We start from the raw sequence: 57,671 nt of genomic DNA, 5'->3' as shown, positions 1-57,671 counted from the left end.
TAAAGAGGGTGTTTTGGGAAGACTGGATATCTCTTCCCTGCAGTTTTCAAAGTACAGATTAAGACCAGAGTTTAAAAAGATTTTAATTGATCGGAGCGTTCACAACCAAATAGAAAATCAATTTTTTGAAATTAAACCAGACAGTATCCTTCAAGGCGATGCCATTGACCCCTTTGATGGCGGTACCCCGGAAACCATTACCCTGGACGATTATACGCGCTTTGCCACCTTTGAGGAAACCTTGGTGGAGGTTGTTCCCAATGCGGGATACAGAAATGGTGGAAAAGGTAACGATTACGTGAAGGTACAGCAAGATTTTGAAACCTATAATGAGGATTACAACAGCTATCCTGCCATTGTGGTCATTGATGGTGTTTTTATTCCCAATCATGAGGCCGTTCGTAATTTTGATGCCAGAACCATTGAAAAAATCAGTCTTATCCGCGACCAATTTCGTTTGGGAGGCAAAGACTATCAAGGGATTTTATCTGTTGAAACCTTTGATGGCAACTATTTGGAATCACATAATTACGTTAACAGTAAAGTGATGCCTTTGGCAAAACCTAGACCCACCAAAAATTACTATAACCAAAGGTATGATAGCGATACCTTTGGGTACGGCCGTATCCCAGATTTTCGTTATTTGTTGTTCTGGAAGCCCCATGTGGTCATAGCGAACAACAATGGGTATGATTATGAATTCTTTACCTCGGACGTTAGCGGGGAGTTTGAGGTGGTTTTAAATGGTTTCACCACGTACGGAAAACCCATTACCATCACAAAGATGATATCCGTATTGGATACCACGGACAAGTCCAATTAAATCATCTTGTCATATCTTAGTGCTACACACTAACCTGTTTTTATTATGCTGATAAAAGTATTTGGCAGTGCCGTATTTGGGGTAGAGGCCACCACTGTTGTGGTAGAGGTGAACATAGACAAAGGCATTGGCTACCATTTGGTTGGTTTGCCCGACAACGCCATAAAAGAAAGTAATTACCGCATTGCTGCCGCCCTGCAGAACAATGGGTATAAGATTCCAGGAAAGAAGATTACCATAAACATGGCCCCTGCGGATTTACGAAAAGAGGGTTCCGCTTATGACCTGACGCTGGCCTTGGGTATCCTTTCTGCCTCCAACCAAATTAAATCGGAACACATAGAAAAGTACCTGATTATGGGCGAGCTTTCCTTGGATGGTAGCGTGCAACCCATAAAAGGCGCACTTCCCATTGCCATAAAAGCCAAAGAGGAAGGTTTTAAGGGGTTTATTTTGCCAAAGGACAATGCCAAAGAAGCAGCCATCGTAAACGGGCTAGACGTGTATGGGGTAGAAAATATCAAAGAGGTCATCGATTATTTTGATGCCGATAAGCCTTTGGAACCAACGATTATTGACACCCGTGCGGAATTCTATAAAACCTTGGATTTCCCGGAGTTCGATTTTGCCGATGTCAAAGGACAGGAGAGCATCAAACGCTGTATGGAAATTGCAGCAGCCGGTGGCCATAATATCATTTTAATTGGTCCGCCAGGTTCCGGTAAAACCATGCTGGCCAAACGTTTGCCTTCCATTTTGCCACCCATGACCTTGCATGAAGCTTTGGAGACTACCAAAATACATAGTGTGGTGGGCAAGGTAAAAAATATGGGATTAATGAACCAACGCCCTTTTAGGAGTCCACACCACACCATTTCTGATGTAGCGCTCGTGGGCGGGGGAGCCTATCCCCAGCCCGGTGAAATTTCCTTGTCCCATAACGGGGTGTTGTTTCTGGACGAGTTGCCAGAATTTAAACGAGGTGTTTTAGAGGTCATGCGCCAGCCTTTGGAGGATCGGGAGGTCACCATTTCCCGTGCACGGTTTACGGTCACCTATCCAAGCAGTTTTATGTTGGTGGCCAGTATGAATCCAAGTCCCGGTGGGTATTTTAATGATCCGGATGCCCCTGTGACCTCCTCACCGGCAGAGATGCAACGGTACCTTAGTAAGATTTCCGGTCCCTTGTTAGACCGGATAGACATCCATATAGAAGTGACCCCTGTTCCGTTTGAAAAACTATCGGATGATAGGAAAGGGGAGGGCAGTGTGGCCATCAGACAACGGGTGACCGCAGCGCGAGACATACAGACCAAACGATTTACAGCACTGGAAAACGTGCATTACAACGCCCAAATGAATACCAAACAAATACGGCAGTACTGTAAATTGGACGAGGCCTCAAAACTCTTGCTCAAAAATGCCATGGAACGCCTTAACCTTTCTGCCCGCGCCTATGACCGAATCCTAAAAGTGGCCAGAACCATTGCAGATTTGGCACAGAGTGAAGCAGTTGATGGCAATCATATTTCAGAAGCCATTCAATACCGAAGTTTGGACAGGGAAGGATGGTTGGGATAATGAATAACACATAAGCCCTTAGTTGGCTCAATTGACACGTCCCTGCTAGCGCGAGCGTCACGCTCGTGCATTCAGGCGTAACTCTGCATTAACAACCTTTTCCACCTTATTCCCATGCCCGCCAATTTGCAACTGGTGGCCGTGACAAGTCAATTATTAAATAATTGATTAGTACAATTTAAACGCACCCTAGTTTAGGCTGCCTCGTTATGGGTTCAATTGCACTCGGTATTATGAACTTATGCCACTTAGACAGAAGCAAAACCCATTTATGGATGAGATTAAAAAGTAATTAAAATAGAGTTTCATCATCTTCTGCTTCTTCTGTATTCTCGCCTGTCAATTTTTTTATAAAAATTTCATTACGATTTTTTGCTCGTTCAAGAAGTGTAGAATACTTTAAAACCTCCGTATATAAAGAACCATCTTTTCCTTCATTATTGAACATCCCAGCTATTTTTTTTGCAGGTCTAAATAAATAATCGAACTCATAAGATGGTATAAAGTCAGCATCGTGCGATCTTACATCATGTGGCTCTATTTGTTCTCCAATCAAATAGCCGTAAAAAGTTGTCAGTTTCATTTCGGGTATGGAAAAATTCCTTAAAAGCGTAGCATAATGATTTATTTGATTTAGGTGATCGGACACATTTGTATCTAAGCTTTTAAACTCTATTATAATACATTTTTCCTCTTTCGGGAATAAGAGTATGTCAGGTCTTTTGTCTAGGCGTTTTTGTCCCAGCGAAGTAATGTACTCGCTTTCTTTATCTGATAAATCCTCACGTATGATGTTTTTGCCTTTGTATTTTATATCTGACAATTGAAATTCTGATACACCTTGAAAGTAGATGAAATCTTCATTGATAATCCATAAATCACTTTTATTAGTTATAGTCGATTTTTGTTCAAAAATTAGATTGTGTAACAGTTCTTCATTGTTATTTCTTGAGCCATCATTTTGAACTATCAACTTTTTATTTAAAATCAATGAAAAAAGGTCTAGAACGAGCTTTCTTCGGGCCACATAATGGGTAAGTTCAACCCTGTTTTGTTGAGGTATTACTCGAACGATTCTGTCAATTTCTTCATTTAGTAAGGCGGAGTAATCATCAGATGTTGTGTCCAAATGATTAAGCCTATCCATACTGTCTTTAATATTAGAATCTAATTCAGCTTTTTTCTTTGCTTCTACGGTATAGAATTTTTCAAGAATTTTTTTGCTACTATCATTTATCGAAATATCTATATCTGAATCAAAGTCATCAGGTAAAAGGAACATTTCTTTAAGCTTATTTAAGTCGGTAAGATGCTTCTCTTGAATTTTCTCTATTTCTGGGTACAGACTCCATACAGTTTCACCTAATTTGTATTCCAAATCATCAAGAATAATTTCCCTATCAGAAAACATGTTTAATTGGTCTTGGAATTCATCGAATCGTGGGATGTGGAACTCACCTCTCTCATTAGTGTCTTTGTTGTCTAAGTAATCACTGGACACCAAGAATAAGAAATGACTACCTTCGATAACATCATTTTTGGCAAGCGAAACCAAATTAATGTCGAATTGTTGGACTACTTCATTCTTGCTTGTAAGCTTTAAATCGTTATGTTTTAAAAATGACTTGTCAAGCTTATAGGAATTAAGCGTAAAGGTTTCAAATTCATCTGCACTTTCAACTTTACTAGCATCAGGCGAAACTTTTGAATAATGTATTTGGAAATCTTCGGATTTGTCAATTTCGGGTATATCTGATTCAGTAATTTTCGAAATGTTTTCTCGTTCATTGAAAGCATAGTGTTCAATCGTTATTTCCGGCAATTCCTTTTTGTTCAAGCAAAAGTATTGGATATACCTTCGTAGTAAAGCATCTTTTAAAATTTCATCATTTAAGTTATGGTAACTAGCCAAATTTGAATCTAGCAAGCCTTCAAATGTCAATGTGGTGCTAGAAGCCTCCGCCTCAATTTCAACATCTTTTTTATGAAACACAATTGATTTATGCTGAAGAAAATTTTTGTTTTTGGACACTACAAATTCTCTTTCACGATAGCCTCCATTACTTTCGTAGATACTTTTTATCCTTGTAGTGTCGAAAAAATGGGTATACTGTATTCTTCCCGAACCTAGGTTTTTAAAGCCTTTTGTAAAATCTTTATATGTATTAAATCTATCAAATTCTTCATCATTAAAGCCTATTCCATTATCCGTGATATGCATTTTTGAAAATGTAAGACTGCCATCCGTGTTTTGAGTAGAATGTATTTTGATTAGAATTTTACCATTAAAGCCGTTATTTTCCTTCTCCCTGATTTTAATTGCTTCCAAGGCATTTGTAAAGGCCTCATAAATTGGTTGGAAAGTATTTCTTGAGCGCTTTATTTCTCTGATTATCCCTTCGTAGTAAACACCATCCCTCGTTACATAAGTATTGTCTTCATATTTCATTTTTAAATAAGGTGTTTAACTTAGGAATACGATTGTTAATCAAATATCCGAGATATAAAATCAAATAGCAAGCTATATGTGTTGATTATAAAATATAGATATAACTTTGAGCATCTATGAAAAAGGTTTTCAGTAGGCATGACCAAATTATTGAAAAAATATCCTTTGTTAATTGGAGGACGGACGGTGGGGATGATATTAGCAATATGCTTGTATTGGCTGATGGTTATTTAAGTTCTGGAATAGAATTAACTAAAAGGTGCTTAGATAATAACAAATGGAAAGAAGCAGATAAATTAATTTTCCCAATCTTCCATAACGTTAATCATGGAATAGAGCTGTACTTGAAAGCCCTGATTTAGAAAATCAATAGGCTTCTTGATAAACCAAATAAAGTAGAGGGCAAGCACAATATCAAACAGATTTACGAAAATGCTAGAGCTAAAATTAAACTCTTCCATGGGGCAAATGGAGTAAAACATTTTGATACTGTTACTACAGAACTTAAAAAGAATATCGAGGAACTTTAGGAGGTAATTCAAGAGAATCCAGACCAAAACAAAATAGACTTTTCTAGATATCCAATTTCAAATGATTAAGAGCAACATTTTTATGCAAAACAATGGGATAACATTGAGGTCGATTTAGAAAATTTAAATACAATACTTACTGAAATTTATGAGAAGCTTGAGGATTTGACAGCGTATTATTATCACGAAGAGTTCTCGTAAAAATTAGATGCCTGATGCAGACACAGTTTATAAGAGTTGAAAGGATATGGGAGGTAGAACAATATTTAAGTTCTTTCAGTAAAATGTGTTCAAGTTTCTTCATGTAGAAATAAGGTATTCCCCCACTAACGCGAGCGTCACGCTCGTGCATTCATGAGTAAGTCTGCATCAACAACCTTTTACAATGTATGCCCTATTCGCGCGAATTAGCAACTGGTGATCATTATAAGTCAACTACCCTATACATTAAAAAGCCACACTTTCGAAATTTAAAAGCGCGGCGGATTGTATCCTTGATGAGTACCATTTAAACCCTATAAACATCTGGCCTCCAATTTTTTATCAGCCTTTTTATTTCTTTATTGGATAAGTCTTCTTTTAACGCTTGCTCCACTAAGGGCAAAAATTCTTCATCACTCGCAAAACGTAGCGCTATGATTTGTGCCATTTTTAATTCCATAGGAAATAGCTTGCCAGTCATGGTGTAATACCGCAAATTTTCCTCCGCTTTGATGGCCCTGTCTTGTGCCTTTAAAGGAAAGCTGCGGACAAACCACGCCATCATCAAGAAAACAAAGGCGATGAGTACCAGTAATGACGCACTATAAAGGTTCCTTTGACTCGTATACATAAGGTTGACAATGGACCCAATCAATAAGGCGAGTATCGCCACAAATAAGATTCCATGAAATCCTAGAACTAGTTTGGTATGATTTTTAAAATTCTGTGCTGCCATCTGCGGTGTTTTGGTTTAAAGGTATTATTATTTATTCATTTTTTTTGGTGTTTAACCGTCGTTTAAAATAGGTGGTAGCTTTCATTTTTTTTAAATGGCTTTGCACGCGCCAGTTTGCAGCTTTTGACCATTGCTACAAGCGCCATAACCCCCGTTGGCAACCAATTATGTCATTGACAAATAGCATGGTTTTAAATCAATTTTGATAACACTAGAACACGCATCAATTACCCCAAATCCGTTCCCATAGCGCACTTAGGAGCTTTTTGCCATCTGATCGTAATTTGGGCACTTCATGTACTTGAAGCCCATTTTTGGTTGGTTGTAGTTGGTACGAAAAAGCGAATTGGGTTTCTTTGGGATTCAAGCTTAACAAACCAAATCTTAAGTCATTAAAAAACAATTGCCCGTCTTTTTCATGGATGGCATACCACCCTTGGGTAATCTTTATCAAGCGCTTTACCTTATCTTCCTGTTGGAGACCTTCCAATAATTCGTGGTTTTTGGGAATAGTCCTAAACGTAATTTCCTGACTGTCAAAAAAGGAGTATTCCCCAATCAAATAGGCGTCTTTAGTGTCAATATTAGCCATCCAAAGAATGGTGTTCATAGGCGCCGGCCTTGTGTCCAGTTCGCTGTAGCTAATTCCCTGCTGTTGAAGGGCAGTGATGAATTTTTGGTGGGCCAGGGCTTTTAGACCTAAGGTGGCGAGCAGGTAACAAGAACTGATGATGATTCCCAAACGATTGAGTTTTCGCCTTTTTTGGGAGATTTGGGATTGCCGAATTGCCAGTATCAAAAAAATTAAAAATGGCAAGGTGTACAGAGGATCAATCACAAATATGGACTGAAAGGCCAATCGCCATTGCAATGGCCAAAATAACTGAGTGCCCCAGGTGGTAAAGGCATCTAGTATGGGATGGGTAAACAGTCCCCAAAAGAACAGCGTAGACCAATCCCGCCATGTTGCCTGTTTTTTGTGATAAAGGTTCCAGACCAACCAGCCAAGTAGTGGTGCAAATACTATGGAAAAAAAAAGGGAATGGCTAAAACCACGATGCACCTCTATGGCGGTAACGGTATCCGCCATATAGTTGGTAACCACGTCCAAATCTGGAATAGTGCCCGCAATGGCCCCCCATAGTGGGGCTTTGTTACCTACTCTCTTACCCAGTACCGCTTCGCCAACAGCGGCACCTAGAACTATTTGTGTGAGTGAATCCAATTTTTATAGGGGAGGCCGCGCTGTATACGCTGTACCGTTTTGTTGTTGCTATACATCCAATTTTCCAACCAACTCTTTAATCATAATTCCTCTGGGCCAACTATTCTTTGCGGTAAACAATTTCCCCGTTGAAAATGGTCATCATCACCTGTGTATCCAAAAACTTATCCTCCGCAACGGTCATTACATCTTGGTCATAAATAGTGAAATCTGCCAATTTTCCAGCGGTTATGGACCCTTTGATATTTTCTTCAAAAGCCCCGTAGGCAGCATCTAAGGTATACGACCTAAAAGCTTGTTCCCGTGTCATTCGTTCTTCTGGTTCATATCCTTCTTCAGGAAGGCCTTTGAGCGTTTTTCTGGTAAAGCTTGCATATAGGCTTGCTATAGGGTTTAAAGGCTCTACGGGTACGTCCGTTCCATTGACAATGGGCACACCACTTTTTAATAAGGTTTGCCACATGTATGCCCCTTCTTTAATGCGTTTTTCCCCAAGACGGTCAATGGCCCAAGGTCTGTCCGATGACAAGTGTACCGCTTGCATAGCGGGGATAACCCCCAAACTGGCAAAGCGCGGAATATCATCCGGATGCAGGTGCTGTGCATGTTCTATCCTAAAACGGTGGTCTTTGGTAAGATCGGGAAGTTGGTTAAAAGCGTATTCATACCTATCCAGGATTTCTTTATTTGCCCGATCCCCTATGGCATGGGAGCATACCTGAAATCCGTTTCTAAGACCATTTAAAGCTGTTTCCTTTACAAAGGGCATGGGCAAGGTTTCATGGCCAAAATGGCCAGGTCTGTCACTATATTCTTCCAATAGCCAAGCGCCACGTGAGCCCAATGCACCATCGCAGTTAAGTTTTACCGATCGTATGGTAAAGCGGTGGTCTGGGTCTATCATGGGGCCTTTTTTGTACCATTCGGTCAGTAATTCTTTATCCCATCCGGTAAGCATGCAGTATAAACGCACATCCATTTTACCCCCTGTTTTCATTTGGTCATAAAGGGCAATGGTTTCCCTTCCTATGCCGGCATCATGAAAACCAACGATACCATTTCTATGGCATGCCTCAATGGCCAGTTCAAAGGCTTTGGCCTCCCGCTCCGGGGTGGTTTCGGGAATATGTTTTGTAATTAGGGTTTGGGCCCTTTCATTAAAAATTCCCGTTGGGTTGCCTGCAGCATCGCGCATTACCTCGCCACCTTCCACTTTAAATTGATCTATGCCTTCCTTTGACACCACAGTAAGGCCTGCAATTTCCATGGCCTTGGCATTGGCAAATCCTGCGTGTCCACTGGCATGGGCTAAATATACAGGATTGTCTGGGGATACTGCGCTCAACAACTCATGCGTCTGAAATCCATTTACGGTTTCTTCCGGCATTTTGGTCCATTTGCTTTGGTGCCATCCCCTACCTAAAATCCATTCGCCCGGCTTAACGGTCTTTACCTTTTCTGCAACAGCGTCAATAATTTCTTGGTAACTGGTGGTTTCTATTAAATCCAAATTGAGTTCATTGTAGCCAAGTCCCATAAAATGGCCGTGTCCTTCAATAAGACCGGGAGTCATGGTTTTGCCCTTTAAATTCAACAGTTCGGTTTCTTCTGTTTTAAAGGCTTCCGCCTCTTTTAAACCACCTGCAAAAAGGATGGTGTTGTCCTTAACCGCAACGGCTTCAACCAACACTTGGGTGGTATCCATGGTGTAGATTGGCCCCCCATAAATCAAAAGCGTTGCTGCTTCTTTTGGGGTTTGGGTGCAAGCCGTAATACAAAGGACACCAAGCATGGCCAATGTCCAAAATTTAAGGATTTTCATACTAATAAATTTAAAGGCATAAAATACAATTAAATCCTAAGATTATGCTATAAAATCCATAGGTACTAGGTAGGAAATCAACCATACCCAACTAGAGCGTGGATTGTTTTTATTAAAAAGCATGTGATTGGCCTTAACCTGAATTATTGCAAGGTAAACCCTCTAGGGGCTCATCCACTTAACCAGACTGGCTTGATGATCTGATGATAGCGTATTTCCATGGCAAGGAGGTGTTCCTGGCCTTCCTTTTCCACAATCCCCGTTTGCGCTTGGGCATTGGATTGCACAGATTTGTGAAGAATCAGCCCTTGGTTAGATGGTAATCCTTCGCCTAGGTAAGGTACCTATTCTAAGCTTAAACCATAGTTTACATCTAAGGGATGGTGTGACTAATCTAGTATGCGTATCACCAGCCCTAGCCAACGGTTTATATAACCTTGAGATTTGCCTTAAGTCCCTGAATGATACCAAGGATGTTGGTTACCGTATCGTTTAGGTAGTACTTCACTACCAGATGTGGAATCTTAATGGTGGTGAACCCATTTTTAAAAGAATGCATCGCTTCCTCTAAATCCTGTATGGCCTGTTCGTGGGTAATCAATTCATGGCCCATATCAATTTCTATATTCAGCTTTACTCTAGAAATTGCGATATCCACAGATTTAGAACCATCCCACCACTCTAACATGGGGTTGGCGCCTGCTTGCTTTAGGGCATAGTAGAGTTGGATGGTTTCTACAGCCGTATTATGCTCTAATATTACTTTTTTAATGATCCGGGTATGCCGCTCGCATAATTCAACACCTAAAATCTCCTTAGAATGTGTAGCTTGTTCATAGCCTATTTTCTTGTTACAATCGATACATGCCATGTAAGTAGGTCAGTTTGGTAAAATTGTTAATTTGGGACTATTATAACCTCCACATTTTTTAATTCGTATAGCCGTTCGATGTATGACACCCTGTTTTTAGACGAAATGCATTTTTTTAGATAAAATGCAACGTGCCTTGTTGCGAAACCTTTATTTTGTGTGGTGAAAATTTTAAGCATGTTTAAAAAAATAGGCCCAGGAGTTTTAATCGCCGCCGCGTTCATAGGCCCAGGGACCATTACGGCTTGCACCATTGCCGGGGTAAATTTCAATTATGCCCTGCTTTGGGCCCTGGCATTTTCCGTATTTGCTACCATAGTGCTTCAAGAAATGGCATCACGTTTGGGACTGGTTTCCAAAAAGGGCCTTACAGAGGTGTTGAAGGAACAGTTGCACCATAAAACCCTCCGGTTTTTTGTGCTTAGCGTGGTTTTGGCGGCCATCCTCGTAGGAAACGCAGCCTATGAAGGCGGAAACATAGGCGGTGCCACCTTAGGGTTACAAGCCATTGTATCCACTAGCTGGGAATCCTTGTATCCGCTTATTATTGGTATGGCTGTATTTGTCTTGCTATGGTATGGTAATTATAAACTACTGCAAAAGGTCTTTTTAGGGCTCATTTGTTTAATGAGCCTTTCTTTTATGATTACCGCTTTGGTCACCAAGCCAGATATAGCGGTCTTGCTTAGGGGATTGTTAGTGCCAAGCTTTCCAGAAAATAGCCTTTTAAACGTTATTGCATTGGTGGGAACCACGGTTGTCCCCTATAATTTATTCTTACATGCGTCCTTGGTGAACGAACGTTGGAAAAGCACAGAAGATTTAAAAACCGCAAAATGGGATACTATTTTGGCCATTGGTCTTGGTGGCCTGGTATCCATGGCTATCATCGTTGCCGCTTCTGCCATACCCTCACAATCGGTTGCCGGTGTCATGGATTTAATTTCCGGACTGGAGCCCCTTTACGGAAAATGGGCCAAATATTTTATGGGGGTAGGACTACTGGCCGCCGGCGTAACCTCTAGTATTACCGCTCCCTTGGCTGGGGCTTATGTGGCAAGAAACTGTTTTGGATGGCCATCCACTTTAAAAGATTGGCGTTTTAGGGCAGTATGGATTGGTATTCTGGCTGCTGGGGTACTATCCCTTTCCTTTAATGTAAAACCTATTGAAATCATCAAATTTGCCCAAATTGCCAATGGTATCCTTTTGCCCGTAATTGCGGTTATTTTGCTTTGGGCCGTGAATAGGGTGAAGGTCATGGGTAACTACAGGAATTCCAAATGGCAGAATGTACTAGGCTGTCTTATTGTGGGATTTACGTTTTTTCTTGGGGTCAAAAGTATTCTTAAAGTGTTAGCTTGGTAGGTTCATGGCGGTAATTAACATAGATATTAATTGCGATGTAGGGGAAGGGCTCCAAAATGAGTCTGCCTTGATGCCTTACATCAGTTCCTGTAATATTGCTTGTGGTGGCCACGCTGGTGACTTGGAAACCATGAAAAGGGTTATCCTATTGGCGCAAGGGAACCAGGTAAAAATAGGGGCACACCCAGGTTACCCGGATAGGGAAAATTTTGGAAGAAAGGTACTGGATATCACAAATCAAGAATTAAAGGATAGCATTAAGGATCAGCTGGCCGTCTTTGCAGCGGCCGTAAAACAGCAAAATGCCCAAATGCACCATATGAAACCGCACGGTGCGCTTTACAATCTCATAGCCGATGAAGAGGATATGGCACATGTTTTTTTGGATGCCGTGGAAGGCTACAGGGAAACGCCAATTTATCTCCCATACCTGTCCAAAATACATAAGGCTGCCCTAAAGCGGGGCTTTCGGTTTTATTTGGAGGCCTTTGCAGATCGTAATTACGATGCCAATTTAAAACTGGTTTCACGATCGCTAGACCATGCCTTGATTCAAGAGCCAAAAAAAGTACTCTTACATGTCTTAACAATCATACAAAAGGAAGAGGTGAGTACCATTGGCAACATTATAAGGAGTATAAAGGCCGATACTATTTGCGTTCATGGCGATACACCATCGGCATTGAAAATATTAATGTATCTTTCAAAAGAATTACCAAAACACCAAGTTCTAGTAAGCAAGTGAAAAAGTACCCCATTACCATTAAACCTTTTGGACTACATGCGGCATTGATAGCATGGCCAGACCAAGTCAATGAAGGTGTTTTGGAAGATATTTTGCAGTTTAAACATTTTTTGATGGACGCATTGGAAGACGGGTGGGAATTAATCCCAGCCTACAATTCGCTCACCTTGGTCAATACCTGTATTCCCATTGACGAAAATAAGTTTCATGGGCAACTCTTAACTTGGTACAAGCAACTAGGACCAAAACAAGCGGTGCAACGGTACCAGTGGACGCTTCCGGTCTGTTATGACAGTGAATTTGGACATGATATCCAAGAGGTGGCCAGTACGCTCACCTTTTCGGTAGATGAGCTGATTACCAAACACACAGCTACGGCATATACGGTGTATGGCATCGGTTTTTTACCGGGTTTCATGTATCTTGGTGGACTGCCCAAAGACCTCGAAATTCCCAGAAAACAAACACCGCGCTTACATGTTGATAAGGGTTCCGTAGGTCTCGCTGGGAAGCAAACGGGTATTTACCCACAAGATTCCCCGGGCGGTTGGAATATCATTGGCAGATGCCCAATACCTTTGTTCAATACCAAAGCTTCACCACCATTCTTTGCCAGTATTGGGGATAAAATCAGGTTTAAGGCGGTATCCAAAGCGGAATATGATCTGCATAAGATTGAGGGTGAGGTAGGCATTTATCAACCCGAAAAAAAGTTGTGGAATGCTTAAGGTATTAAAGTCTGGTTTTTTTACATCGGTTCAAGATATCGGAAGATATCACTACAGGCATATTGGGGTTCCGGTATCCGGTGTTATGGATTATAAGGCCTATACCAAAGCCAATTTCCTTTTGGAAAACACACCAGATGCCGCTGTTTTGGAGATGACCATGACGGGTCCTACGCTACTTTTTGAATTGGATACCTACATAGCACTTGCAGGGGCAAACTTATCGGCCACCTTAAACAATGAGCCCATTGAAAACTATCAGGTATACCAAATCAAGGCTGGTGATATCCTTTCCTACGGACGGTTAGAAAATGGTTTTCGGTCCTACTTGGCGGTAAAAGGTGGTTTGCAGTTTGATTCGGTATTGGGGAGCAAATCCCAATACATTCCACTAACCAAGAACAATCACCTAACGGATGGTATGCAGATTTCCTATGCCGAAACCAAAGATTTTCAACCCAAAATCCCCAAAATTAAGATCGACACCTATTTTGAAGACCTTACGGTGCATGTGGCCAAGGCACCGGAATACGACTTACTTACCCAAAACCAAAAAAAGCAACTTTTTGATGCATCCTTTACGGTGGCAAAAGAAAATAATAGAATGGCGTACCAATTAAAAGAGGCCATTGATGCCCACAACCTTTCAATGCTTACCTCTGCAACCATGCCGGGAACCGTGCAGTTGACCCCAGCGGGAAAGTTGATTGTTTTGATGAAGGACGGGCAGACCACGGGCGGTTATCCAAGAATCTTACAACTTACAGAAGAGGCCATTGCTATTTTGGCCCAAAAGAAGTCCGGTGATTCCATTACCTTTCAATTAAGGAATTAAACTTGGCGGTAGACCTCCTTGAATGGCACTCTAAATTGTGCGCCATAAACCCCCTTCTTATCCCGGATGCCGCAACCGATCACCATATTGATTTCGGCACCCCTTGGCAATTTTAATATTTGTTTTACCCGTAAGGTGTCGCTTCCTTCCATTGGGCAAGTGTCATAGCCTATTGCGGCCATACTTATCATAAAATTTTGCGCTGCCAGTGCAGCACTTTTGTGTGCAACAATGCGCATATCAGAACTTCTTACTTGCCTATAGACGGGCCTAAAAAGTCCTGCCACCTGAAAAAACAAATATTTTAAACCGCCTAAAATTCCTAGGAAATCTGTGTAAATGGTAGGTATCAGTTTTTGATAATAGTTGAGGGCCATTTTTTCCCTTCGGCCATACGCCTCAGGAGGTTTAGGGCCTATTTGGGCTTTTAAAAAGTCAATATTGGCCTTGGTGCGTTGTTTCCACAAATCCTTTCTGGTCACAACAACAACGAGTTGCTGTGCATATTTGGCGGCATTCTGACCTAGGCAGGCCGTTGTCATTTCACGCAGTACCGTAGGGTTGGTAATGTGATAAAACTCCCATAATTGTAGATTGCTGCTCGTTGGGGCCAAGGTGGCATTTTTGAGGCAATGGGTTACTTTTTGGACCTCTAAAGGCTCTTGCTTGAATACCCTAACGGAACGGCGGTAGCCTATAGCTTCGGAGACTGTTTTTTCCATGGCCCTAAAATTAGGAAATGAAAAATAGAAGAACTCAGGTTTTTTCGCTGATTTCCGCACTTTTCAAAAAGAGATGGATATGGTATTTTAAAATAATTTATAATACTGATATTCAGAAAGATAAGACAGTAATTTTTTAGATGGATTTAGCCTATTTCCACACGTTAAAATCTTTCGGTTTCTGAAACAATTATTTTTGATTGTTAAAGTGTGTTTAATAGAAAGTTGAAATAAGAAAGATATCCTTAATGGAATTGAACAAATACAGCAAAAACGTTACACAGGACCCAACACAACCAGCAGCCCAGGCGATGCTTTACGCCATTGGCCTTACTGAAGAAGACCTTAAGAAACCATTTATTGGTATAGGCAGTACGGGCTATGAAGGCAATCCCTGTAACATGCATTTAAATGAATTATCTACCTATGTAAAGCAGGGTGTCCAAGAAAAAGATTTGGTGGGCCTCATTTTCAACACCATTGGTGTAAGTGATGGCATTTCCATGGGAACATACGGTATGCGCTACAGCTTACCTTCTAGGGACGTGATTGCAGATTCTATGGAAACTGTGGTCCAGGCCATGAACTACGACGGACTGGCCACAGTGGTGGGCTGTGATAAAAATATGCCCGGTGCCTTAATGGCCATGATTCGTTTAAATAGGCCGTCCGTTTTGGTGTATGGAGGTACCATCGCTTCCGGTTGCTTAAAGGACAAAAAGTTAGATGTGGTCTCCGCTTTTGAAGCTTGGGGAGAGAAAGTTGCCGGTACTTTGAACGAGGAGGATTATAAAGCTGTGATTCAAAATGCATGCCCAGGGGCAGGGGCCTGTGGTGGAATGTATACGGCAAACACAATGGCCTCGGCAATTGAAGCCTTGGGTATGGCCATGCCTTACAACTCTTCCAATCCGGCCACGGGACCGGAGAAAAAGGAAGATTGTATTGCCTCTGGCAGGGCACTGCGGCAATTGATAGAAAAGGACATTAAACCTTTGGACATCATTACCCGAAAGTCTTTGGAAAACGCGATGCGTTTAATCACGATTCTTGGGGGTTCTACCAATGCGGTGCTACATTTCTTGGCCATTGCCAAAGCAGCGGAAATTGAGTTCACCTTAGATGATTTTCAAAGAATAAGTGATACCACACCTTTTTTGGCAGATTTAAAACCTAGTGGAAAATATTTAATGGAAGATGTGCATCGGGTGGGGGGTATTCCTGCGGTCATGAAGTTTATGCTGGAAAAAGGAATGCTTCATGGCGATTGTTTGACCATTACTGGAAAAACCGTGGCAGAGAATTTGGCAGAAGTGCCAAGTTTGACGGATGGACAGCACGTTATTCACGATACTGACAACCCTATCAAGGAAACCGGGCACATTAGAATACTATTTGGAAACATTGCCAAAGATGGTTCCGTAGCCAAGATAACCGGTAAGGAAGGATTACATTTTACGGGTCCGGCAAAAGTTTTTGAAGGGGAGTTTCTGGCCAATGATGGCATCCGCGAAGGCAAAGTAAGTAAAGGGGATGTCGTGGTCATTCGGTATGAAGGCCCAAAGGGAGGTCCTGGGATGCCAGAAATGCTCAAGCCAACGGCGGCCATTATGGGTGCTGGCTTGGGAAAAGACGTCGCGTTGATTACAGATGGTCGGTTTTCCGGTGGCACCCACGGTTTTGTGGTAGGCCATATTTCTCCGGAAGCGCAGGACGGGGGCAATATTGCCCTTATTGAAGATGGTGATATGATCACCATTGATGCCGAAAAAAATACCATATCTGTCGATCTGTCGGATGAAGAACTGCAAAATCGAAGGAAAAACTGGAAGCAGCCTAATTTAAAGGTGAGAAAGGGTAGCTTGTACAAATACGCAAAAACAGTTTCTTCGGCTTCATTGGGCTGCGTAACGGATATGCTATAATAATTGTTCAATGGGGGATGGTTCAGGACTTGGTTTTGAACTTGATACTTGAACCTGAAATTGGAACCATGGAAATACTCAAAGAAAAAAAGTCCAGAACAACGACCAAAAAGCCCATGCGTATTAGCGGGGCAGAAGCCATCGTACATTGTCTATTGGCAGAGGGGGTCGATTTAATTTATGGCTATCCGGGCGGTGCCATTATGCCCGTGTATGACGAACTATATAAATTTCAAGATAGGCTCACCCACATCCTTACTCGCCATGAACAGGGTGCAACACATGCTGCGCAAGGCTATGCCAGGGTTTCGGGCAGGGTTGGCGTGGCTATGGCCACTTCCGGACCAGGCGCCACCAATTTGGTGACAGGTCTGGCAGATGCCCAAATAGATTCCACTCCCATGGTTTGTATTACGGGCCAGGTACCACGCCATTTATTGGGTTCCGATGCGTTTCAAGAAACGGATATTGTGGGTATTTCTACACCGGTGACCAAATGGAACTATCAAATCACCAAAGCCTCTGAAATACCAGAAATACTGGCCAAGGCTTTTTTTATCGCAAAATCTGGGCGTCCAGGACCGGTATTGGTGGATATTACAAAAAACGCTCAGTTTGATGAGCTAGACTTTGAATATAAAAAATGTACAAGCGTACGCAGTTATACTCCGGTACCCAAGATAGACCCTAGGGCGTTGGAGCAGGCAGCGGAACTTATCAACCAGGCAAAAAAACCATTGATTGTTTGGGGCCAAGGAGTCATTCTAGGGCAGGCAGAACAGGAATTGCAAGCGTTTATCGAAAAAACTGGGATTCCGGCCGCATGGACCATTATGGGAGAATCTGCAATCCCTACCAGTCACCCACTGAACGTGGGTATGGTTGGCATGCACGGCAACTATGGGCCCAATGTGTTGACCAATGAGTGTGATGTCCTCTTGGCCGTTGGAATGCGTTTTGATGACCGGGTGACAGGTAGTTTAGATACTTATGCCAAACAGGCCAAGGTGATTCATTTTGAAATTGACCCGGCAGAAATCAATAAAAATGTGAAGGCCGATATTCCCTTACTGGGGGATTCAAAGGAAAGCTTGTCACTACTGCTTCCCCTTGTGAAAAAAAATACACATGAGGACTGGCATCAAGAATTTAAGAAAAAGGATGAAATAGAATTTGATACGGTCATCAAAAACGACCTCAAGCCCACAAAAGCGGGGTTGACCATGGGGGAGGTGATTGAGGCCATCAATATTGCCTCAGGAAATAGGGCGGTAATCGTTACGGACGTAGGGCAACATCAAATGATCGCGTGCCGGTATGCTAAATTTGAGCAATCCAAAAGCAATATTACCTCTGGCGGATTGGGAACTATGGGGTTTGCGCTTCCTGCGGCCATAGGGGCCAAGCAAGGTGCACCGGATAGGGAGGTAGTTGCCGTGATCGGTGATGGGGGCTATCAAATGACCATTCAGGAATTGGGTGTTATTTTTCAGCACCAGATACCGGTAAAGATCGTGGTATTGAACAATGATCATTTGGGAATGGTACGTCAATGGCAGGAACTCTTTTTTGAAAGTAGGTATGCCTCAACGGTGATGGTGAATCCAGATTTTGTAAAAATTGCTGAGGGTTACCACATAGAAGCAAAACGAGTGAGTGAAAGAAAAGATTTACAATCCACAATCGATGAGATGATAGCATCGGACAAGCCTTATTTTCTTGAGGTAAAGGTGGAGAAAGAGGACAATGTGTTTCCGATGATTCCTTCCGGGGCATCGGTTTCGGATATACGGTTAAAATAAATTAAAAACCCATAATTTCCTCTCCTTTGGAGGGCACTGGGGGCGGCTTATGAAAAAACAATGGTTTACCATTTCTGTTTACTCAGAAAACAATGTAGGACTGTTAAATAGGATATCGGGGATATTCTTAAAGCGACACATTAATATAGAAAGTTTAAATGTCTCTAAATCAGAGATTGAAAATGTTTCAAAATTTACCATCGTGGTAAACACCACGGAAGATTGGACCCGTAAAATCGTGGGGCAGATTGAAAAGCAGATTGAAGTCATCAAGGCCTTTTACCATACCGATGATGAGACCATCTATCAAGAATCCGCACTTTTTAAGATAAAGTCGGCACTGTTGTTTGATGAACGTCAAATACAGAATATCATCAAAGAGAGCAATTCCCAGATTGTGACCGTTTCACGAGACTTTTTTGTGTTGGCGAAAACCGGTAGACGGCATGAGATTGATGAAATGCATGACGCTTTGGAACCTTATGGTATCTTACAGTTTGTGCGATCAGGTCGCATAGCGGTCACTAAAGAGGCTATGCCCATTACCGAAATACTAGAACAAGCAATCAAATAAAACACGAATAGAACCTAAACAGATGACAAATTATTTTAACACATTGTCCTTAAGAGACCAACTGAAACAATTGGGAAAATGCCGATTTATGGAAGCTTCAGAGTTTTCAGACGGGGTAAGTGCTTTAAAAGGAAAGAAAATAGTGATTGTGGGCTGTGGCGCACAGGGATTGAACCAAGGGTTAAACATGCGGGATTCAGGTTTGGACATCTCTTACACCCTTCGGGAAGCCGCCATTAAAGAGCAGCGTCAGTCCTACAAGAATGCCACGGAGCATAATTTCACCGTTGGAACCTACAAGGAGTTAATTCCCAACGCCGATGTGGTTATCAATTTAACCCCGGACAAACAGCATACCAGCGTGGTGAGCACTATTATGCCCATGATGAAAAAAGGGGCTACGCTTTCCTATTCCCATGGTTTCAATATTGTGGAAGAGGGCATGCAGATTCGCGAAGACCTCACGGTCATCATGGTAGCCCCTAAATGTCCAGGTTCTGAAGTTCGGGAGGAGTACAAACGCGGTTTTGGTGTACCCACCTTAATAGCGGTACACCCAAACAATGACCCTCAAGGGCACGGACTGGCGCAAGCCAAAGCGTATGCGGCCGCTACGGGCGGACATAGGGCAGGGGTTCTGGAATCTTCCTTTGTGGCAGAAGTGAAATCTGATTTAATGGGGGAACAAACCATTCTCTGTGGGCTGTTGCAAACAGGTTCTATTTTGTGTTTTGACAAAATGGTGGAAAAGGGTATTGATGCCGGGTATGCCTCAAAACTCATTCAGTACGGCTGGGAAACCATTACCGAGGGGATGAAGTATGGCGGTATCACCAATATGATGGATAGGTTGTCCAATCCCGCCAAAATAAAGGCTTTTGAACTATCCGAAGAATTAAAGGATATCATGCGCCCCTTGTTTCAAAAACATATGGATGATATCATGACCGGACATTTCTCAAAAACCATGATGGAAGACTGGGCCAATGATGACAAAAATTTGTTAAGTTGGAGAGCTGCAACCGGGGAAACCGCTTTTGAAAAAACCGCTGCCGGAGATATGGAAATTTCTGAACAGGAATTTTATGATCATGGCGTATTAATGGTCGCAATGGTAAGGGCGGGCGTGGAGCTGGCCTTTGAATCCATGACAGAATCTGGGATTATCGCGGAGTCTGCTTATTACGAATCACTTCACGAAACCCCTTTGATAGCCAATACCATTGCCAGGAAGAAGTTGTTTGAAATGAACCGGGTGATTTCCGATACAGCGGAATATGGTTGTTATCTCTTTGACCATGCCTGTAAGCCGTTGTTGGCAGATTTTATGAAGCGTGTGGATACCAATATCATTGGTAAAGCTTTTAGCGCAGAAGATAATGGCGTAGATAATGCAAAACTGATTGCTGTTAATAAAGCTTTAAGGGAACATCCCGTTGAGATCGTGGGAGCACGGCTTAGGGAGTCCATGACGGCAATGAAGCCAATTGTATAATGACCAAATCCCTAAGTAATTAGGGATTTTTTGTTTTATAAAATATAAACTGATGAGCACTAAGAACAATATCCCAAAAGAGTTTAAAATCACGGAAACCATAGACCAGCGAAAGTACTTGGTCAACGGACAACTAAAATCATGGTCTGGTGATACCACAGAGGTGTATTCTACCATATCTTCCACGGCGCAGTACCAACCCACCTTGTTGGGAAGTATACCGGATATGGGAGAGCCAGAGGCTATGGATGCCTTGCAGGCTGCCCTTGGGGCGTATAACCAAGGCCAGGGTGTATGGCCTACCATGAAGGTAAAAGACCGTATAGAATGTATGGAAACCTTTGTTGGCAAGATGAAGGAAAAACGCAGTACGATTGTAAAATTACTGATGTGGGAGATAGGAAAGTCCCTGCCCGACTCCCAAAAGGAATTCGACAGAACCGTAGAATACATTGAGGATACCATTGAAGAGTACAAGGAACTGGATAGAAGTAGTGCCAAGTTTATTAAGCACCAGGGCGTATACGCCCATATTAGGCGTGGCCCGTTGGGCGTGGTACTATGTTTGGGACCTTACAATTACCCTTTAAATGAGACTTTTGCCTTATTGATTCCCGCGATTATCATGGGCAACACCACGGTTTTTAAGCCAGCAAAACATGGGGTATTGCTGATTACGCCGCTTTTGGAGGCATTTCAGACCAGTTTCCCCAAAGGCGTGGTCAATATCCTCTTTGGACGGGGCAGGGCGGTAGCCGCTCCCATCATGAAGACGGGAAAGGTAGATGTATTGGCCTTGATTGGGAACAGTAAATCGGCCAACGCCCTACAAGATCAACACCCAAAGAGCAATCGCTTAAGACTGGTTTTGGGACTGGAAGCTAAAAACCCGGCGATCATTTTACCGGATGCAGATTTGGATTTAACCATTGATGAAGTCATTGCAGGAACCACTTCCTTTAATGGGCAACGCTGTACGGCCTTAAAAGTGGTTTATGTCCATGAAGAAATAAAAGCAGAATTCTTAAAACGGTTCTCTGCAAAGGTCGATGGTTTAAAGTTTGGTAACCCCTGGGATCAGGGGGTTCAATTAACACCTTTGCCAGAGCCAGGAAAACCAGCCTATATTCAAGAATTATTGGACGATGCATTGGCAAAAGGGGCAAGCATCAAGAATACAAAAGGAGGGAAACAAACAGATAATTATATCTGGCCCGCAGTGTTGTACCCCGTAACCAAAGATATGCGCGTCTATCAAGAAGAGCAATTTGGCCCCATAATACCCGTGCTTTCATTTACAGATATATCCGAACCCTTGGATGATATGGCGGAAAGTAACTACGGACAGCAGGTAAGCTTGTTTGGTAAAGATGTATACAGTCTATCGCCGTTGATAGATACCTTGGCCAACTTGGTCTGCCGGGTGAATTTAAACAGTTCATGCCAACGAGGGCCAGATGTCTATCCGTTTACCGGAAGAAAAGATTCTGCCCAAGCCACTTTAAGCGTACATGATGCATTGCGTTCTTTTAGTATTAGGACCTTTGTGGCCTTCAAGGACAATGCGTTGAACAATGAGACCATTGAACAATTATTGGAAGCAAAAGTCAGTAATTTTTTGAGTACGGATTATATTCTTTGATGACAGTGATAAACAAATAAATAGTTAATCCCTCATACATTTTGAATGTTTTTTAGATTAAAACCGTCAGTTCGAGTTTTTCTGGAAGAAAAGTATCGAGAACAAGGTTTCAATGCTATAACTCTGATTCTCGATACTATTTTCCGATACTTCGTATCAAAAAATCACTCGAATTGACGAATTATCATCAAAATGCACAATGGGCTACTAATTACTTTTTTTGAAATAAACGTTTCCACAAGCTGGCCATAAGCGTGGCCCCAAGCGCAAGAATAATCGGAGCCTTTTCAACCTTTGAATACAGACAAAACAATGCTCTTAAAACTAAAATGGCAACTATGTAAAGATGCGCTTGCTCTTTTATTATCAAAAAAGATCTGGCTACATTATATATTCTCGGCCAACCAATCCCCAACTTCAGAGGTTTTGTAGGCTTTGGCACCATCGGCTAAATCTTCCGTAACCACACCTTCTGCCAAGGATTTGTTTACGGCATCCCGTATGGTCTTTGCCTCTTCGTGCAGCCCAAAGGCCGTTTCAAACATCATGGCCGCTGATAGTACGGTGGCCAGCGGATTGGCAATATCCTTACCAGCAGCTTGGGGATAAGACCCGTGTATGGGTTCAAATAAAGACGCTTTTTCACCTAAGGAGGCGGAAGGCATCAATCCCATGGAACCAGAAATCACGGAGGCCTCATCCGTAAGGATATCACCAAATAAATTTTCGGTAATCAAAACGTCATAGTCACTTGGCCATTGCACTAAGCGCATGGCCACGGCATCAACAAATTCATAGGACACGGTAACTTCCGGATAGTCCTTTTCCATAGCTTGTACGGTCTCCCTCCACAAACGTGAAGATTCCAGAACATTGGCCTTATCCACACAACAAAGCCTTTTGCTCCGGGTCATGGCCGCCTCAAAACCTTTTTTAGCCAAACGTTGAATTTCAAAACGTTTGTAGGTCATGGTATCAAACGCGGTATTCCCATCATCTTTTCTACCCCGTTCCCCAAAATATACCCCGCTGGTGAGCTCCCTAAAGAAAACAAGGTCAGTACCTTCAATACGCTCCCTCTTTAAGGGCGATTTGTCAATCAAGGACGGAAAGGTGAACGTAGGTCTCACATTGGCGAATAGGCCCAACTTTTGGCGCATTTTTAATAAACCCTGTTCTGGACGCACCTTGGCCGAAGGGTCGTTATCAAATCTTGGGTGACCAATGGCACCAAACAATACTGCATCTGCGGCCTCGCAAATGGCATGGGTTTCATCCGGGTAAGGTTCCCCCACCGCATCAATGGCAGCGGCACCCGTTAATGCCGGTTTCCAAGTAATGTCATGGTTGAATTTTGACGCGACTGCATCGCAAACCTTTACGGCCTGATCAATGACTTCTGGTCCTATTCCGTCTCCTGCTAAAAGGGCGATATTTAGTTTCATGTTTTTTGTTTTGTTCAAAACGCCTTACGCTATGCGTTGTACGCTTTTGGTTATATGTTGTTTATTAACTAATGAAGGTTTCTTTTGATTTAGATTAGGATTATTCCAAATTTTATATCCGCTGTGTATCCCAAATTCCTAGATAGCGTGGTAAAATATTTCCAATTACTAGCCGTTCCCACTGAAAAAAATGGGAATTTTTTAGATGTTGTATCAGACCCAAGGCCACAAGCTTTAACGATATTGGTAGGTATTGCATATGCCGTCCTCCCCGTTTTAGAGGCCAACCCATGCGCTTCCTTTGGAAAAACTTTGGACAATTGGCAAATATCCGAGCCTAACACATGTCCCAATTCCCAAAAAGTATGTTTTTTACATTTTTTCATAGTTGCGATGGCACTTTTTCTGCGAACAGCGAGAGGCCTTAGCTTAAAAGCCTTAAATCATATTCAACATTTTTTCTGTGGCCTTGATAGCCGATACGGTTTGATCGGAATCCAATCCGGTGGTCACAAAATCCTTTTTGCCAATTTTCCATGTAATCATGGTTTCGCATAGCGCATCGGAATTACTTCCAGGGGGGATCCTTACCGCATAGTCTATCAATGTAGGCAGTTTTACGTCCAGTTTGTGGTACACCTTATGCAAGGCGTTCATAAAAGCATCAAACTGTCCGTCTCCCTGGGCGTTTTCTTCGTACACCTTTCCATCAAACTCCATAGATAGGGTAGTGGAGGGCTGCAAGCCCTTGGCATGTGTCAGCACGTAAGATTTGATGAATACTTTTTGATGAAAGGAGCTACTGTCCAAAACATCGGAAATAATATATGGGAGGTCCTCTTTGGTAACCTTTTCCTTTTTGTCCCCCAATTCAATTATTCTTGCCGTCACCTTTTTAAGCTCATCATCATTTAAGGTAAGTCCCAATTCTTCCAAGTTTTTTTGAATGTTGGCCTTGCCACTCATTTTACCTAGGGCATATTTGCGTTTTCTACCAAATCTTTCTGGCATTAAATCGCTAAAATATAGGTTGTGCTTACTATCCCCGTCTGCATGGATTCCAGCGGTTTGGGTAAACACATTGTCCCCAACTATGGGTTTGTTGGCGGGAATTCCAAAACCGGTGAAGGCAGAGACCAACTTACTTACCTTGTATAAGGAGGTTTCGTTCACCTGCGTTCTCACTTGCGGTAAAAAATCATTGATAACTGCAATGGCACTCGCCAAGGGGGCATTTCCCGCACGTTCTCCCATACCATTGACGGTAAGGTGTAGACCGTGACAACCCGCTTTTACAGCCTCCATAACGTTGGCCACTCCAAGGTCATAGTCATTATGCCCATGAAAATCAAAGTGGGTCTTTGGATATCGTTTAATAATCGTATCCAAATACCCAAAAGTTTCGGTATGGGTCAATATGCCTAGGGTATCTGGCAGTAAAATCCGTTTTATGGGTTGCTGGGTTAAAAAATCAAGAAACTGAAATACATATTCCTGTGAATTGCGCATTCCGTTGCTCCAGTCTTCTAAATAGACGTTAGTGGTAATACCGGCATCTTTGGCCAATTGTATAACTTCTTCAATGGTGGCAAAATGTTGTTCCGGTGTTTTTTTGAGTTGATGGGTCAAATGGTTTAAAGAACCTTTGGTCAACAAATTTTGAACCTTGGCACCAGCTTTTTTCATCCATGTTATGGAAGTTCCGCCATCAACGAAAGTGAGCACCTCAACATTTTCGGTACAACCGTTTTCTGATGCCCAATCAATGATGTTCTTTACGGCCATAAATTCCCCTTGGGATACCCGTGCCGAGGCCACCTCAATACGGTCTACCTTAAGCTCCCCCAATAATAGTTTGGCCAGTGTTAGTTTTTCCGATGCGGTAAAGGATACCCCGGAGGTTTGTTCTCCGTCCCTTAAGGTGGTATCCATGATTTCTAGGGTTCTCGTTTTCATTTAGAAAAGGTTCCAGTCTTTTTGAGGGTTATTTTAATGGAAATCAATTTTAATTCTTGTCGTCAGTTTTGGTTATTACTTAAAAGGGACTAGGTACCGTATGCTGTTCTTTTAAACTTTTTTGGATTTGGATGCGATGGTTCCTAAAATAACCACTGGAACTGAAAGCTTATTAGAACGGTCTGTTTTCCGCAAAGGTCTTAATGTCTTCCTTGATGTTCAATAGATAATCAATGTCATCAAACCCGTTGGTCATATTATCCTTTTTATAGTCGTTAATGTCAAAGGATTCTGAGGCGCCCGTAGCCAATATGGTGATGGTTTGCTTGGGCAGGTTTACCTCCAACTTCGTTTTTGGGTCGGCTTCAATGGCCCTAAAAATATGCTCTAAAAATTCGGGACTAACCTGAACGGGAAGCACCCCAATGTTTAGACAATTGTTCCTGAAAATATCAGCAAAAAAACTGGATACCACACAACGGAACCCATAATCATAAACGGCCCAGGCCGCATGCTCCCTTGAGGAGCCTGAGCCAAAGTTTTTCCCCCCAACCAATATTTTGCCGGTGTACATAGGGTTATTAAGGACAAATTGCTCTTTAGGCGTATTGTCTTGGTGATATCGCCAGTCCCGGAACAGATTATCTCCAAAACCCTTACGCTCGGTGGCCTTTAAAAAACGGGCAGGAATAATTTGATCGGTATCTACATTCTCTATAGGTAGCGGAACCGCTGATGAAGTTAATATGTTGAATTTATCGTATGCCATTTCTGTGTTATTTGTTGTTCGTTAGTTGTTGTTCGTTGATGGTTCGTAATTGTATATAATTCCAGATAACCAACAACAATCAACCCATAACCATTTCATTCATCAATTCCCTGGGATCGGTTACCTTGCCTGTAACTGCCGCCGCTGCCGCAACTAGGGGGCTCGCCAATAATGTACGTGCTCCTGGGCCTTGTCTACCTTCAAAATTTCTATTGGAAGTGCTTACCGCATATTTGCCCGCAGGAATTTTATCATCATTCATGGCCAAACAGGCGGAACAACCTGGCTCACGAAGCTCAAAACCTGCCTCATGTAAAATATCCAAAATACCCTCTGCCTTAATGGCATCTTCAACTCCGTGGGATCCTGGAACCAACCAAGCCGTTACATTATCTGCTTTTTTTCTTCCTTTGACAATAGAGGCAAATGCCCTAAAATCTTCTATCCTACCATTGGTACAACTACCAAGGAATACAAAATCAATAGGTTTTCCCTTGATAGCCTCACCTTCATTAAAATCCATATAAGCTAGTGATTTTTGATAGGTAGCTGCTCCGCCCTCAACGGCATTGGCCATAGGAATTCCGTTGCTGATTCCAGTTCCCATACCAGGATTGGTGCCATAGGTAATCATGGGCTCAATATCCGCGGCATCAAAGTTCAATTCTTTGTCAAATTCCGCATGTGGCTCGGAATACAAGGTTTCCCAATACGCCATGGCCCTGTCCCAAGCAGCACCCTTAGGGGCAAACTCCCTGCCTTTTACATAATCAAAGGTCTTTTGGTCCGGGGCAATCATTCCGCCTCGCGCACCCATTTCTATACTAAGGTTGCAGACAGTCATACGGCCTTCCATACTCATGTTTTTAAACACATCTCCCGCGTACTCCACAAAATAGCCTGTGGCACCAGAGGTAGTGAGTTTGGAAATGATGTAAAGTGCCACATCTTTTGGGGTAACCCCAAAGCTTAATGCCCCATTGATGTTAATTCGCATGCTCTTGGGTTTTGGCTGCATTATGCACTGGGTGGCCAGTACCATCTCCACTTCCGAGGTGCCAATACCAAATGCAATGGCGCCAAATGCCCCGTGGGTAGACGTATGGGAATCCCCACAAACGATGGTTGCCCCAGGCAAGGTGATACCATTTTCTGGGCCAATCACATGAACAATACCATTTTTTTCATGGCCTAATCCCCAATATGGAATACCATGTTCAGCCGCATTCTTTTCCAAGGCTTCTAGTTGATTTGCAGACAATGGGTCTTTAACAGGAAGATGTTGGTTAATGGTTGGCGTATTGTGGTCTGCGGTTGCAAACGTTCTTTCAGGATACAAAACCGGTATATTTCTGTTTTTTAGCCCTAAAAATGCCACGGGACTCGTTACCTCATGAACCAAATGACGGTCAATAAAGAACACGTCTGGCCCATTTTCAATTTTCTTTACCACATGGGAATCCCAAACCTTATCAAAGAGTGTATTACTCATGTTATATACTTTTCAATTTTCAACTTACTAAAATAGGAAATAACACCCTTTTTAACACTTTTGGTTCAGTACAGAATTACGATGTTCAACTAGTAACTAACGGTTAAAATGGTGTTGAAATAAGACTTCTAGTTAAATAAGAAAAAAAGGAATACTTCGTTGTATTTCTAGTTTATCACAAGAAGGGATAATTTTCCCAATATTCAGGGGTATAAGGAGATAAGCAATCATGATATCTTTGGCTTCATTAAAAACTACCGAATAAATAATTACAATCCTTGAACTAAAGAAATCATAATTATGTCAACATTTAATGAAATGGATACTATCGTACTTAATGCCTTGGGAGCAAGTACGGAGCATTTAAGTAGATTGAGCGCCATGGGTATCGCCACAAAACAAGCTATAGCAGCACTTGGTAATGCAAAGACCCTAACGGCAATGGCCGGAATTGATGAGACGGCAGCCACTAATATTATGGCTTGGGCTTCTATTGACTTAGAAAATGATACTACCAACGAGAGCCAGACGGCTGCCATGTCATATCTACCGCAAGAAACTCCTTTTGAAATTGCGCCCTTATCTTCTTACAACAGTTTAATGGACAAAGCAAGGGCACAAAATGAAATTAATGTGGCCCGGGAAGCGGAAGTTTCAACCGTGTATGGTAGATTAAGTGAAGCACCGACTGACGCAAACGAAATCTATAATTTTGGAAGGATTTTATCTATGATGATGGAGCCTGCCTTAGATAAAATAAACTCGGGGGAATCCATCACAAGTGAAGCATCAAAATTATTGTCTATTACTGAGGCTTACTTTAAAAAAGCCATTGAGATGTTCAATGGGTTTGGGAGGGCACGTATTATGTACGCCTATGTGCTTTGTATGCAAAAGCGTTTTAAAGAAACTATTGATATTGTTGAGCCTGCATTAAGCTTACAGGAAGGTGGGCAGGATTGGATGACAGCGGCCTATTGGTACCTTTTTGCAAAAGCCTCTGTTGGTGATACCTATTCCTACGCTTCTGAAGTGTATGAAAAGTTTAAAAGCTATGCGGCACCGGGAAGTCGTGAAGCGCGTTTTGTGCAGAATACTTTGGTCCATTATTTTGAGTAGTAATTATCCAAGAAGGAAGCTTCAAATGCGCTAGTCAATAGGTTTCCGAATAGTTTTTCATATAGTGTACACCGTTCCTCCCGTAGTATACGAGTCATTTTAATTGGTGGTCAGGTTTGATGTCAAAATATAAATATCATCTGGCCGGGACGGTAGAAATGGATAGAAAAGGAGTTCTTCGTACTCATAAGGTTTAGAAGAAGCAAATTGTTTAATACTAATTCTGCTGGTTGAAATTAGATTGCTCAAATCCAAATTATTCATGGCGGCATAATCTATGAATTCACTGGGCAACTCAAAGGAATTGAATATCAATGTGTAGTTGTCATTTGGTCTATCAGTAAAACTCCACGACATAACAGCATCAGGATTATCGTTTGTTTGTAATAACATCTCAACCTTGTCATAAACCCCTGAAACTGTTACCAAGTCTTCTGTTCTTACCGCTGACCAAATTGGAATTGAAACATCCTTTATTCCAAAGGTATTTGCTTCAAAAGTATTTCCATCATCCAATACTAGTGTCAGTTCGTTTGTTACTACTGACAATTCTGGAATTACAGGTAAACTAATAGTATTGTTTTCAGGTGTGCCTTTAGAGTCAAATAAATAAAAAAACTCATTATCTAGATAACCATTTGAATCTTTGTAGCCAACAAGTCGTTGCGAAAAAGTTTCTGAATTAGATGGAACAGAAAACGATATGGTTGATTCCGGTGACTTGAATTCTGAGAAAGAAAGGGTTGTATCCTTTGGATTTTCCAACAAAAGGTATCTGTAGTCTTCTAGAGCTATAGTGTTATTTGCTTTTGCTTCTGCAATTGAACTGGATGTATAAATGAGGGTATTTTCAATGGTAGTATCAAGAGAATCGTAACGCATTTGGGTTTCCAGTCCCTCAGAGCTGTTTATAACGTCTGTGGACTGTCCTAGGTGGTTATAACTCACCACAAAGAAAGAATTTGCCAATACATTATTGGGAATACTATTTATTTTGATTGTGAATGGTTGGATTATTGGGTTGGATTCAAACGTGTTCTCCGTATTTACCCCTGCTGCTTCCTGAAATGCCACTAAATCAGTTCCCGGTTCAATGTTGGCTATGGAGTTTAGATTAGCTTTAAAGATTGCTTCAGGTTGCATTTCATAAGAGGTAACAATGATGGGTTGTGGAGTAAAATCATCGTCTGCATACAATTTTACAATTTCCAAAGGTCTAGTAACTAGTGCAAAAGCCAGCAAATCTCCATTCATTGTATTTACAGAAAAGAATAGTTGAGATTCGGGAGGAACCGTTGGTGCGGCAATAGATACCAATAATTTATTTACTTCAAAAACTTCATTTTGTTGTGTTCTATTGTTTTCGGAATCTTTTGCAACAATGGAAAGTATATTTTCTCCGTTCGGGTAATTAAAAGGATTTAACTCAAATGAAAACACTTTCTCCTTAGTATTTAAAATTTCGGATTGATTCACTAAAACTGAAACCTCTTCTATCTCCGAATCTTCTTCAATAGAAACAGCAATGGTTGTTGCCACTTCAACACTGTTTCCCAATACTTCTTCAAAATTTGGAATCGACACTTTTGGTGGGGTCGTGTCTATTTCTTCGGACATTATTTCCGGCTGAACGGAAACCTTCTCCTCATCACAACTTAACAGTAGCACGAAAATAGAAGCTAGGGTGAGTAATTTATTGGTCATTTATTAGAAGTTCTGTATGAGATAATTGAACGTAATTTTATCGTAAATGTTTCGTTTAATGCATCGTATTTATTTTCAACTTATATACCCCCAAATTGTTTTGTCCTTGACCAAATCGCCATAAGCCTTTCTTATGACCAAATGGTTAGGTTGTTCCAATTTGGGGTCAGCTTTTAAAAGCTGCATGGCATAATACCGGGCCGATTTTAAAACCTGATTGTCTTTGACAATATCCGCTATCTTTAGATTTAGCAAACCGCTTTGTTGGGTGCCCATTAAATCACCGGGCCCACGGAGTTTTAGATCCACTTCGGCCAGCTCAAAGCCGTCATTGGTGCGTACCATGGTTTCCAAACGGGTTTTGGCCTCGCTGGATAGTTTATGACCTGTCATTAGAATACAAAAACTTTGTTTGGCACCGCGTCCCACGCGCCCACGTAACTGGTGCAATTGCGACAGCCCAAAACGTTCCGCACTTTCAATGATCATTACCGATGCGTTGGGTACATTCACCCCAACCTCTATGACGGTGGTAGCTACCATGATCTGGGTTTCCCCTTTGACAAAACGCTCCATTTCATAATCCTTGTCCTGAGGTTTCATCTGTCCGTGTACAATGGAAATTTGATACTCCGGTAAAGGAAACTCCCGAGCAAGACTTTCATATCCATCCATCAAATCCTTGTAATCCAAAGCCTCACTTTCTTGAATTAAAGGATAAACCACATAAACCTGTCGCCCTTTTTTTATTTCATCTTTTATAAATCGAAAAACGTTGAGCCGGTTAGCATCATACCGATGCACCGTTTTAATTGGTTTACGGCCAGGTGGTAGCTCATCAATCACCGAAATGTCCAAATCGCCATAGAGGCTCATTGCCAAGGTTCTTGGAATGGGCGTAGCGGTCATAACAAGAATATGGGGTGGCAACTTGTTTTTATGCCATAATTTTGAACGTTGCGCTACTCCAAACCGATGTTGCTCATCAATAACGGCCAAACCTAAATTGTTAAATTGTACTTTGTCCTCCAAAACGGCATGGGTGCCCACTAGAATATCAAGTTCTCCGTTTTCCAATTGTTCATGAATTGGTTTCCGAGCAGATTTTTTTATAGAGCCTGTTAAAAGCGCAATGGAAACATCCATATCTGCCAGTAACTCTTTTAAACCATTAAAATGTTGATTGGCTAGAATCTCAGTAGGGGCCATCAAACAGGCCTGAAAACCATTGTCGATAGCCAATAACATACACATTAATGCAACAATGGTTTTCCCGGAGCCTACATCACCTTGCAATAAGCGATTCATTTGTGCGCTGCTGCCCAAATCGTTTCTAATTTCCTTGATGACCCTTTTTTGGGCATTGGTCAATGCAAACGGCAAATGATTTTTAAAAAAGTGGTTGAATTTTTCACCCACTTGGTCAAACGGTAAACCTTTGATTTTGTGCTTTCTTATCGCCTTTTTGTTCAATAATTGTAGTTGTACGTAAAAAAGCTCTTCAAATTTTAACCTAAACCGGGCTTTGGCCAATAATTCCTGATTCTTGGGAAAATGGATGTTAAGAAGCGCATCGGCCTTTGAAATCATTTTTAGCTCCCCTAAGAGTTCTTGCGATAGTGTTTCCCCAAAATTGGCCTTGGTTTCCAAAAACAATTGCTGAATTAGTTTAGAAACCACTTTGTTGGTTACCCCAGCATTGGATAGTTTTTCGGTAGATGGGTAAATGGGTTGCATGCTGATTTTAAGTCCTGCCTGGTGTTGTTTGAGCAACTCCATTTCTGGGTGGGGCATGGAAAAGGTACTTCCATACCGGTTTACCCGGCCAAAAACCACATAGGGTTCGTTAAGTTTGATGTTTTCCCGTATCCATTTGTGCGCCCGGAACCACACCAGCTCCATTTGCCCGGTATCATCAACAAAGGTGGCCACCAAGCGCTTGCCCCGTTTTTGTTCCACCGTTTTTAAATGAACTATTTTACCCAATACCTGTAGATCGGCACCGCTATCTTTTAACTCCCCAATCTTGTGGTATTGGGTTTTGTCCAAATACCGGTTGGGATACCATTGTAGAAGGTCACCAAACGTCTCTATACCCAACTCGGATTTCAGGAGGTCGGCCCTATGGGGTCCAACACCTTTAAGGTAGGCGATGGGCGTTTGGAGGTAATTGGCGTTCATTAGGGCTAAAATAGCGAAAAAGCCGCCCAACCCCCAAAGATGGATTCTTGATAGCTTGCTGAATTTGGGCAACTAAAATGCTACATTTGGATAGACATTTGTTATTCGGGTTATATGAGATGCTTAATGCTATGCTTTTTTTTGGTTCATCTGCTTCATGGGCAAAGTGATGCATCGGTTGATTTTAAAAGAATCAATGTTGACATTATTCCAGTCATGGATGAAGAACAAATACAAGGGAAGGGTACTTATGAATTTGAATTGCGTAAAAAGGTCGATTCCATTTTTCTGGATGCCGTTAACATCACTTTTTTACAAGTGGTTTTGAATGGCAAAGAAGTGGCATTTTCCAATTCAGGCAAGCGATTGGGAATTAGGGCGCCTAAAAAAATTGGCCATCATGAGCTGTATATTCGCTATGAGGCCAAGCCCAGGCAGACGGTGTATTTTATTCAAGGGAAAGCAATCAATAGACCTACCGTAGTACAGGGCCCTTTCACCGCAAGTGACATAGACTATGTTGGTTTTGAAAACCCTATTTTTCAACTATGGACCCAAGGCCAAGGAAAATACAACAGTCATTGGTTGCCATCCATTGATGATATGACAGATAAGATAGAATTTGATGTCGGCTTTTTGGTGGATACAGGATATCAGGTCATTGCCAACGGCAAACTGGTGGAAAAAACAACAAAAGACCAACTAACCCATTGGAGGTTTGATATGGGCAACCCCATGAGCAGCTATCTGGTAGCTTTTGTGATTGGTGATTTTGATAAAAAAGTACTTCAATCCAAATCGGGCGTTCCCATGGAATTGTATTACGAACCTAAAGACAGTTTGAAATTTGAACCCACCTATCGTTATTCCAAGGAGATATTTGATTTTTTGGAAGCGGAAATTGGGGTGCCTTATCCTTGGCAGAATTATAAACAAGTACCGGTTCAGGACTTTTTGTATGCGGGGATGGAAAACACGGGTTGCACCATTTTTTCCAATCAATATGTGATTGATTCTACGGCTTTCGTGGATAAAAACTATGTGAATGTCAACGCCCATGAACTGGCCCACCAATGGTTTGGCAATTTGGTCACCGAGGTGAGCGGTGAACACCATTGGCTTCATGAGGGTTTCGCTACCTATTACGCCTACTTGGCAGAGCGGATGCTCTTTGGGGACGAACATTTTTACTGGAAGCTTTTTGAAACGGCCAAAACTCTCAAGGCCCGCTCTGAAATGGGAGAGGGGCAGGCATTGACCGATCCTAACGCCAGTAGCTTAACCTTCTACGAAAAAGGGGCCTGGGCCTTGGTGATGCTTAAAAATGAAGTAGGAGGGGATGCTTTTAAAAAAGGGGTAAAATCCTATTTGCAAAGGCACGGATTTAAGAATGTGACCATTGATGATTTTCTAAAAGCCATGGAATCTGCATCCAACAAAGATTTGTCCAATTTTAAAACGGAGTGGCTAACGTCGGACAAGTTTCCCTGGGAGGCCGTAAAAGCAAAACTTAGGGCAGCGTCTGCCCATATTGACCGATTGTTTACAATGGAAGAGGATTTGGCACAGGCCCAAAGCGATGATATCGATTATATGGGGTACTGGCAAGATTCTAGTTCATCGCAATTTAAAGCGAGTTTTATTAAGGAATACCACCGGATATTACCTGATAGTATTTTAAACCAAGCCTTTGATAGCGACGATATCCTAGTGCGACAAGCACTTGCCACTTCCTTGCTTGGAATTTCTGGCGCAAGAGTCCTTAATGAGCCGCTGATCGCAAAGTATGAATCCTTGCTTCATGATTCCAGTTACGTCACTTTGGAGCATGCTTTACTTAAACTATGGTCTAACTTCCCCGAAAAGCGGACGCTATATTTGGAAAAAACCAAAAATATCCATGGCTTGCCCAATAAGAACATACGCCTACTTTGGCTCACCTTGGCCTTGGTCACGCCAGATTACCAAGCTTTGGATAAACAGGCCTTTTATCAGGAATTGAATGGCTATACGGGCACAACAGAACATTTTGAAGTAAGGCAGTTGGCTTTTGAATATCTCTATCAAATACAGGCCTTGAGCGATACCGCATTAATGAATTTGGTGAAGGCCTGTGACCATCATGTTTGGCAGTTTAAAAAGTCTTCAAGAAATTTGTTGACCACTTTAGTGGCGAATAACGAATTAAAAAACCGACTTTTAGCCCTTAAGGATTCCTTAAACGAAAAGGAGCAAAAAGTGTTACAAAAAATAATGGGTCAATGAGAGCGTTGGTAATTTCCGGTGGGGGCAGTAAAGGGGCCTTTGCCGGTGGTGTTGCACAATTTTTGATTGAAGAGGCCAAGCATGACTATGATATTTTTGTGGGCACCTCTACCGGGAGTCTTTTGATTTCTCACCTTGCGCTGGGAAAACTGGATAAAATCAAGGAAATCTATAGCAATGTTACCCAAAAGACCATTTTTAATAATTGTCCCTTCGTCGTAAAGAAAAAGTACGGGGTAGATGAAATTTCCATTGACCATTGGAACGTGCTCAAAAACTTTTTTAGGGGTAAAAAAACGTTTGGAGAAAGTGAAAATCTTAGACAACATATACAAGACAGTCTCACTTTTAACGAGTTTCAAGAATTAAAGGCAGCACGTCCGGATGTGGTCATTACAGTGTCCAACCTTAGTCTAAACCAGGTAGAATACAAGTCCATTAAAGACTGTACCTATGAAGATTTTTGCGACTGGATATGGGTGTCCGCCAACTACATTCCGTTTATGAGTTTGGTTCGCAAAGAGGGTTGTGAATATGCTGATGGTGGTTTGGGAAGCATCGTACCCATTGAAGAGGCTATACGGCGTGGGGCAACGGAAGTAGATGTCATTGTTCTACATACAGAAGTAAACTATATGAACAGGGTTCCTTCAAGAAATCCGTTTGAACTCCTTACCAGCATGTTGAGCTTTATTTTGGATCGCATAGAACACCAAAATATCCGGATAGGAAAATTGGTGGCGAATCAGAAAAATGCCATTATCAACCTGTATTATACCCCCACCATATTAACGGTAAACTCCCTCGTTTTCAACAAAAAGAAAATGACCCTCTGGTGGAAAAAAGGCTATCTCTATGCCAAGAACAAGAATGCAGAAAGTATGCCTATAGATCCAGGCGTGCAGGAATAAAGACGTGCTGGCTTAAGAAGCATCAACTTAGGGTTGCATAAAATTGTCCTGTCTGGTAATGTGCCAAACGCACAACTCTTTTGTCCTTTTGTTTTTCCGCTGTTCCTAAATACTAATTACGCTAAGTTGGATAAAAGGAACCTTTGACCTACTTGGGGTTTAGAGGGCTTTTTACCAAAGCGCACTCAATTCTTTTTTGATGTAGGAAAGTGCCGTAGCGGATGGAGATTGTTTGTCCAAGGTTTGGTTTAGGATATCCTCGCGTAATTTGTCCGCCGTTTCGGATTGGCTCATGGCAGCGGAGCGGATGATTTTTATGGTTGTGCTTTTGGCCGCTTTGATCACGTTCCAACACTCGTCCGTCATGTAAATCTGCTGGGAAAGGTTGTGCTCAAATTCCTGTTCTATTTGTTTGATGAGCAGGTTTTCATATTTGGTTTTGTCCTGGCCCTGGGGCGCTACGCGCACCACAAGATTATTGATGGCAATACGCTCTAAAAACAAAACCATGCGCTCATAAGCCTGTAGCCTAATGGGTAAGGTATCCTTTTGGGAATCTTTATGCAACAAAAACCGCCTACGTCCCTCTTCATTGTTGGTATGCATCCTAAAAAAGTAAAAGGCAATGGCCCCCGTTACAACAGATGGCAGTAGATAAGCGAATAATTGAAAGATTTGATCTCCAGTCATGGGTCGGTTTTATTTTATTGACTTAAGAACGCAGTTTTAACCCTAAAATTATATCAAAAGCTACTGGAATTCCTTTTTAACCATGGAATAAAAGGCCTGATGGTCCGGGGCAAGTTTTACATTGATCCCTTCCTTAAAATTCCCGTCTTTAACCACAAGCTGTATACGGCCAGCATCCACGCCATCTGTTTTTGATAGACCATTGGCAACTGCAGCGGCCTGGGCGTAGGTAATATCCAATTCCCCAGTAATATTGAGTCCCTCTACCACAACGGCCCTGTCTGGGTTTGCTTTAATGATTTCCCCAATTTTGGTGGTCCAATTGGTTCCGTCCTCAGTTAATTTTGCTGCGCTGTCCCCACCAAACAACTGGTCAAAACTTCCTGAAACAATAACACTACCATTAGACACCCCTGCTTTTACTTCTGGACCCATGGTCTGTTTAATCTGGGTAAAAATGGCAATGGCTATGGAATCATTTTTAGAAAATGTATCGGTAATGACCCGCAACTGCTCCTCTTTCTTTTTAAGGCTGGTCAAAGCGGAGTTCACAGATTCCGTATTCTGTTTTGAGATTTTGGAAAAGTTGGTCAGGTTGCTCAACAGGGTATTGTTTGCCGCCCTTAAGTCTGTATTTTCTTTTTCAAATAATTCGGCTTTCGCATTTGCCGATTTTATTTGGCGTTGGGCAATGGATATGGAGTCGTTCAATAATCTTACGGTGTTCTCCAGTTCTCCCACTTTGGCAATGAGTTCACTTTTTTTTTGCGCCTGTAGGGTAAAACAGCAGATTCCGGTTAGCAACACAAGTACGGTTCTAGTCTTCATAGGTTACGTATTGGGGCCGCCACCAAGGTGGTGACAGTCGTATAGTTTTTGCATGGATTCAAACGGGACTGGGGTTTTGTCATAGCCATACACCGTTTTTAAGTCGCTGCTAAGGTAATCATCATCCACATTAACTTGGATATCGTTCATGGTAAATTGACAAGGATGTTCATATCCTGCCGCATGCGTGACTTCCAAGAACTCCTTTCTAAAGGTCTTAAAATACTGTGCCAACCGGTCCGATTTTAATGGAACGTTAATCCCTTTTTGCAACCATTTGCTTTGGGTGGCCACCCCAGCAGGGCAGCGATTGGTGTGGCAAACCTGGGCCTGGATGCAACCAATGCTCATCATGGCTTCGCGCGCCACGTTGATCACATCAACCCCCATGGCAAAGGCCATAGCCGCTTTCGCCGGAAAACCCAGTTTACCGCTTCCAATAAACACAATGCGTTCCGTTAAGCCTTTTTGTACAAAAAGTTTATAGATACTGGCAAAACCGTATACCCAAGGAAGGGAAACATGGTCTGCAAAACTGGGTGGGGCCGCACCGGTTCCACCTTCGCCACCATCAATGGTTATAAAATCTGGCCCGCTCCCCCGTTGTTTCATCAGGTCTGCCAATGCCTCCCATTGGTCCAATTTCCCAATGGCGGCCTTAATGCCCACGGGTAGACCGGTGGCCGTGGCGATATCCTCAATAAGGTCCAAAAGTTCCTCAATAGTGCTAAACGCCTTATGCGTGGCAGGGGAGAGCACATCCTTCCCGACCTCCACCCCGCGTATCTCCGCTATTTCCTTGGTGATTTTGGCGCCGGGCAATACGCCGCCCTTTCCAGGTTTGGCCCCCTGGGAAAGTTTAATTTCTATGGCCCTGATGCAGGGGTTGGCACGTACCAAATCCGTCATTTTTTCCATGGAGAAATTACCCTCTTTGGATCTAACCCCAAAATAATCGGTACCAAAATGAAAGACGACGTCCCCGCCTTGCTTGTGGTAGGGAGATAATCCACCTTCCCCTGTATTGTGGTAGGCATTGGCCTTTTGCACCCCCTTGTTCATGGCTTCCACAGCGGCCGCAGATAATGAACCAAAGCTCATGGCAGAGACATTGATGATGGAGGCGGGCCTAAATGGCCTCTTTCTTTTGTTAAAGGCCCCAATGACCTTGGCGCAGGGCAAAAAATAAGGGTCCGTTTGGTTGGGATGCTTCACGGGCAGTTGGTACCCGATCATGGCATTTTTAACGAAAATATGTTGATGGGCATAGATATCACGGTCCGTTCCAAAGCCTTCATAATTGTTCTCTTTCTTGGCCGATGCATAGATCCATCCCCTTTCAATCCTGTTGAACGGAAGTTCTTCGCGGTTGTTGGCCACAAAATATTGCCGCATTTCTGGGCCTATGCTTTCCAACCAATATCGCAAATGCCCCACCACAGGAAAGTTGTGTTTAATGGTATGCGACCGCTGTATAAAGATGTCCCAAATGACCACGATGAGCAAAAAAATAAGAATCCAAGACCACCACGGTAAAATAAACTCCATTTTAAAAATTTGTTAGTATTGATTAGGATTGGTCATTCTGAACGCAGTGAAGAATCCCTCTTAGATGCTTCGCTCTATTCAATTTCCCTTAGAATGACAATAGTCATTAAGAGCCAGCATTCAAATAATCCAAGGTCAATTCCGTCATCGCCTTAACGCCCAACTGCATCCCAGTATCATCTATCAAAAAATCTGGGGTGTGGTGCGGAAAGGATTCCGTGGTACCCGGGGTCATGCCACCCAGAAAAAAGAAGAAACCGGGTGCTTCGCGCTGAAAATAGGAGAAATCCTCGGCTCCTGTCACCGCTTTTTGGGTCACCACATTTTTGCTGCCCGCCACCCGTTCCAAGGTGGGCAACATTTGGGTCACCAAGGCGGGATCGTTGTAGGTGATATCGGTAGCGTCCTTTATTTCACAGGTTGCGGTACCGCCATAAGCTTTGGCAATGGTCTCCACCATTTCTACCATCCGCTTATTGAGCTTGTCCTTCATGTCATAATCCAAGGTTCTGATGGTACCGATCATTTCTGCACTTTCTGGGATGATGTTAAAACGAACCCCGCTTTTGATCTTTCCAACGGTAATCACCGCCGCTTCATTGGTAAGCTCCGTCTCACGGCTGATAATGGTCTGTAGTCCATCAATAATTTTTGCACTGATCAAGATGGGGTCCACACCGCCCCAAGGTTGTGAACCGTGGCTCTGTTTTCCGTTCACCTTTATGGTAAAGCTTTGGGCCGCTGCCATGGTACCTCCAGATTTGTACCTGATCATGCCTACTGGGGTCTGTGAATTGATGTGCAATCCAAAGATGGCATCCACCTTGGGGTTTTCCATTACCCCTTCCTTGACCATAAGCAATGCCCCACCTTCCTCACCAGGTGGTGGACCTTCCTCCGCAGGTTGGAAAATAAATTTCACCGTTCCCTTTATCTTGTCCTTATTTTTGGACAGAATTTCTGCCACGCCCATCAAAATTGCGGTATGGGTATCATGTCCGCAAGCGTGCATCACACCTACTTTTTCCCCTAAAAACTCAGTGGTTACGGTAGATTTAAAGGGTAAATCGTTCCGTTCGGTAACGGGAAGCGCATCAATATCTGCGCGCAGGGCAACTACCTTGCCTGGCAAATTGCCTTTAAGCAGGCCAACCACCCCGGTATGGGCCACACCAGTGGTAACGTCTATCCCCAAAGATTTTAAATGGTTGGCAATTTTTTCGGCAGTCTTAAACTCCCTATTTCCCAATTCTGGGTTTTGGTGAATGTCATGCCGCCACTCAATCACCTTGTTTTCAATGGCCGCATAGTCTTTATCCAAATTGGGACCCTGTGCAAAAAGTCCGGCAGTACATAGGCCAAAGGCGCATAATAATATCGTTCTCATAGTATCGGTATTTAAAATTTTATCAGGCGGTAGCCTTCGTTTTGTAATTGTATCAATGCGGTCATGGCAGAAAGGGAAAGCTGCACCCCTGCAATGGTTTCCTCTTTGGGAAAATCCCGGGAAAGGGAAGACTGCCCACAAAAGATAAATTCCACCCCTGCATCCATGAGTTGCTGTACCATCTTGGCGTTTGGATTGTTTGTTCCAAAGCGTTTTTGGTAGGCACTATCCGTAATAATATCCTTGGAAGCTTTGTTGTGGACCACCAATGCCACCTTCATCCGCTCTGGGGAAACCCCATTTTGCCCGTGCATATTTAAAAATCTGGCAGCGGTCTCTATACTGGCATTTCGCTGTTGCACGTCTTCCGGGCTGTCCATAATATCAAAAACTACCTTAAAAACGGAATTTGGACGTATTTTATACTCTTGGTGCCCAATTTCCCAGACCTTACCGTAATCCTGGATGATGGGGCCGGCCTTCTTTTCCTGCGCCAAGCTCCCCCAAACGGCACCGCAACTGGCCAAAATGATGAGTACCTTTTTCATATGGGCTAAATATATTCAAATTCAAAGGAAAATCCATTTTACTGTTCAAAACTATTTAAAGCTATCTTTTAGGATAAGGGGTAGAATGGCTAATTTCACCTTCTTTAATGTTCAGAAACGCTATGTCTTATATAGATGAGTTAAATGAAGCCCAAAGGGCACCGGTATTGCACAAGGATGGCCCCCTAATGGTCATTGCAGGTGCAGGTTCCGGGAAGACCAGGGTGCTTACCTACCGTATTGCGCATTTAATGGATTTGGGGGTGGACTCCTTTAATATCCTAGCGCTGACCTTTACCAACAAGGCGGCCCGGGAAATGAAAAAACGTATTGCGGACATTGTTGGTAACTCGGAGGCCAAGAACCTATGGATGGGAACCTTTCACTCCGTTTTTGCAAAACTGCTTAGATTTGATGGCCATAAACTAGGCTATCCCAGTAACTTTACCATTTACGACACCCAAGACTCCCAGCGCCTCATCGCGTCCATTATCAAGGAAATGGGCCTGGACAAGGATATTTACAAATACAAGCAGATACAAAATAGGATTTCTTCCTATAAAAACAGTTTGATCACGGTAAAGGCCTATTTCCAGAATCCGGAACTGGTGGAAGCGGACGCCATGGCAAAACGACCCCGATTGGGCGAAATTTACCAAAATTATGTAGACCGATGCTTTAAAGCTGGCGCGATGGATTTTGACGACCTGCTCTTACGCACCAACGAACTGCTGACCCGCTTTCCAGAGGTGCTGATGAAGTACCAAGACCGTTTTAGGTACATCTTGGTAGATGAGTACCAGGATACCAACCACTCCCAATATTTGATTGTAAAGGCCTTGGCAGATAGGTACCAAAATATCTGTGTGGTTGGGGATGATGCACAGAGTATCTACTCCTTCCGTGGGGCCAACATCAGCAATATTTTAAACTTTCAACGGGATTACGGGGATGTAGGGATGTATAGGTTGGAACAGAACTACAGGTCTACCAAAAATATCGTTAACGCGGCCAATAGCATTATCGCCAAAAACAAGAACCAATTGGAAAAAGTGGTTTGGACCGCAAATGACCAAGGAAATAAAATTATTATCCACCGCAGTGTTACCGATGCCGAGGAAGGCCGTTATGTAGCCTCCTCCATTTGGGACAATAGAATGAACCACCAAATGGGCAACGGCGAGTTTGCCGTACTCTACAGGACCAATTCCCAATCCAGGGCCATTGAGGATGCCCTTAGAAAGCGGGATATCCCGTATCGTATCTACGGTGGGCTCTCTTTTTATCAGCGTAAGGAAATTAAGGATGTACTGGCCTATTTACGCCTGGTGATCAATCCCAAGGATGAGGAGGCCCTAAAACGGGTCATTAACTTTCCCTCTAGGGGAATTGGGCAGACCACGGTAGACAAGCTAACGGTAGCGGCAAACCACTACGGACGGTCTATTTTTGAGGTCATGGAAAACCTTGCCAAACTGCAATTAAAGATCAATGCGGGCACCCAACGAAAACTGGAGGATTTTGTGACCATGGTCAAAAGTTTTCAGATCATGAACCAAGGCACGGATGCCTTTACCTTGGCAGAACATGTGGCCAAGAAAACGGGCTTGTTACTGGAATTTAAAAAGGACGGCACCCCAGAGGGTATTGGGAGGATGGAAAATATTGAGGAACTCCTTAACGGTATCAAGGATTTTGTGGAGGGCCAAAAAGAATTGGCCGATGCTACCGGTAGTATTTCAGAATTTTTGGAAGATGTGGCCTTGGCAACGGATTTGGACAAAGATACTGGGGATGATGACCGGGTAGCCCTAATGACGATTCACCTGGCCAAAGGCCTGGAGTTCCCGTACGTCTACATTGTGGGCATGGAAGAAGACCTGTTCCCCTCTGCAATGAGCATGAACACCCGCAGTGAGCTGGAAGAAGAGCGGCGGTTATTTTATGTGGCCCTTACCCGGGCAGAAAAGCAGGCCTATCTTACCTACACACAAAACCGCTACCGTTGGGGCAAGCTCATTGATGCCGAACCCAGCAGGTTTTTGGAAGAGATTGACGAAGCCTATGTGGAAAACCTGACCCCGGTGAATGATGGCTACCGCTATAAATCCATGATAGATGCCAATATTTTTGGTGAGGTGGACAAGAGTAAACTAAGGCAGGTAAAACCTGCCAACGGAACCCCGCCGGTGGTAGGGAGGCCCAATGAGAACCAATTAAGAAAGCTCAGAAAATTAAAACCAAGCTTGTCCAGCCCACAAAAAGCGACCCCCTTAAACCCAGCATTGGCAGAAGGCGCAGCGGTAAACCACAGCCGTTTTGGGCGGGGAAAAGTGCTTAAGATTGAAGGGGTAGGGCAGGACAAGAAAGCAGAAATACAATTTGAACGTGGTGACGTTAAAAAGCTCTTGTTACGTTTTGCAAAACTGGAGGTACTGTCTTAGTCTGCTGTATATAAAATAGCGATAAAAGTCATAAACTACGTTTGTATAATTGTTCTATGCAAGCTAAAAAAACCTCGAAGACAATTAATGGAATATATAATAATCGGAATACTTTTAGTCGGGATTATCCTTTATCTGAAATATAAAAAGAAACTTAGATTAAAAAAAGAAGAGGAAGAAAGACAGCGTATTGCAGAAGAAAAAAAACGCATTGTAGAACTCACATTATTACACGACAAACAACGAAAAGAATTAAGTCCTTTTTTAGCAAAAATAGTTGAGTTTAATGTGTTGTTTGAAAAGTTTAAGTCTCAACCAAAATACATATCAAACTTCGAAATATTTAATTTTAAGAAAGAGACCGCACATTATTACAATTCAATAAAGTCTAAGAAATACAAACACCTACCTGACTTTGACACCTCAATAAAAAAGATAAATTCTTTTAAATTCACTTATGAAAGGATTGACTCTATCTTAACTTCTCGCAATGAAAATTTTATTGAATCTGAGATAATAAACACAGATAGTCAATTAAGTGATGTAGAAGGTAAATCACTCGATACTCAGCAACGTAAAGCAGTAATCATAGATGAAGACAACCAATTAGTTATTGCTGGTGCAGGTTCAGGAAAAACTACAACAATTGCAGGTAAAGTAAAGTATCTAACAACTATTCAAAATATAAATCCTCAATCTATTTTATTAATCTCATTCACTCGTAAAGCAGCAGACGAAATGCGAGATAGGATTTATAATAAAATGAATATTGACATACCTGTTAAAACCTTTAATAAGTTAGGTTTAGATATAATAGCACAGGTAAACAACTTAAAACCATCAATATATGATGCAAATGGCAAACCACATTTAGAACGTATATCTTCTTTTATTGACCACGCTAAGCAGAGCGAAGAGTATTATAATTTACTAATTGATTTTATTTCCTACTATCTAAAACCTTACAAGGATATAGCAGAATTTGAGACGGATGCTGAACATAACAACTATTTAAATGAGCAAAAATTAGAGGGCTATAAAATGGTTGAAAAAAGACGTAGCAATGGTCAAGTTATAAGATACAGAGAACGTTTAAAGAGCCAAGAAGAAGTTTTTATAGCTAACTTTTTGTTTAGAAATGGCATTAATTACGAGTATGAAGAAAAATACCAATACAAAACAGCAAGTAAGCAATTTGGTCAATACAAACCAGATTTTTATTTACCTGATTATAATGTTTATATAGAGCATTTTGGTGTTGATGAAAATTGGAACGTACCTGATTGGTTTAATGGTAAAGATGGTAAGTCTGCAAAAGAGGTTTATAATGAGGGTATTGAATGGAAGCGTCAAGAGCATAACAATAATTCAACAACATTAGTAGAGTCCTATTCTTGGCAACAAAGAAAAGGGATTCTATTATCGGAACTAAAAAAGAACTTAGAAGATGTTGGAGTAATTTTTAAACCTATATCAAACGATAAACTATGGCTTTATTTAAAAGAAAATGCTTCTAAAGATATTAGCGACTTCACTCAATTATTAGATACATTTTTAGTTTTATTAAAATCAAATAATGAAGATATATCAAATCTTCAAAAGAGGGCATTAGAAGAAGATAATGACCGTGCTATTAAGTTTTTAGAATTATTTGACCCAATATATAATTCGTATCAAGAATACCTTTTAGAGGAAGAAGAAATTGATTTTAGCGATATGATAAATAACGCTACAGATATAATACAAGACAATTTATATCAATCACCATATGACTATATTATTATTGATGAATACCAAGACATATCTAAAGCAAGGTTTCAATTAATAAAATCATTATTAGACCAAAAACCAAGCACAAAACTTTTTTGTGTTGGTGATGATTGGCAGTCTATATATCGTTTTGCAGGTAGTGATATTGGCTTATTTACAAACTTTGAAAATCATTTTAAATCCTCGACAGTCAAAGACTATAGTAGGGTAACTCAAACATCATTTATTGAGTATACTTATAGGTTTGATAATCAGCTAATCGAGTTATCAAGTAATTTTATTTTAAAGAACCCAAATCAAATATCTAAAAAACTAAAAAGCCATCATCAGTCAGAAGAAGTACCATATTCTATATTTAAACATTCAGACCCAGATAGAAAGAGTAAAAATCTGCATTTAGCTTTAAGAGGTGCTTTGGTTGATATAGCTGAAAAAACCAATAATGAAGATGTTTCGGTTTTACTTTTAGGTCGATATGATTTTGAAAGAAAAAATTTCCTCAATGGTAGTTTTCTTATCGAGAGGTACAATAAAAGTAGTAATCAATACGAGTATATCTGTAATGAGTTTCCAAATCTAAAAATAAGGTTCTTAACAGCCCATAGGGCAAAAGGTCTTGAGGATGATTATGTAATTATTACCAATTGTAGTTCCGGTACTTATGGTTTTCCTTCCGAAATATCAGATGACCCATTATTAAATTTTTTATTATCTAAAGCTGACCAATTCCCTAATGGAGAGGAAAGAAGATTGTTTTATGTAGCAATGACAAGAGCTAAGAAGCACGTTTCTTTTTTAGTTAATAATGATTATACATCAAAGTTTATTGATGAAATTGAAGCAAATGAAAAAATAACAGCACTTCAATGCGATTGGTGTGATAACGGTAAATTAATTGAAAAGAATGGTAAATTCGGTTATTTCTATGCTTGTAATAACAGTCATTATTGCAATTACACAAGAAAAATAACAGCCAATGATTTTGAAGTTTTAGCAGATGAATATTATAAAAAGGAAGAGTTCACATTAGCTATTGAGTATTTTGAAAAGTATTTATCGTTACAAGAAGGTAAATCAAATTCTTACTATTATTTAGGTCGTTCTTATGAACAAAAATCAGACTTAAAAAACGCATTAATAAATTACGAAAAAGCTATTTCCAAAGACAGTTCAAACGCATACGCTTATTATTGGTGTGGTAGTGTACAGTTTGATTTAGAAGATTACAATAAAGCTGTAGAAAGTTGGTTGGCATTTAATAAATTAAAACCAAATAGTAATTCAGTAAATTATTGGTTATCCCAAGCCTATTTTAAATCAAGACACTTTTACAAAGCACTTCACCATATAAATATGGAGTTAAAAGAAAGTCCTACTAATGCAGATGCTCAAACATTAAAAAAGCAATATACGATTGCATTAGAAAAAAGTTATACAACCAAGGAAACAAGTATAAAATCAAGTGATTTAGAAACAATAAAAGGGTATATACAATTAGCTGTAGATTTTGATGTTAATGTAAAGTTCAATTACCACAAATCACAACAATTTGAAGGAGGTGTTCAAAGTCTTAGAACAATCAAACCAAAAGGGTTTAAGGTAATGGGGCAATATAATTCAGTATGCGTTTTCGGTTATTGTTATATGCGTGAAGAAGATAGAACCTTTAATTTAGAACGTATTTCAGATTTGAAAATAAACCCAAATAAAATAGAATACTGGTCTGAATAAAAGCCAGCAGAGAACAATGTATATAAAAAATAGGCGAATTAGTACTAAAATCAAGGCTTGTGGCTCATATCAAGCTTTGTGCTTAGTTGAAAGTTTGGTGCTTCGAAATCGCCTACTTTGCATATACTAAACGTTGGCAATAATTATGAAAAAGACTCTGCGAGTTCAATAACTTAACGCAACAAATCCAATTTTTAGATTTGTTGTATGAAGACAAAAAAGCACAAACGGTTGTCACTTGAGGAGCGTGTCATTATCCAGACACTTTTGGAAGAGAAAAAGACCAAATCCTTTATAGCAAAAAAGCTCGGTCGTTCACGTTCCACCATCACCAGGGAGGTCAACAAATGGGTGTCCGACCCTAACGATAAATATGATGCTTCTCTTGCCCATTGGCTGGCCAAGGACGACTACCTGAACAAGCGTAATTTAGATAAAATAGGGACACATTCCCTACTGCGGTTCTATGTCTATAAATCACTTTTGAAAAACTGGTCACCAGAGCAAATTTCAGGCAGAATCAAAATCGATTATCCCAACGACCCAGTGATGACCATATCCCACGAGGCCATTTACTCCCACATCTATTCCCATCCACAGGCCAGCCTTAACAAAAAGCTCATAAAGCTGCTGCCCTACCAAAAATCCAGGCGTAGAAAACCCAGACCCAGGCGTAAGAAAGGTTCCAAGATCAAAGACCAAATAAATATATCACAAAGACCCGAACATATTGAAAACAGACAGGAAATCGGACATTGGGAAGGTGACCTGGTCATAGGCAAGGGCCAAAAATCCGCCATTGGAACCATCGTGGAGCGAAAGTCCAGATATACCCTTATCATCGGCCTTGAAAACAGAAAGACCAAATCCGTGACCAGAGCCTTTGCCAAAGAACTGAACCGTTTTGACAGTCAACTGAAAAAGACAATGACCTACGACAACGGTACCGAAATGGCCGACCACAAATGGCTGTCGGAATCAACCAAAATGGACATCTATTTTGCCAATCCCTACGCGTCTTGGGAACGTGGCACCAACGAAAACACCAATGGGCTCATCAGACGTTTCCTGCCCAAGAAGACCGACTTTGGGAACATGAACGAAAAACAGCTCAAAACCATTGAACAAAAACTGAACAACAGGCCAAGAAAGGTGTTGGGGTACAGAACACCATTGGAGGTCATTGCCCAAAACACCACATAATTTTTTCTTTCCGAAAAGCCTTCAAAAAAACTAGGCTCTTTGGAAAGAAAAAATTAAATTGAACCATAATCAATTAGCAACGTTTGTTGCGTTAAGGCCTTGAATGCACCCTCAGAACCCAAATGAAAAACTAGAAATTGCAATCAAAAATTCAGAATTACCCTCATTAGCAAAAGATTATACTGAATTAGCAATTGACGGACTAATGGATGATGGAATTCTCAAAGATATTCCTTTAGTTGGGACGGTTATTGGAGTTATGAAATTTGGAAACTCTTTGAATAAACATTTATCTGCAAAAAAATTATACAAATTTCTATTTGAACTTCAGTCTATCCCTTTGGAAAAAAGGATTAAAAAAATTGATGAAATTAATTCTTCTGAAAAATACCAAAGTAATGTTGGAGAAATGTTATTTGAACTTTTAGAAAAAATTGAAAGTGACGGAAAACCTGAGATAATTGGAAAATTGTTTAAGGCGTACATTGAGGAAAATATCGACTTTCATACATTCTTAAGATTATCACATATTATCAAAAACATTTTTTACTACGACTTACTGCTCTTAAAAAATTATGATGAAAATAACTATCTATACGATGGAAATACCGACCAACTTGAAAGTTCAGGGTTAACTTCATTTAATATCAACGCTTGGGAGAAACCCGAGCCAAAAGAAAACTGCAAAGGGGAGATTATGGATAACGGAAAATTGATAGTTGAATATGGTCTAAAATAACTATTGCCAACAAAGAACTGAGTTAAAAACAAGTTCTTTTAAGTTAATCTGTCCACATAATTTTCATCGTAGGTGATCCCTGATTTTGCAATGGCAAATGCTTGTTTTAAAAGTTTGTTGGACACTGCTATCAATGCTAGTTTTTTACTCTGTGCCTTTGCGCTTATCGGTTGATACATTTCCTACAACCCTTGAGGCGCTTTTGTCCGCCATGGCTTGTCGCCTTATGGAAAACGTGGCAAAAACCACGGGGGACAAATCTGTTGCACGTCCGTTGGAGCACGGGGAGGGCTCGTTTACCACCCCTAACAAAACCTAAACGTTATGCGGGCAAGGGTGTTCTATCCAAAGGCTTGCGTATTTTTAGTTGGTGGCGAAAGCGTTGTGCTTTTGTCCTGAGAAAAAAATAAGACAAAAAACAAGGCTTTTGCTAAAGGGCCTTGCGCCATGGGAAATGCTTGCCCCAAACCGCACTACCTTTAGCTCTGGCGTTGGGCTTAATTTTCCAACTATTCTGAAATTCCAAGATTTTACTTAACTTTATTTAAATTCTGAGAAATGCTCACGAAAGAAAAATTAAAAGAACAAATCGAGCTTTTTCCCGATGAGTTTTCGATAGATGAGTTGGTGGAAAGGCTTATTTTCATGGAGAAAGTTGAACGTGGCGAGAAACAATCTTTAGACAATGATGTAATCGAACACGAACAGCTGGACAAGGAAATCGAAAAATGGTTCAAATAAACTGGACTCCTCAATCAGTATTGGACTTAAAAAATATTGCCAAATATATAGGAAAGGACTCAAAATATTATGCCAAACTTCAAGTTGTCCGAATTAAAACCAAGACGGAGATTATAAAACGCCAGATTCTTATCGGGAATTTGGTGCCGTAATTTGAAAGAACGGACTTGAGACAGCTTACTCAAGGGAGGTATCGAATTATCTATAAAGTCGTAGACGAAAATAGAGCGGACATTCTTACATCCATCACTCAGCTCGGAACTTAACAAAACGGGATATCCTGTAAAAAAACCCAGTATAACAAAGAACTGAGTAAAAACAAATTCTCTTAAAATAATCTGGACCCATAATTTTCATCATAGGGCATCCCTGATTTTGCAATGGCAAACGCTTGTTTTAAAAGTTTGTTGGACACTGCTATCAATGCCAGTTTTTTACTCTTTGCTTTTGCGATTATCGGTTGATACATTTCCCTAGAACCTTTGAGGCGCTTTTGTCCGCCAAGGCCTGTCGCGGTGTGGAAAATACGGTAAAACCCATGGGTGACAAATCTGTGGCACGTCCGTTGGAGCGCGCAGGACGTGCTTACCACCGCTAACAAAACCTAAACGTCATGCGGGCAAGGGTGTACTTTCCAAAGGTTTGCGTATTTTTAGTTGGTGGCAAAGGCGTTGTGCTTTTGTCCTGAGAAAAAAAATAAGACAAAAAACAAGGCTTTTGCCAAGGGACCTTGCGCCATGGGCAACCGCTTACCTAAGACCGCACTACCTTTAGCTCTGGCGTTGTACGCAAGCCAAAACCAACATTCTACAATGAAACAAACATTGATATTTACATGCTTATTTCTTGGAATAAACGCATATTCACAAGAATTGGAAAAGCCAATAATTGACAAGCTCGACAGCCAGATTGAGAAATATATCGATGGGATTTCACCCGGAATGGCAGTCGGAATTGTAAAGGATGGAGCCACTGTATTCGAAAAATATATTGGTTATTCAAACCTTGAACACCACATAAAAATAGACGAAAATACAAGGTTCAATATAGCCTCAAATGCCAAACAATTTACCGCTTTGTGCATATTGAGATTACTTGAGCAGGACAAATTGGCCTTAGATGACGATATAAGAAAATATTTACCCGAATTATATAAAGAAATCGGACACAAAATTACCGTAGCAAATCTGTTGACACATACAAGTGGAATTAGAGACGTATACGGTTTATGGGCATTGAAAGGTAAGGATTGGTATGAGCTTTTTATAGATAATGGGGATGCCATCGAACTTTTAAAATCCCAAACGGAATTGAATTTTGAGCCCGGCAAAGAGTATTTATACAGCAACTCTAACTACATTCTTCTTACAGAAATCATTGAAAAAGTTACCGACACTACATTCAAGGATTTTTCCAATTCATTATTTGCGGAAATAGGAATGGCCAATACATCATTTCTTACCAATTATATGGCAATAATTCCAAATAAGGCAAGACCATACGGTAATTGGAATGGTTGGAAAGAATATCCAGTGGTAACAGAACTGAATGGAGATGGGGGTTTATTCACAACTTTAGAAGACCAATTGAAATGGGAACAGATTATTCAAAAAAATAATGGTAAAAACCTATCAACTTCAATAATCAGCAAAAGTCAATCGGCCATAGATGAAGTAGATTTTGACAATTACGGATACGGATTAATGTTTAGAAAATATAAAGGCTTAAACTACACATATCATGATGGTAGTACTGGAGCATATAATGCAACATTTTTTAGGTTTTTGGATAAAAATCTAGCCATAGTCATCATGTCAAATAATGGTAACGTACCTACCAACTATTTAGCAAAGCAATTGACAGCTATTGTTTTAGAACAGGATATCACAAATGAAATATACCCCTCAAATCCCGAAAAAACGGAACGATTGAAAGATTTTAAAAGTGTGGTAGGTAATTATCAAAACGATGAAGGAACAATCATAAAGATTAGCGAAAAAGAAGGGGAACTATTTAGAGAGATTTACCAAAGAGACCCAGTAAAAATGATAAACGAGAAACAAAGCTTGTTTCATTATGAAACCAATGATAAACTCAAAATGAATTTTTCAGATATAGGTACAGAACAACAAAAGTTGACTTTGTATTTATCCACTCAAAAACCAAGCATTTACCATAAGTTACCAAAAGAAAATATAGAAAAAGGATATGGCCCAAGTTTAAACGGAACCTATTTCAATAAAGAAACCGACACGGAAATCATCATTGAACACGTCAAAGATGGTAATTACAACATTATAAAAAACGGTAGAAGAAGAGACGGAAAACTAATAACAAAAGACTATCTAAGAATGATGAGCTCTTACAGAATAAGAGTATTCAGAGATGGGAGTGGGAACATACAAGGTTTAAACTTGGAGAATGGACGAATAAAAAATGTCATTTTTAAAAAAGAATCCCTTTAAAGCTTCTGATACCAATAAGCTTAAATAACCTATGAAATACTCTCTGGAAATCTAAAGGACCTTAACAGTATTCGGATTAACAAACCATGGCGAATCATGTTTGAATGGAACAACGGAAACGCAAGCGACGTGAAAATAATCGACTATCACTAAAAAAGAACAACATGGAAAAGTGGGCAATTGTACATCCTGGCGAAGTCTTGAACTTGGAATTTCTTGAACCACTTGAAATCTATGCTTACCGACTTTCAAAGGACTTAAAAATACCACAAACAAGATTTTCTGAAATTATAAAAGGGAGACGCAGAATAACTGCGGACACAGCCTTAAGGTTAAGCAAGTATTTCGGAAATTGGGCCAAATTCTGGCTCCGACCTCAAGATGATTATGATACCGAAGCGGAGTGTAAGGTAAAACAGGCGGAATTGGACAAAATAAAACAATACGGAAATAAAAACGTTGCCTAAGACTGGTAAGCGTTGCACAAGCCCCTGACCGACCATGGAACGGGTAAACATAAGCCCTTTTTCAGGACTTTTTTATTGTGGGCCCAAAAGTTGTAGCCCAATTTTTGATACCTCAGGAAAGGTCCGTTAAGCAATTTAAAGGTATTTTTTACCAATGCTGCCAAAGCAAGCATCCCGCCCCGTTTTTTACCCGTTTTTGGTCGAATTTCAGGTATTCCTGTTTCCTGGCTAGTAGGTAAAAAGCTTTTGCTACCGGACTTTGCGCTATAGGAAATGCTTTTCCAAAATCGCACTGCCTTTAGCTTAGGCGTTGTAAAATATTTGAACAAAAATTTCGGACAAAAAACGACAAGAGCCTTATCCTAGTGATTTTATATTTTGGAATAACCCTTGTCGTAACTACTCGGTAAAATTAGTCTTAAGATGTGCTTCTAGCCTTTTAAAATCATTCTCAATATTTGGGTTTTTCATGACATCAAAGCAAGCGAAAGTTGGCAATGGTTGCATACCAAAAAACTTGAAATTCATATGCTGTGCAAAGTACAAATCATCCACCGATTTACCTGCAAATAGAAATTCGCTTGGGTCATTGAATGACTCTTCTGGTGCATTAAACGTTAAGGACAACATATATTTGGTGTCTTGCATTAAGCCACCGGCACCATAATTCTTCTTTGGTGCTTCTGCTATTCTGCCGTCGTTTTGGCTCATTTTACCAAACATGCCGGCCGTATACACTTCATCCATGTACTTCTTGAAAATCCAAGGAAAACCCATCCAATTGGTAGGCGATTGTAGAACAACGACATCAGCCCAAGTATGTTTGTCCACTTCTTCATCTGCATTCCATTCGTCTTTCATCGTGGTGGTTTTGATTTCATAGGCAATACTTTTTAAATAGTTTGCAATACGCTTGGCGATTTCTCTGTTCAATTCACCTTTGGCGAACGGATATTCTTGGTGAGCATTTATAATGAGTGCTTTTTTCATATTTTAATTTTTAATTGATGTTTTTAGCGTTAGGGATTGCAGCGGCATCCTTTTTTTGTGAAAAAAAGATACAGCGGAAAGCGCGACCCTTGTGGTAACGCTCTTATTATTTTTGTTTTAAAATCCAAACATTCCGTTATCGTTGGCTAAATTTTCGGTTGGGATTTCTTGTATAACATCCCAATGCTCTACGGCTTTTCCATTTTCAAAACGTAACAAATCGTAGAACACATTGTTTGTGCCATTCCATTTGCCTTCACTCACGGTGAGTACAAAATTACCTTCACCTAATACTTTATGGATTTTAGTGTACTGAAACATATTGTTTTGCGAAGTGAGGTACTGCACCGCTTCCATAATACCATTAAGTCCATCTTTAATTGCAGAATTGTGTTGGTCATATTGCTCGGTACTGATATAGTCTGCAATTTTATCTGGATTTTTACCCATTAAAATATCTTCTACCATAGACTTCGCCAAGGCTTTGTTCGCTTCTGTTTTGTCTAAATCTTTAATCAGCGTTGCACCATCTACTTGAGTTCTTCCGCTTGCTGTTTGTGCTACAAAAGGTTGCAGGGCATCCCAATGTTCGGCTATTTTACCATTCTCATCAAATCGTAAAATATCGAAAGACACCATTTTATCTGCACCAAAAGGCTTGGCACCTGTCCATAATTGATGTAGCACTACGAAATTTCCGTCTTCGATGACACGAACTGCTTCTGCTTTGGTTCCATTTTCTTTTAGCATAGGAAACAGTTGAATAAAGGGTTCTAATCCTGTGGGCAAAAATGGATTGTGTTGAATATAATCTGGATTGGCCAGTGCTCTTACTTTATCTGCATCCTGCGAGGTAACGGCTTGTACAAAAGCCACAGCGGTTTCTTTTTTGTTCATTTTTGTTGTTTTTGAGTTAGAAGTTGGTGTTGATTTGTTGCGATTTGAATTTGTTTTATTTGAATTACAACCGGTAAATACATTTGCGAGGATTAATACGATTACTATTTTTTTCATATAATGGGATTTTATTACTTGTGTTATGCAAGCAAAAATACAATAATACTTTTATTTTGCAAGTAATCCTATAATAAATTGCAAAATGCAAGTGATATGATTTTTTAATACCTTTACAATTGATGAGAATGAAAAAAATGGAAACAAAATTTCGTTGTAATTGTCCGTTTACCACGGCTCTTGACATTTTGGGTGATAAATGGATGTTGGTCATAGTAAAACAGATGCTTATGGAAAATAAGCAGACCTTTAAGGACTTTACAGAGAGTGATGAAGGCATTGCGACCAACATACTGACCACAAAATTGAAACAGCTTGAAGCGTTTGGAATTATTACTAAAACAAAACTTCCAAACAATAATAAATCCAACATCTACCTTTTAACCGAAAAGGGCCTGGCAATGACACCCATAATTGTAGAGTTGGGCGTCTGGAGCGACAACCATTTAAGAGACTTTAATCCAAACATCGTAAATGAAGGTGGCATAGAATTATTAAGACGTGATAAAGCAGAATTTACAAGGGTTGTGGAACAACAGTACCGAGAAAAACTGGCTACAATTGCTACCACAGGCTTATTCTGAAAATTCCGCAGGAATTTTTTGCTTTTCGTGTACTTGAAAAAGTCCGTGTTAACCCACGCAACTGGTCATTGCCGAGACAGTTGGCAACAAGCTATAATATCCCTTGCAAGTTCAATAACTTAACGCAACGAATCCAATTTTTAGATTTGTTGTATGAAGACAAAAAAGCACAAACGGTTATCACTTGAGGAGCGTGTCCTTAGCCAGACACTTTTGGAAGAGGACAAGATCAAGTCTTTAATAGCCAAAAAGAAGAGTTTTCCATGATCTGCCATAACCAATCAAATATATTTGTTGTGAAACATTTAATACATTGGTAATCATAAGTTTAGTACTATGAAAAGAATAATTTTATTTGTTGTAATGGGTACCTTAATCCTTGGCTGTAAAAAAGAGCGGGAAATTACCCAAAAAGAAAAAGAGACAATAATTGCAGAATTGACTAAAATTAAAGCCATTGACCAAAAATATGCGGGAATTCCACCAGCCGAATTATTTGAAACCTACGGAACAAAAAAAGCATGGGAAATCTTTAAACAAAAAAGGGATAGCGTAGGTATTGAGAATCAAAATAGCATAAAAAAACTATACAAAGCGTATGGTTATCTGGGGGAGAAAAAGATTGGAGAGGAGGCTGCCACTAATTTTTGGTTACCGATACAACATGCAGATAATGATATCCCTTTTCAACAAGAAATGCTGGAGGCCCTGAAAAAAGAAATTGAAAAGGGCAGTGCGGACAAATATCACTATGCCATGTTAGAAGATAGGGTTAATATTAACCTTAATAAACCGCAGCGGTTTGGTACGCAGGTTACCTATAATGGCAAAGGACAGGCAATTCCAAAAATTGGACTTATAGACAGTACAAAGGTAGATAGCCTAAGAAACGCTTTTACATTGCCAAGTCTTAAGGAATATTATAACGGAATGACAGAAATGCACTTTGAAATGAATAAAACAATGTTCCAAGACAAAGGCATTTTGGAGCCCCAATTGTATCCATAACACTGCTCAACACAAAATTTCCAAACCAATGTGCCTTTGGTTTTTATATAAAGGCCTGCGCACATCCATATAGTTGACATAGCTAAGGAAGTCCCTTGGGATTTGTGTTGGTGTTAGCGCAACAAGGAAATATTAAAAAAATAGGTATGCCAAACATTTCATTATTGGTATAATAGTGGCTGCAGATCGCAGAAAAGCGATGGATACTATTTTAATTGTAGACCATTGCGATACTATTTATCTTCGTTACGGATAGCGAAACAGTAACTATCTTAAAAAGGGAAATAATTGGTGACTAGGACTTATCTAATTGCATAGACTTCCCGTATGTATGGATTTTTTATAATGAAAAATGAGTGTAACAGCTATCCATCGTACAAACGACAACCGTCTATAGCTACCTTTTTATTATCCACACCTTTAAAATGAGGCCATTATGAAAACACTAATTTTTACTATCAGCCTTATATTTCTGTTACAACTGCGGGTGACAGCCCAAACAGAACTTGTATTGGTACCGTCCCAGAGTATGATAATGACCGGAAAGGGACCTGGGCAGGACGGAACAATAAATCCCTTTTTTGGACAAGATTGCTATGCATTGGTAGAAAATATAGGAAATAGAACATTTTCTATCAGAATTCAACAAGACGGGAAAATTATTGAAGAAATAGACATAGCAAAGGGGGAATTGAAAAAAGTGAAACTTAATAAAGGTGCTGAACTTTACCTAGATCCCAATCCTGATGGCATTGCAAGGGCGCTTGTGAATTATGAAAAAATAGAAGAGTAAATAGGGGGCATCGTACAGAGCTAACCGCAAGTTGGATTCATCCATCAAAGGGCTTTGTGGAAGGCATTCTAATTTTAAAGCAATACAACGAAAGGACTTTTACTTTTTTTAGCAATTTAGCGTACCTTTTGCTTAAAAATACAAGTAAAGGTATATCAGACTTTAAGTACCCAGTATAAAAAATAGCATGGTTGGTAATTTTAGTTTTTGTACCTTGAAAATACCATAGTTAAACCCATAAAAGTGGCAGATTTTATTCGGATTTATGAGGATAACCCCTCCCAAAAAGAAATAGATAGGGTAGTGCAGGTGCTCCGTAACGGGGGGCTGGTCATTTATCCTACGGATACGGTCTATGGGCTTGGGTGCGATATCACCAAATCTAAGGCACTCGAGAAAATTGCCAGGTTAAAAGGTATTAAGCTCCAAAAGGCCAACTGGTCTTTTATTTGCCATGATTTGAGCAATTTGTCCGACTATGTGCGGCAGATAGATTCCACCACATTTAAAATCTTAAAAAGAGCCTTACCTGGTCCATATACCTTTATCCTTCCTGGCAACAATAACCTTCCAAAGGACTTTAAGAAAAGAAAGACCGTAGGCATTAGGGTTCCTGACAATGCCATAGCGCAGCGTTTAGTGGCTACCTTGGGAAACCCTATTGTATCTACCTCTATCCGTGATGATGATGATGTTTTGGAATATACCACGGACCCAGAATTGATTTTTGAGAAATGGCAGCACGTGGTGGATGTGGTCATCGATGGTGGTTATGGGGACAATATGGCCTCAACGGTGATAGACC

The 57,671-nt window shown here is 40.9% G+C and carries 47 protein-coding genes and 2 pseudogenes (2 of these 49 only partly in view); 27 read left to right on the top strand and 22 right to left on the bottom strand.

Features of this window, described 5'->3' with window-relative positions:
• Nucleotides 1-823: the end of a hypothetical protein gene (locus I595_RS02205; RefSeq protein WP_054557749.1), read on the top strand. The gene continues 968 nt to the left of window position 1, outside the view; the window shows 823 of its 1,791 coding nt (coding positions 969-1,791); its start codon lies off the left edge, out of view; it ends in the stop codon at nucleotides 821-823.
• A gap of 45 nt (nucleotides 824-868) precedes the next feature.
• Nucleotides 869-2,404 (top strand): YifB family Mg chelatase-like AAA ATPase, encoded by a 1,536-nt coding sequence (locus I595_RS02200; protein WP_054557748.1) that lies wholly within the window; start codon nucleotides 869-871, stop codon nucleotides 2,402-2,404.
• 292 nt (nucleotides 2,405-2,696) lie between these two features.
• On the opposite strand, the gene I595_RS02195 is transcribed toward I595_RS02200, so the two are convergent.
• Entirely contained in the window at nucleotides 2,697-4,853 is a 2,157-nt protein-coding gene (locus I595_RS02195; protein ID WP_054557747.1) for an ATP-binding protein, read from the bottom strand.
• 116 nt (nucleotides 4,854-4,969) lie between these two features.
• Here I595_RS02195 and I595_RS17295 point away from each other — a divergent pair, with 116 nt between their 5' ends.
• A complete protein-coding gene (locus I595_RS17295; RefSeq protein ID WP_157449626.1) occupies nucleotides 4,970-5,215 on the top strand; it encodes a hypothetical protein in 246 nt (81 codons plus the stop codon).
• A 676-nt stretch (nucleotides 5,216-5,891) separates the two neighbouring features.
• Here I595_RS17295 and I595_RS02185 read toward each other — a convergent pair.
• The 4 genes from I595_RS02185 to I595_RS02170 form a co-directional block, all read right to left on the bottom strand.
• Entirely contained in the window at nucleotides 5,892-6,320 is a 429-nt protein-coding gene (locus I595_RS02185; protein ID WP_054557745.1) for a DUF6526 family protein, read from the bottom strand.
• A 223-nt stretch (nucleotides 6,321-6,543) separates the two neighbouring features.
• Nucleotides 6,544-7,545, bottom strand: a complete 1,002-nt coding sequence (locus I595_RS02180) for a metal-dependent hydrolase (protein ID WP_054557744.1) — start codon at nucleotides 7,543-7,545, stop codon at nucleotides 6,544-6,546.
• A 100-nt stretch (nucleotides 7,546-7,645) separates the two neighbouring features.
• The gene (locus I595_RS02175; RefSeq protein WP_054557743.1) at nucleotides 7,646-9,367 is read right to left on the bottom strand and encodes an amidohydrolase; all 1,722 of its coding nucleotides are present in this window, start codon (nucleotides 9,365-9,367) and stop codon (nucleotides 7,646-7,648) included.
• 427 nt (nucleotides 9,368-9,794) lie between these two features.
• The gene (locus tag I595_RS02170; protein ID WP_054557742.1) at nucleotides 9,795-10,238 is read right to left on the bottom strand and encodes a hypothetical protein; all 444 of its coding nucleotides are present in this window, start codon (nucleotides 10,236-10,238) and stop codon (nucleotides 9,795-9,797) included.
• 177 nt (nucleotides 10,239-10,415) lie between these two features.
• On the opposite strand from I595_RS02170, the gene I595_RS02165 reads away from it, so the two are divergent.
• The 4 genes from I595_RS02165 to I595_RS02150 are packed head-to-tail and all read left to right on the top strand — an operon-like array spanning nucleotide 10,416 to nucleotide 13,914.
• Nucleotides 10,416-11,606 (top strand): Nramp family divalent metal transporter, encoded by a 1,191-nt coding sequence (locus I595_RS02165; protein ID WP_054557741.1) that lies wholly within the window; start codon nucleotides 10,416-10,418, stop codon nucleotides 11,604-11,606.
• 4 nt (nucleotides 11,607-11,610) lie between these two features.
• Complete coding sequence (pxpA, locus tag I595_RS02160; protein WP_054557740.1) at nucleotides 11,611-12,351, top strand: 5-oxoprolinase subunit PxpA; 741 nt, start codon at nucleotides 11,611-11,613, stop codon at nucleotides 12,349-12,351.
• The gene (pxpB, locus tag I595_RS02155; protein ID WP_054557739.1) at nucleotides 12,348-13,079 is read left to right on the top strand and encodes a 5-oxoprolinase subunit PxpB; all 732 of its coding nucleotides are present in this window, start codon (nucleotides 12,348-12,350) and stop codon (nucleotides 13,077-13,079) included. The genes pxpA and pxpB overlap by 4 nt, the downstream gene beginning before the upstream one ends.
• Entirely contained in the window at nucleotides 13,072-13,914 is an 843-nt protein-coding gene (locus I595_RS02150) for a 5-oxoprolinase subunit C family protein (RefSeq protein ID WP_054557738.1), read from the top strand. The genes pxpB and I595_RS02150 overlap by 8 nt, the downstream gene beginning before the upstream one ends.
• Here I595_RS02150 and I595_RS02145 read toward each other — a convergent pair.
• Nucleotides 13,911-14,636 (bottom strand): nitroreductase family protein, encoded by a 726-nt coding sequence (locus I595_RS02145; protein WP_054557737.1) that lies wholly within the window; start codon nucleotides 14,634-14,636, stop codon nucleotides 13,911-13,913. The two genes, I595_RS02150 and I595_RS02145, sit on opposite strands and share 4 nt — an antisense overlap.
• 248 nt (nucleotides 14,637-14,884) lie before the next feature.
• On the opposite strand from I595_RS02145, the gene ilvD reads away from it, so the two are divergent.
• The 5 genes from ilvD (at nucleotide 14,885) to I595_RS02120 (ending at nucleotide 22,074) form a co-directional block, all read left to right on the top strand.
• Entirely contained in the window at nucleotides 14,885-16,561 is a 1,677-nt protein-coding gene (ilvD, locus tag I595_RS02140) for a dihydroxy-acid dehydratase (protein WP_054557736.1), read from the top strand.
• Nucleotides 16,562-16,629: 68 nt separating this feature from the next.
• Nucleotides 16,630-18,363, top strand: coding sequence for a biosynthetic-type acetolactate synthase large subunit (ilvB, locus tag I595_RS02135; protein ID WP_054558015.1), 1,734 nt, complete (start codon nucleotides 16,630-16,632; stop codon nucleotides 18,361-18,363).
• Between the two features lie 49 nt (nucleotides 18,364-18,412).
• Complete coding sequence (gene ilvN / locus I595_RS02130; protein ID WP_054557735.1) at nucleotides 18,413-18,937, top strand: acetolactate synthase small subunit; 525 nt, start codon at nucleotides 18,413-18,415, stop codon at nucleotides 18,935-18,937.
• Between the two features lie 22 nt (nucleotides 18,938-18,959).
• Nucleotides 18,960-20,432 carry a ketol-acid reductoisomerase gene (ilvC, locus tag I595_RS02125; protein ID WP_054557734.1) on the top strand — a complete coding sequence of 491 codons (1,473 nt, stop codon included), beginning with the start codon at nucleotides 18,960-18,962 and terminating at the stop codon, nucleotides 20,430-20,432.
• Between the two features lie 52 nt (nucleotides 20,433-20,484).
• Complete coding sequence (locus I595_RS02120) at nucleotides 20,485-22,074, top strand: NADP-dependent glyceraldehyde-3-phosphate dehydrogenase (RefSeq protein ID WP_054557733.1); 1,590 nt, start codon at nucleotides 20,485-20,487, stop codon at nucleotides 22,072-22,074.
• Nucleotides 22,075-22,460: 386 nt separating this feature from the next.
• Here I595_RS02120 and leuB read toward each other — a convergent pair whose 3' ends face one another.
• The 5 genes from leuB to leuC all read right to left on the bottom strand — a co-directional run bounded on the left by leuB (nucleotide 22,461) and on the right by leuC (nucleotide 27,736).
• Nucleotides 22,461-23,519: a 3-isopropylmalate dehydrogenase gene (gene leuB, locus I595_RS02115; RefSeq protein WP_054557732.1), complete on the bottom strand. Its 1,059-nt coding sequence runs from the start codon at nucleotides 23,517-23,519 to the stop codon at nucleotides 22,461-22,463.
• A gap of 89 nt (nucleotides 23,520-23,608) precedes the next feature.
• Nucleotides 23,609-23,905, bottom strand: coding sequence for a four helix bundle protein (locus I595_RS17815; RefSeq protein ID WP_054557731.1), 297 nt, complete (start codon nucleotides 23,903-23,905; stop codon nucleotides 23,609-23,611).
• A gap of 52 nt (nucleotides 23,906-23,957) precedes the next feature.
• The gene (locus I595_RS02105) at nucleotides 23,958-25,475 is read right to left on the bottom strand and encodes an alpha-isopropylmalate synthase regulatory domain-containing protein (RefSeq protein WP_054557730.1); all 1,518 of its coding nucleotides are present in this window, start codon (nucleotides 25,473-25,475) and stop codon (nucleotides 23,958-23,960) included.
• A gap of 172 nt (nucleotides 25,476-25,647) precedes the next feature.
• A complete protein-coding gene (gene leuD / locus I595_RS02100; protein ID WP_054557729.1) occupies nucleotides 25,648-26,244 on the bottom strand; it encodes a 3-isopropylmalate dehydratase small subunit in 597 nt (198 codons plus the stop codon).
• Between the two features lie 79 nt (nucleotides 26,245-26,323).
• Complete coding sequence (gene leuC, locus I595_RS02095; protein WP_054557728.1) at nucleotides 26,324-27,736, bottom strand: 3-isopropylmalate dehydratase large subunit; 1,413 nt, start codon at nucleotides 27,734-27,736, stop codon at nucleotides 26,324-26,326.
• Nucleotides 27,737-28,036: 300 nt separating this feature from the next.
• Here leuC and I595_RS02090 point away from each other — a divergent pair, with 300 nt between their 5' ends.
• Complete coding sequence (locus I595_RS02090; RefSeq protein WP_054557727.1) at nucleotides 28,037-28,855, top strand: hypothetical protein; 819 nt, start codon at nucleotides 28,037-28,039, stop codon at nucleotides 28,853-28,855.
• Between the two features lie 99 nt (nucleotides 28,856-28,954).
• Here I595_RS02090 and I595_RS02085 read toward each other — a convergent pair whose 3' ends face one another.
• Together I595_RS02085 and recG are read right to left on the bottom strand one after the other, a co-directional pair.
• Nucleotides 28,955-30,559 (bottom strand): hypothetical protein, encoded by a 1,605-nt coding sequence (locus I595_RS02085; RefSeq protein ID WP_054557726.1) that lies wholly within the window; start codon nucleotides 30,557-30,559, stop codon nucleotides 28,955-28,957.
• 75 nt (nucleotides 30,560-30,634) lie between these two features.
• Entirely contained in the window at nucleotides 30,635-32,740 is a 2,106-nt protein-coding gene (recG, locus tag I595_RS02080) for an ATP-dependent DNA helicase RecG (protein ID WP_054557725.1), read from the bottom strand.
• 126 nt (nucleotides 32,741-32,866) lie between these two features.
• Here recG and I595_RS02075 point away from each other — a divergent pair, with 126 nt between their 5' ends.
• Both I595_RS02075 and I595_RS02070 read left to right on the top strand, forming a co-directional pair.
• Nucleotides 32,867-35,005 (top strand): M1 family metallopeptidase, encoded by a 2,139-nt coding sequence (locus tag I595_RS02075; RefSeq protein WP_245628207.1) that lies wholly within the window; start codon nucleotides 32,867-32,869, stop codon nucleotides 35,003-35,005.
• Nucleotides 35,002-35,916 (top strand): patatin-like phospholipase family protein, encoded by a 915-nt coding sequence (locus tag I595_RS02070; RefSeq protein ID WP_054557723.1) that lies wholly within the window; start codon nucleotides 35,002-35,004, stop codon nucleotides 35,914-35,916. The genes I595_RS02075 and I595_RS02070 overlap by 4 nt, the downstream gene beginning before the upstream one ends.
• A 171-nt stretch (nucleotides 35,917-36,087) precedes the next feature.
• Here I595_RS02070 and I595_RS02065 read toward each other — a convergent pair whose 3' ends face one another.
• From I595_RS02065 to I595_RS02045, 5 genes are all read right to left on the bottom strand, one after another.
• Complete coding sequence (locus I595_RS02065; RefSeq protein WP_054557722.1) at nucleotides 36,088-36,606, bottom strand: DUF7935 family protein; 519 nt, start codon at nucleotides 36,604-36,606, stop codon at nucleotides 36,088-36,090.
• A 60-nt stretch (nucleotides 36,607-36,666) separates the two neighbouring features.
• Nucleotides 36,667-37,434, bottom strand: a complete 768-nt coding sequence (locus tag I595_RS02060; protein WP_054557721.1) for a hypothetical protein — start codon at nucleotides 37,432-37,434, stop codon at nucleotides 36,667-36,669.
• Between the two features lie 3 nt (nucleotides 37,435-37,437).
• Nucleotides 37,438-38,982: an FMN-binding glutamate synthase family protein gene (locus I595_RS02055; protein WP_054557720.1), complete on the bottom strand. Its 1,545-nt coding sequence runs from the start codon at nucleotides 38,980-38,982 to the stop codon at nucleotides 37,438-37,440.
• Nucleotides 38,983-39,088: 106 nt separating this feature from the next.
• Nucleotides 39,089-40,369: an amidohydrolase gene (locus I595_RS02050; protein WP_054557719.1), complete on the bottom strand. Its 1,281-nt coding sequence runs from the start codon at nucleotides 40,367-40,369 to the stop codon at nucleotides 39,089-39,091.
• Between the two features lie 11 nt (nucleotides 40,370-40,380).
• A complete protein-coding gene (locus tag I595_RS02045) occupies nucleotides 40,381-40,917 on the bottom strand; it encodes a DsrE family protein (protein WP_054557718.1) in 537 nt (178 codons plus the stop codon).
• Between the two features lie 107 nt (nucleotides 40,918-41,024).
• Here I595_RS02045 and I595_RS02040 point away from each other — a divergent pair, with 107 nt between their 5' ends.
• From I595_RS02040 to I595_RS02025, 4 genes are all read left to right on the top strand, one after another.
• Entirely contained in the window at nucleotides 41,025-43,361 is a 2,337-nt protein-coding gene (locus I595_RS02040) for an ATP-dependent helicase (protein WP_245628206.1), read from the top strand.
• Nucleotides 43,362-43,448: 87 nt separating this feature from the next.
• Nucleotides 43,449-46,862: a UvrD-helicase domain-containing protein gene (locus I595_RS02035; protein WP_054557716.1), complete on the top strand. Its 3,414-nt coding sequence runs from the start codon at nucleotides 43,449-43,451 to the stop codon at nucleotides 46,860-46,862.
• Between the two features lie 207 nt (nucleotides 46,863-47,069).
• Nucleotides 47,070-48,065 (top strand): IS30 family transposase, encoded by a 996-nt coding sequence (locus tag I595_RS02030; protein ID WP_054557715.1) that lies wholly within the window; start codon nucleotides 47,070-47,072, stop codon nucleotides 48,063-48,065.
• 103 nt (nucleotides 48,066-48,168) lie between these two features.
• Nucleotides 48,169-48,804 (top strand): hypothetical protein, encoded by a 636-nt coding sequence (locus I595_RS02025; RefSeq protein ID WP_054557714.1) that lies wholly within the window; start codon nucleotides 48,169-48,171, stop codon nucleotides 48,802-48,804.
• Nucleotides 48,805-48,842: 38 nt separating this feature from the next.
• On the opposite strand, the pseudogene I595_RS17605 reads toward I595_RS02025, so the two are convergent.
• A pseudogene (locus tag I595_RS17605) lies at nucleotides 48,843-48,986 on the bottom strand (IS110 family transposase); the annotation flags it as partial.
• 376 nt (nucleotides 48,987-49,362) lie between these two features.
• Here I595_RS17605 and I595_RS02015 point away from each other — a divergent pair.
• A complete protein-coding gene (locus I595_RS02015) occupies nucleotides 49,363-49,545 on the top strand; it encodes a hypothetical protein (protein WP_054557712.1) in 183 nt (60 codons plus the stop codon).
• Nucleotides 49,546-49,873: 328 nt separating this feature from the next.
• Here I595_RS02015 and I595_RS17600 read toward each other — a convergent pair.
• Nucleotides 49,874-50,029 (bottom strand): annotated as a pseudogene (locus I595_RS17600) (IS110 family transposase); the annotation flags it as partial.
• Nucleotides 50,030-50,357: 328 nt separating this feature from the next.
• Between I595_RS17600 and I595_RS02010 the strand changes: the two are divergent.
• The 3 genes from I595_RS02010 to I595_RS02005 are packed head-to-tail and all read left to right on the top strand — an operon-like array spanning nucleotide 50,358 to nucleotide 52,477.
• Nucleotides 50,358-52,010 carry a serine hydrolase domain-containing protein gene (locus tag I595_RS02010; RefSeq protein ID WP_172675898.1) on the top strand — a complete coding sequence of 551 codons (1,653 nt, stop codon included), beginning with the start codon at nucleotides 50,358-50,360 and terminating at the stop codon, nucleotides 52,008-52,010.
• A 24-nt stretch (nucleotides 52,011-52,034) separates the two neighbouring features.
• Nucleotides 52,035-52,163, top strand: coding sequence for a type II toxin-antitoxin system RelE/ParE family toxin (locus tag I595_RS17055; RefSeq protein WP_083467479.1), 129 nt, complete (start codon nucleotides 52,035-52,037; stop codon nucleotides 52,161-52,163).
• An 11-nt stretch (nucleotides 52,164-52,174) separates the two neighbouring features.
• Nucleotides 52,175-52,477: a HigA family addiction module antitoxin gene (locus tag I595_RS02005; RefSeq protein ID WP_054558014.1), complete on the top strand. Its 303-nt coding sequence runs from the start codon at nucleotides 52,175-52,177 to the stop codon at nucleotides 52,475-52,477.
• A gap of 399 nt (nucleotides 52,478-52,876) precedes the next feature.
• On the opposite strand, the gene I595_RS01995 is transcribed toward I595_RS02005, so the two are convergent.
• Complete coding sequence (locus tag I595_RS01995; RefSeq protein WP_054557709.1) at nucleotides 52,877-53,467, bottom strand: NAD(P)H-dependent oxidoreductase; 591 nt, start codon at nucleotides 53,465-53,467, stop codon at nucleotides 52,877-52,879.
• A 117-nt stretch (nucleotides 53,468-53,584) separates the two neighbouring features.
• Nucleotides 53,585-54,481 (bottom strand): nuclear transport factor 2 family protein, encoded by an 897-nt coding sequence (locus I595_RS01990; RefSeq protein ID WP_054557708.1) that lies wholly within the window; start codon nucleotides 54,479-54,481, stop codon nucleotides 53,585-53,587.
• A 137-nt stretch (nucleotides 54,482-54,618) separates the two neighbouring features.
• Here I595_RS01990 and I595_RS01985 point away from each other — a divergent pair, with 137 nt between their 5' ends.
• The 4 genes from I595_RS01985 to I595_RS01970 all read left to right on the top strand — a co-directional run.
• A complete protein-coding gene (locus I595_RS01985) occupies nucleotides 54,619-55,065 on the top strand; it encodes a winged helix-turn-helix transcriptional regulator (RefSeq protein WP_054558013.1) in 447 nt (148 codons plus the stop codon).
• 336 nt (nucleotides 55,066-55,401) lie between these two features.
• Nucleotides 55,402-56,073 carry a DUF6624 domain-containing protein gene (locus I595_RS01980; protein WP_054557707.1) on the top strand — a complete coding sequence of 224 codons (672 nt, stop codon included), beginning with the start codon at nucleotides 55,402-55,404 and terminating at the stop codon, nucleotides 56,071-56,073.
• A 436-nt stretch (nucleotides 56,074-56,509) separates the two neighbouring features.
• Nucleotides 56,510-56,866: a hypothetical protein gene (locus I595_RS01975; protein ID WP_054557706.1), complete on the top strand. Its 357-nt coding sequence runs from the start codon at nucleotides 56,510-56,512 to the stop codon at nucleotides 56,864-56,866.
• A gap of 243 nt (nucleotides 56,867-57,109) precedes the next feature.
• Nucleotides 57,110-57,671 carry the 5' portion of an L-threonylcarbamoyladenylate synthase gene (locus I595_RS01970; RefSeq protein ID WP_054558012.1) on the top strand. Its footprint extends 59 nt past the window's final position, so 562 of the gene's 621 nt are visible here — the first part of the coding sequence; it begins with the start codon at nucleotides 57,110-57,112; its stop codon lies beyond the right edge, outside the window.

The sequence above is a fragment of the Croceitalea dokdonensis DOKDO 023 genome, from assembly GCF_001306415.1.
GTDB classification, from domain to species: Bacteria; Bacteroidota; Bacteroidia; order Flavobacteriales; family Flavobacteriaceae; genus Croceitalea; species Croceitalea dokdonensis.
Note: the sequence above shows the minus strand (reverse complement) of the source record. Positions and strands in the feature narration are given on the sequence as shown.

Coding starts and splice junctions, on each gene's coding strand:
- I595_RS02030 (WP_054557715.1), top strand. CDS start 47,070: ATGAAGACAAAAAAGCACAAACGGTTGTCACTTGAGGAGCGTGTCATT.
- I595_RS02060 (WP_054557721.1), bottom strand. CDS start 37,434: ATGAAGACTAGAACCGTACTTGTGTTGCTAACCGGAATCTGCTGTTTT.
- I595_RS02195 (WP_054557747.1), bottom strand. CDS start 4,853: ATGAAATATGAAGACAATACTTATGTAACGAGGGATGGTGTTTACTAC.
- I595_RS01975 (WP_054557706.1), top strand. CDS start 56,510: ATGAAAACACTAATTTTTACTATCAGCCTTATATTTCTGTTACAACTG.
- I595_RS01990 (WP_054557708.1), bottom strand. CDS start 54,481: ATGAAAAAAATAGTAATCGTATTAATCCTCGCAAATGTATTTACCGGT.
- I595_RS02065 (WP_054557722.1), bottom strand. CDS start 36,606: ATGACTGGAGATCAAATCTTTCAATTATTCGCTTATCTACTGCCATCT.
- I595_RS02045 (WP_054557718.1), bottom strand. CDS start 40,917: ATGAAAAAGGTACTCATCATTTTGGCCAGTTGCGGTGCCGTTTGGGGG.
- ilvC (WP_054557734.1), top strand. CDS start 18,960: ATGACAAATTATTTTAACACATTGTCCTTAAGAGACCAACTGAAACAA.
- leuD (WP_054557729.1), bottom strand. CDS start 26,244: ATGGCATACGATAAATTCAACATATTAACTTCATCAGCGGTTCCGCTA.
- I595_RS02105 (WP_054557730.1), bottom strand. CDS start 25,475: ATGAAAACGAGAACCCTAGAAATCATGGATACCACCTTAAGGGACGGA.
- I595_RS02200 (WP_054557748.1), top strand. CDS start 869: ATGCTGATAAAAGTATTTGGCAGTGCCGTATTTGGGGTAGAGGCCACC.
- I595_RS02090 (WP_054557727.1), top strand. CDS start 28,037: ATGTCAACATTTAATGAAATGGATACTATCGTACTTAATGCCTTGGGA.
- I595_RS01980 (WP_054557707.1), top strand. CDS start 55,402: ATGAAAAGAATAATTTTATTTGTTGTAATGGGTACCTTAATCCTTGGC.
- I595_RS02185 (WP_054557745.1), bottom strand. CDS start 6,320: ATGGCAGCACAGAATTTTAAAAATCATACCAAACTAGTTCTAGGATTT.
- I595_RS02035 (WP_054557716.1), top strand. CDS start 43,449: ATGGAATATATAATAATCGGAATACTTTTAGTCGGGATTATCCTTTAT.
- I595_RS02170 (WP_054557742.1), bottom strand. CDS start 10,238: ATGGCATGTATCGATTGTAACAAGAAAATAGGCTATGAACAAGCTACA.
- I595_RS02040 (WP_245628206.1), top strand. CDS start 41,025: ATGTTCAGAAACGCTATGTCTTATATAGATGAGTTAAATGAAGCCCAA.
- I595_RS02015 (WP_054557712.1), top strand. CDS start 49,363: ATGCTCACGAAAGAAAAATTAAAAGAACAAATCGAGCTTTTTCCCGAT.
- I595_RS02050 (WP_054557719.1), bottom strand. CDS start 40,369: ATGAGAACGATATTATTATGCGCCTTTGGCCTATGTACTGCCGGACTT.
- I595_RS02075 (WP_245628207.1), top strand. CDS start 32,867: ATGCTATGCTTTTTTTTGGTTCATCTGCTTCATGGGCAAAGTGATGCA.
- ilvN (WP_054557735.1), top strand. CDS start 18,413: ATGAAAAAACAATGGTTTACCATTTCTGTTTACTCAGAAAACAATGTA.
- ilvD (WP_054557736.1), top strand. CDS start 14,885: ATGGAATTGAACAAATACAGCAAAAACGTTACACAGGACCCAACACAA.
- I595_RS02005 (WP_054558014.1), top strand. CDS start 52,175: ATGGAAAAGTGGGCAATTGTACATCCTGGCGAAGTCTTGAACTTGGAA.
- I595_RS01985 (WP_054558013.1), top strand. CDS start 54,619: ATGGAAACAAAATTTCGTTGTAATTGTCCGTTTACCACGGCTCTTGAC.
- I595_RS02055 (WP_054557720.1), bottom strand. CDS start 38,982: ATGGAGTTTATTTTACCGTGGTGGTCTTGGATTCTTATTTTTTTGCTC.
- I595_RS17295 (WP_157449626.1), top strand. CDS start 4,970: ATGAAAAAGGTTTTCAGTAGGCATGACCAAATTATTGAAAAAATATCC.
- leuB (WP_054557732.1), bottom strand. CDS start 23,519: ATGAAACTAAATATCGCCCTTTTAGCAGGAGACGGAATAGGACCAGAA.
- ilvB (WP_054558015.1), top strand. CDS start 16,630: ATGGAAATACTCAAAGAAAAAAAGTCCAGAACAACGACCAAAAAGCCC.
- I595_RS02010 (WP_172675898.1), top strand. CDS start 50,358: ATGAAACAAACATTGATATTTACATGCTTATTTCTTGGAATAAACGCA.
- I595_RS02165 (WP_054557741.1), top strand. CDS start 10,416: ATGTTTAAAAAAATAGGCCCAGGAGTTTTAATCGCCGCCGCGTTCATA.
- I595_RS02085 (WP_054557726.1), bottom strand. CDS start 30,559: ATGACCAATAAATTACTCACCCTAGCTTCTATTTTCGTGCTACTGTTA.
- I595_RS02120 (WP_054557733.1), top strand. CDS start 20,485: ATGAGCACTAAGAACAATATCCCAAAAGAGTTTAAAATCACGGAAACC.
- I595_RS17815 (WP_054557731.1), bottom strand. CDS start 23,905: ATGAAAAAATGTAAAAAACATACTTTTTGGGAATTGGGACATGTGTTA.
- pxpA (WP_054557740.1), top strand. CDS start 11,611: ATGGCGGTAATTAACATAGATATTAATTGCGATGTAGGGGAAGGGCTC.
- leuC (WP_054557728.1), bottom strand. CDS start 27,736: ATGAGTAATACACTCTTTGATAAGGTTTGGGATTCCCATGTGGTAAAG.
- I595_RS02175 (WP_054557743.1), bottom strand. CDS start 9,367: ATGAAAATCCTTAAATTTTGGACATTGGCCATGCTTGGTGTCCTTTGT.
- I595_RS02070 (WP_054557723.1), top strand. CDS start 35,002: ATGAGAGCGTTGGTAATTTCCGGTGGGGGCAGTAAAGGGGCCTTTGCC.
- I595_RS02150 (WP_054557738.1), top strand. CDS start 13,072: ATGCTTAAGGTATTAAAGTCTGGTTTTTTTACATCGGTTCAAGATATC.
- I595_RS01995 (WP_054557709.1), bottom strand. CDS start 53,467: ATGAAAAAAGCACTCATTATAAATGCTCACCAAGAATATCCGTTCGCC.
- I595_RS02025 (WP_054557714.1), top strand. CDS start 48,169: ATGCACCCTCAGAACCCAAATGAAAAACTAGAAATTGCAATCAAAAAT.
- recG (WP_054557725.1), bottom strand. CDS start 32,740: ATGAACGCCAATTACCTCCAAACGCCCATCGCCTACCTTAAAGGTGTT.
- I595_RS02145 (WP_054557737.1), bottom strand. CDS start 14,636: ATGGAAAAAACAGTCTCCGAAGCTATAGGCTACCGCCGTTCCGTTAGG.